The following is a 54,528-nucleotide window of genomic DNA, read 5'->3' on the forward strand; positions in this document are numbered from 1 at the left end:
CTACCAATAAATCCTCATCCTCAAAGACTATTTCTAGCGGGATATCCCTTGCTTCTATCTCAAGAGGCTTAATTTCAGGTTGCTGCCAGCTTATCAAATCATTCTTTTGAACAGTATAGTTAGCTTTAGCAGGCTTTCCATTCACTAAAATAAGGTTAGCCTCAAACCATGTTTTTAACTTAGATCTAGATATATCATTTAAATTAGTCACAAGTAATTTATCAATCCTTAAGCCTACCTCGGACTCCTGTACCGTTAGTTCGTTCTTTTTCATGATGTTATACCTCTTTTCTTCTTACTTTCATCAAGAATCGTTGTAGCAAAAATAAGAATCACACCTGTCACAAGTGCAGAGTCAGCTATATTAAAAATCGGATAGTCATATGTGCCAATATAAATATCAAAGAAATCAACGACTTCTTTTCTAAATAAACGATCAATAAAGTTTCCAATTGCTCCACCTAACACCAAACCTAATCCAACACCTAAAGTTTTGCTATCCTTTGCGTATTTCTGAATGTAATAGATTATAAAAGCTACCACGATTACCGTTATAATATAAAAGAACGTCATTTGCCCAGCAAATATGCCCCATGCTGCACCAGTATTTCGGTGAGACGTGATATAAAAAACATTCTCGATCATTTCTATGCTCTCACCTAAAGCCATTCTTGATACAATAAGTGCTTTACTAATTTGATCAAAAATGATGACGATGATTGCAAGTACATAAACCCACATTAAATTGACCTCCGTCTTTAAACTATTCCACTACTTAAATTTATCATTTTTTATAGTGGCATGCTAGCTTAATTACTATTTTTACACAAAGCTAGACTTCAGAAAAATCAACTACCCAAACTAGGTAGTTGATTCTCATCCGTTTTATTCTACATCTTTATAATGTTTTTCTACTACATCTGCGCAACGTACACAAAGGGAAGGATGTGCCGGATTATCTCCAACATCATGTGAGCTTACCCAACATCTTTCACAAGTATCACCCTGATGTTTTTCAATTGCTACAGAGACATGTTGGTAGGTTTTTGCATCGCTTAATTCTTCCACAACATTCACTTCTGAAACAATTAATAATTGATGTAAGTGTGGAATTTCTTTTAACAAACCAGCAATACTTTCATTATTTGCTTTTAACGTAACGTGTGCTTCTAATGATTTACCAATTACCTTCTCAGCTCTTGCTTCTTCTAATGCTTTTAGGATATCATCTCTTACCTCAATAAAAGCATCCCATTTTTGTTTGATTTTTTCTTGATTTTCGATATCTCTTGCTTTTGGAAAATCACTTAATTGTACACTTTCCTCTTTTACTTCAGGAATATAAGTCCAAACTTCCTCAGTAGTGTGACTGAGAATTGGTGATAATAATTTATTTAAAGATACGATAATTTGATAATAGACAGATTGGATACTTCTTCTTCTCACGTTGTCACTTGCTTCAATGTATAAAATATCCTTCGCAAAATCTAAATAGAAAGAACTTAAATCAATAGAACAGAAGTTATGGATAGTATGATAAACAGTTGAGAAATCATAAGCTTCATAAGCTTTTTCAACTTTTTTAATAACATCTTGTAATTTGATTAACATATATCGATCAACTTCTTGCAGTTCTTCATCTTTAACCATATCTTTTAGTTCAAAATCATGTAAGTTAGCCAATAAGAAACGGAAAGTGTTTCTTATTTTTCGATAACCTTCAGAAGTTTGTTTGATAATTTCATCCGATATTCTTACATCAGCTTGATAATCAACTGATGCTACCCATAATCTAAGGATGTCGGCTCCATATTGCTTCATAATTTTGGAAGGTACAACGACATTACCTACCGACTTACTCATTTTTCTTCCTTTTCCATCTAACACGAAACCATGACTTATAATAGCCTCATATGGTGATTTTCCTGTTACAGCCACAGAGGTGGATAAGGATGAGTTAAACCAGCCGCGGTATTGATCAGAACCTTCTAGATAGATGTCAGCAGGGCGTTTCAAATCTTCTCTTGATTCTAATACACCTTGGTGAGAAGAACCAGAATCAAACCATACATCCATGATATCTGTTTCTTTCGTAAAGGTGCCATCAGGACTATGTTCTGAGGAGAAATTCTCTGGTAATAAATCTTTTGTATCCCATTCAAACCAGATATTTGATCCATGTTTTTTAAATAAGTTTGCTACGTGGGTGATCGTCTCATCTGTAATGATAGGCGTACGATCTTCCCCGTAAAATACCGGGATAGGAACGCCCCATGTACGTTGACGTGAGATACACCAATCTTCTCTATCTCTTACCATATTATAAAGTCTAGTTTCTCCCCACTTCGGTAACCATTCAATGCGATTGACTTCTGCAAGAATATCTTCGCGGAAGTCTTTAATAGATGCGAACCATTGATTGGTTGCTCTAAAGATCGTAGGTTTTTTTGTACGCCAATCATGAGGGTAAGAGTGTGTAATAAACTCAAGCTTTAATAAAGCTTTATTTTCTTCTAACTTCTCTGTTACTTCTTTATTTGCTGCATCATAAAATAATCCTTCAAACCCAGGTGCCTCTTCAGTGAAATAACCTTTTTCATCAACTGGACACAAAACTTCTAAACCATTTTGTTTTCCAACAATAAAGTCATCTTCACCGTGCCCAGGAGCTGTATGAACTAATCCAGTACCACTTTCAATTGTTACATGATCTCCAGTAATAATAAGAGAATCACGATCATAAAATGGATGCTTAGCAATCGTATGATTTAAATCTTTTCCTTTAACCGTTTTTAAGACCTCTGCTTCAGACCATTCGAGCTCTTCTTTCACTTGATTTAACATATCTTTAGCAATAATAAACTTACTACTCGCTTCTTTCACTACGATATAATCAAGATCTGGATGAACAGATATTCCCAGATTTGCAGGCAGTGTCCAGGGGGTTGTGGTCCAAATGATGAATTTTTCATCACCTTCTAATACATTTTTTCCATCCCTCACGTCAAAAGAAACATAGATAGAAGCTGAACGCTTATCCTGATATTCAATTTCAGCTTCAGCTAATGCAGATTCTGATGATGGCGACCAATAGACAGGCTTTAATCCTTTATAAATATATCCTTTTTTAGCCATTTCACCAAACACTTCAATCTGAGCAGCTTCATATTCTTTATCTAGTGTTATATACGGATTTTCCCAATCACCACGAACACCAAGCTGTTTAAACTGTGTACGTTGATTATCTATTTGTTTAAGGGCGTACTCCGCACACTTTTGTCTGAATTCCGCTACCGACATCTTTTTACGATTTACTTTTTTCTTAGCAAGTGCTTGTTCTATCGGCAAACCATGTGTGTCCCAACCAGGTACATAAGGCGCATGAAATCCACTCATGGATTTATAACGTACAATGAAGTCCTTCAATACTTTATTTAATGCGTGACCCATATGAATGTCACCATTTGCATATGGAGGTCCGTCATGTAAGACAAATAAAGGTCTATCCTTTGTTCGCTCTTGTACCTTTTGATAAATTGATTCTTCATCCCATTTTTCTTGTAGCTTAGGTTCTTTGTTTGGTAAATTTCCACGCATAGGAAATTCTGTTTTCGGCATCAATAGTGTGTTCTTATAATCCATTTAGATCCTCCTCATTCTTTTTAGTATTTTGATCAATAATATACAATTTAAATCCTTCACATCTTTGGTCGTACCGTTTACACGCAAAAAAGTTCTTCTCATCCCAAAAAGGGACGAGAAGAACTCGCGGTACCACCCTAATAGACAATTTATCGCACTGTCCACTCTAGCATTCGTAACGAGAATGAATCGTTCAGTCTTACTAAAAGTTCAGACTGCTTACTCCTGGGTGATTTTCCAATTGAGATTCATACTAGGCTCTCACCAACCCTAGCTCGCTAAAAATCCTACAAAATTGTACTATCCCATTCACCGTATTTTATATAATATATCGATAATGACTATTGATGAAATTATATGTAAAAATTATAAAATCGTCAAGGTATTAATATCTAGAGTCTTCACTTATCTGTGCTTCTTCTTCTGGATTTAAGTCTACATCGAACATGTCATCCCAATCATTGTTCTCAACTAAATCCAACTGGGCTTCTACTAACATTTTCAGACGCGTTCTAAATACTTTCGCCTGTTTTTTTAATTCTTCTACTTCAAGAGCAATGGTTCTAGATTTATGAAGTGCTTCATTAATAATGCGATCAGCATTTTTTTCAGCTTCTTTTATGATTAACTTAGATTCCTTGGAAGCATTACCCTTCACTTCTTCTGCTGTTTCTTGAGCAACTAATATCGACTTATTTAATGTAGTTTCAATGTTCGAGAAGTGTCCAAGTCTTTCATTTAATTGTTCTACTTTTTCATGAAGATCTTTCTTTTCGCGTATTACAGCTTCATAATCTTTTATAACTTGATCAAGAAATTCATTCACTTCATCTTCATCATAACCTCGAAATGCTCTAGTAAATTCCTTATTATGAATATCCAACGGTGTTAAAGGCACTTAGGCCACCTCCTAAAGAAGTTTATTCTATTACTATATTTCCTAGTATAATACTTTTTCGACATAAAAAAATGATTTCCTGCAAATTTATTTTAATTTTTCGAAAGTTAATCTGATTTTACCCTTTTTTGTCGTACCTAATACTTCTTTTATTCTAACTCGACCGAAGCCTCTTACAGAAACCATATCTTCTTCCTCTAATAGGAAGGAAGTATTATTAATTGTTTGATAATTCACTTTAACCAAACCTTTGTTGATGTAATCAGCTGCTTTTTGCCTAGATAGAGCATGCATTTCTTTCAGGACCACATCTAATCTTTTGGATGAACATGTTTTATAAAAAGGCTCCCATTCTTGCTCAATTTCTATTTTATTCTGAATAGAAATCGCTTCAAAATTAACTGAAGCCTTTTTTATTCCTGTCACATTCATTTTTAAGTACGGTGTAATATCACTAGAAACTGCTATTTGAATGTGGTTTTCAGATATAACAATATCTCCAATTTTCTTCCTTTCAATACCAGAGCCTAAAAAAGCACCTAATACATCAGGGTGTTCCACATTTACAAATTTTGAAGGATAATTCGCTTGCAATAACTCAAGCTCAAATACTTCTTCTGTGATAGGTTCATAAGTTGGAGCTAATATCGCTTTTTTTCTTTCAGCATTCTCCCACCCACCATAAAACAAGAGCTTTAAATTCTCATCATTACCAATAATGGTTTGAAAAATTCTTTGTTCTCTTGGATTAATAAAATCTGTTACTTTGGGTGTAAACCGTTCACTGACAAGCTCTTTCCATGAAAGGACTTGCTCAATAAATGGGTATTCTTCTCTTCGAAAATGTTGATACAAATCCATATAATCACCTTTATTGATATTTCTTAAAAATATTTATATATCCATAGGTTAATAAGATATTATATTGAATAGAAAAACTTGGCATACGCCAAGTTACTCTATTTCTTATATAAGCATTGTGAAAAGGTAACCTAAACCTCTTATCGCAAATTGCAGTACAAAAATAGCTACAATCGGAGATATATCGATCATGCCGCCAATAGGAGGGATAATCTTTCTAAATGGCTCTAGATAAGGTTCTACTATTTTAGCTAAAAATTGGCCAATCGAGGATTCTCTTGCACCAGGAAACCACGACATTAAAATATAGATGATGATCGCATAAGAATAGATCGTCATCGCTGTACTTAATATTTCATAGAGCATGTACATTGCATCTGTTACCACCTTTGTTCTGGATCTATATCTTCCATTATTTCTGTAATACTACCTGACACTTCTATGTGTTCAGGTGTACATAAAAAAGTTTGTGAACCTAACTTTTTAATTTGACCTGACAAAGCAAATACTGTTCCACTCATAAAATCAATGATTTGACGTGCTTGCATGGTATCAACACGTTGCATATTTATAACCACGGATTTACGGTGAATAATGTGCTCTGCAATCTCTTCTACTTCATCATACGATCTTGGTTCACATAAAACCACTTTTGAGCTCGCTTGAATTGACTTTAAGCTTACAACATTATTTTTTTCATTACCGTCTTGATAACTATCTTCTGTTACATACTCTTCATTCTCTTCGACTAATTCGTATTCATCCTCAAAGTTAAAAAAATTGCGGAATTTATTCTTGAATCCCAACCAACTCACCTCTATTCCTTAGCACCTACTAAACTTGTCCCAATCCTTATATGTGTTGCACCTTCTTCAATAGCAATCGAATAATCATTACTCATTCCCATTGATAGAAATTCACAAGGAGCGTGACTTAAATTTTTTTCTTTTATCGAATCTCGCAGCTCACGTAATCGGCTAAAAATCGAACGTAAGGATTCTTCGTCCTCATCATGAGGAGCCATTGTCATGAGGCCAATAATCTTAACATTTGGATATGATTCCATTTTTTGAATGAAATCCTCTACTTCATCTACTTGCAAGCCGTGTTTAGAGCTTTCGCCACTTACATTCACTTGAACGAAAGAAGGAACCACTTTGTTTGTTCTTTTATTAATTTCTTTTGCTAATGAGGTTCGATCTAAAGAATGTAAGAAATCAATATCTTGAATCACTTCTTTAACTTTACGAGATTGCAGTGTTCCTATAAAATGCCAGTTCACGTCCAAGTCAATGGAATGTCTTTTCTCAAGGAAACCTTCCATTCGATTTTCCCCGATATTGCCTATACCAGCATTTATAACCTCTTTTGCTTTTTCTATTGTAACATATTTCGTCACACCAATGATGGTTATTTCATTTGGGTCTCTATTAACACGCTCACAGGCTTCTTCGATCTCTTGGGTTATATTGTGTAAATTTTGTTCTACTGTCACTGTAAGCTATTCTCCTTTCATATGATATTACGTCATTTATCGAATCCAAATCCGATATACGCTACCATTCTTCCGGTTCTTTTATCTCTTCGGTGAGAGAAAAATAAATCATGATGACTTGTACAATAATCCGTACTTATAATGTTTTCTTTTTTCACACCCGCACTTACTAATATATCAAAGTTTAACCTTTTTAAATCTAATTTATATTCGGAATTAGTTTTTTGATATGTATGATTAAATTGCTTAGGGACTTGTGAAATTACTTTTTCATCAACTTTATAGCAATCTCCGCAGATACAAGGTCCAATTGCCATCTGTACGGTTTTAGGGTCAACACCTGCTTTCGCCATGCTTTGTATCATTTCTTTAGATATACTTCCAACTGTTCCTCGCCAACCGGCATGAGCAATACCAACTACCGGAATGTCAGGCTGATAAAAATACACTGGAACACAATCAGCAAATTGCAAGGTGCATAATACTCTAGGCTCTTTAGTCCAAATACCATCAATGTCTTGTAATTCCTCAGAATGAAAAGGTTTTTGTAAATCTTTTTTGGTTATTTCCTTTATAAAATTACTATGAATTTGATTTATAAAAAACATAGAATTAATAGGTACGTTTAATTTATTGGACAGATGAGCTCTATTTCTTACTACATCCTCTTTTACATCACCAACATGAAAGCCTAGATTCATGGATGAATAATCACCCTTGCTAAACCCATCTTCTTTTGTTGTAAAACCCGCTAATAGTGAAACATTACTTTCTTTTATCCATTTACTTATCTTTAACAATTGGTCAGATTCAGAATATTTAAATGGTTCCATTTGAATCCCCCTTATATCCCTACATTTTATCATATTTCTTATTTAATTTCTTTTTATAAATCATAATATAAAAATGTCTAATGTTGGTTGTATCTAATCAATATCACATCTTTTCCAATTGTAACGATGGAAGACCATGGTATCATCACTTCATTTTCATCTTTAAAGGTTAAGCGCGTCTTTTTTTTAGGAATAAGAATTAAATCAGTGATAATACCATTACTTACATCAATCTCTAAGTCAATAAGTGAACCTAGTCTTGTTCCATTCTCAATTGAAATTAACTCTTTGGCCTGTAATTCTGATAAAGTTAACATTTAATAATCACCCCTTTAATATTATATGTATTAGGGTAATGTTTAGTTTAGTAAAGAAAATGAAATTACATTATTAGAAAAACTTGACCTATAGTCAAGTCTTTACGGCGAAAGCCTAAAATTTCCTTATATTATACTCCAGTAAATTATAGGCTTTGCTATTGTAAAATAAAAAAATGACCTCTAAGGGTCATTTTTTCAGTTAAGATTCAAACATGTCCTTATTCATTTCTTTTAGTGCAGCTTTTTCCAATCGAGAAACTTGTGCCTGGGATATCCCTATCTCTTCTGCTACTTCCATTTGAGTTTTCCCTTGGAAAAAGCGTTTATTTAAAATAACTTTTTCTCGTTTATTCAACCTGTGCATACCTTCTTTAATTGATAAATAATTTAACCAATTAGTGTCTTTTACACTTTCATCCTGTAATTGATCCATGACGAATATTGGATCTCCTCCATCATTATAAATCGGTTCAAATAAAGATACAGGGTCTTGAATAGCATCTAATGCAAAAATAACTTCTGCTACAGGCAAATCTAATTCTTTAGCTATTTCCATTGCAGTTGGTTCTTTTGATGCTTTGCTTATTAATCTCTCTCTTGCTTGTAGTGCCTTATAAGCCGTATCTCTTAAAGACCTTGATACTCTTATTGGATTATTATCCCTTAAATATCGACGGATTTCTCCTATAATCATAGGAACCGCGTAAGTTGAAAATTTTACATTTTGTCCTAAATCAAAGTTATCAATGGACTTCATCAAACCGATGCAACCCACTTGGAATAAGTCATCGCCATATTCACCACGATTATTAAAACGTTGAATGACACTAAGTACTAATCTTAAATTTCCATTAATTAATTCATCACGAGCTTCTGTGTCACCTTCTTGCATTTGTCGAAATAATACTCTCATCTTGTCATTTTTTAAAACGGGCAGTTTGGACGTATCAACCCCACAAATTTCTACTTTATGTCTTGTCATAAAATACCCTCCCAATTAGGAAACCTTCATAGGGAAAGTATCACCAATTGGGTTGGAAATTATGCAAAGCATTTTTGGAAGATATTTTGATTCACAATTACGTCTTATACCATTTTATTAAATTCTTTTTGTAATCTTTTTATGATTTTTTTCTCTAACCTAGATATATATGATTGTGAAATTCCCAGTAAATCAGCTACATCTTTCTGAGTTTTTTCCTCATTGTTGACAAGCCCGAATCGCAGCTCCATAATTTGCTTTTCACGACCTTTTAATTGTTCTAAAGCATCTTTTAATAGTGCTTTATCAACATTAATTTCTAAGTCTTTTATAGTAATATCTTCGTCGGTACCTAATACATCTGAGAGTAATAATTCATTTCCATCCCAGTCGATATTTAGTGGTTCATCAAATGAAATTTCTGTTTTTGTCTTATTATTTTTTCTCAAATACATTAAAATTTCATTTTCAATGCACCTAGAAGCATAGGTTGCAAGTTTAATTTTTTTCTCTGGATTAAATGTATTAATAGCTTTAATTAAACCAATTGTTCCTATACTAATAAGGTCTTCTATATTTATACCAGTATTTTCGAATTTGCGTGCAATATATACTACTAATCGTAAATTTCTTTCAATAAGCATCGCCCTCGCTGCCTTATCTCCATTTGGCAACTGATTAATTAACTGAAATTCTTCTTCTTTAGATAATGGCGGTGGTAAAGCTTCACTTCCACCTATGTAATAAATAGGATTCTTTTTAACTTTTAATTTTATCAACAATTTCATCCATAATAATCTTAATTTCATTTTTAAATTAGTCATGATATATCCTCCGATCTTGTTTGAGTGCTACTATTGGATTCAATTAATTTAGGGTGTAGCAAACAATGATAATTTTGATCATTATGGAATTGATCAAATTCCATACCTACTAAAGTTTTTTTAATAATAATGGGATTATCCTCCACAAATATACTAAGTCTATCTATCTTAAAAACAAACATAAATTTACTTGAACCTCCTACGACTTGGTATGGTACTATTCGAAGAAAAGGAAAGGCATATAGCGCGTCTATGGAATCACTACCATTTATGTCCAAACTTTTAATTTTGTCCATGTCATTTAACGAAAACCATTGATTTAAAATCATTGGATCACATATAATAACAGGTTGATTTGTAATTGGATCATGCATATGATTTCCACTGTCCACGTACCCAATGCTATCGATTACCTTTTCGTTCCATTCCATTTTGACTTTATACGTTTGATCATATTGAAATTTTTCATATTTATGCTCGTCCATGCGTTTTTTTGTAAAAATAAAAACGAAAGGAAAAGAAACCGCTACAAACATCCAATTAATCAATCCTCCATAGTTATTTGCAGGGTGTGTAGGTGAAGCGGATTGATTCATTAAAAAATGAGTCGCTAGTAATCCACCTCCCATTGTGAATGTTGTAAAATATAGAACTGCGATCAATTTCGTAAAAACTTTTAGATTCCTATAACCGAAGGCTAATAATATCATAAAGATTGAAATCAAAACCTTAACCCACAAATGGTCAAGCTCATTTGGATATATCAGATAAAGTGGAACAAAGCTTGATGACATAAAACTTGCAATAAGTAACTTAGACTGTTTGGTAAACTGTCTAGTTAAGGATTGTGTTAACGTTAGAATCATATAATCTATAATGAAATTTAAAAGCCATATTAATTCAAGATATATAATCACCTACACTTTTTCCCTCCATGCCTGTACCTTACCAAGTAGCTTGAGTATAATGCCTATCCATTAAAAAGTCTGTCATTATATGGTAAAAATTAACTCTTTTTTTCGCATAATTTTACTATATTTGTCTTCTATGAAAAATCATGATTAGTACTGTTGCAAACAAATCACAAACACTATGTTTGTTTATATTTTTTATGAGAATATTCGAAGAGGTGAGGTTAAGACTTTCACGACTGTATTTTAACTTTAGAGAAAAAAATTGCATTGAGCGAGGGAATCGATATTTAATTTTCGCGAGGTGTTATCTTTTCATTTTCCTTATTATTATTACTTAGCTTGTAAGGCATCTTTATAATTTCCTGTAAAAAACAAAAAACAAGCATGATTTCCATGCTTGTTTTTGAATATTATATACTTTGTTTATCTTCTTCGATTGCGATTTCTTAAAAAAGTAGGGATATCTAATGTATCCTCTTCTTGCGCCACTCTTGAGCTAGGATTTGTGTTTGGTTTCGGTTTAGCTTCACGAGTTTGTTCTTCAGGTCTTTCAGATTTAGGTTTTTGATTCATAATAGATTTTTGCTTATTTGGTGTCATTTTCATTTGAGTTTCGTCAAAACCGGTAGCAATAACTGTTACTACGATTTCATCCTTTAATTCTTCATTAATAACAGAACCAAAAATAACATTTACTTCTTGGTCAGCTGCAGATGTTACAATATCAGCGGCTTCTTGTACTTCATACAAACTTAAGTTTGTACCACCTGTGATATTCATTAAGACACCATGAGCACCATCAATAGAAGTTTCAAGAAGTGGTGATGAGATAGCTTTTTTAGCTGCTTCGGTTGCTCTACTTTCTCCTGTTGCAACCCCAATTCCCATTAATGCAGATCCTTTATCTGACATAATTGTTTTCACGTCAGCAAAGTCGACGTTAATTAAACCAGGTGTCGCAATTAAGTCTGATATACCTTGTACACCTTGTCTTAATACGTTATCTGCTTCTCTAAAAGCTTCAAGCATAGGTGTATTTTTGTCAATAATTTCTAACAATCGATCATTAGGAATTACAATTAACGTATCTACACTACTTTTTAATCCGTCAATTCCTGACACAGCTTGTGTTGCTCTTTTTCTTCCTTCAAAGGTAAATGGTCTAGTTACAACACCAACAGTAAGCGCCCCAATTTCTTTAGCGACCTGTGCAATAACTGGTGCGGCACCTGTTCCTGTTCCACCACCCATTCCGGCAGTTACAAAAACCATATCAGCACCTTTAAGCAATTCTTCAATCTGTTCTTTACTTTCCTCAGCTGCTTTTCGTCCAACTTCAGGATTAGCACCTGCTCCTAGCCCACGTGTTAACTTGGTTCCTATTTGCATTTTCACTTCTGCTTTAGATAAATTTAAGGCTTGAGCATCAGTATTAACCGCAATAAATTCTACACCTTGAACTCCGTGTTCAATCATTCGGTTTACGGCATTGCTACCTCCGCCACCAACGCCTATTACTTTAATTGTTGCTAGTTGATCCATATTTGTATCAAAATCTAACATGAGCTTTCCTCCTATTTTGCTAGTTTACAAGGTCGTGTTTGTTAATCTTGTCTCGATCAAAGCTTTTTAATCAAAAAAGTATTTGAAAAGATTAGCTAACTTCGGATCCTTCTTTTTCTTTTCTTTAGTTGCAGTTTCTTTAGGTGCTTGCTTTTGAGATTTTTTAGGCTTTGCTTTTACCTGTTCAATGTCATTTACTACTACAGCATCTTCAAATGGTTTCCCTTGTATTTTCGCATTCTTATAAGCGAATTTCAAGGTTCCAACGCTAGCTGTGTATTGAGGCTCTCTTACTCCTATGTAATCCGGAATAGCTACCCGTACATTATGTTGATATAAATCCTGTGCTAAATCTATCGCTCCTGGGGTACTCATACATCCACCAGTTAACACAAAACCACCAGGCAATTCATCATAGCCCATTTTTTGAATTTCTCGAGCACAATATGTGAAAATTTCTTCTAATCTTGCTTCAATAATATCAGCAAGCTCGAGCTGGTTAAATTTCTGCTTTTTATCTGTACCGATAATACTTGCTTCGAAAACTTCATTTTCATTGGCATCATCATAGAAACCATAGCCATGTTTTATTTTAATTTCTTCTGCATCCTCAGAGGAAGTACGAAGACCGATGGATAAATCCTTCGAGATATTATCCCCACCAAGAGGAAGAACTGAGGTTGCAACTAAATGATCATCCTCAAACAATGATACAGTAGTGCTTCCACCACCAATATCTATTAATGCCACTCCTAAATTACGTTCATCCCGCGATAGGGCAATAGAACCAGTAGCTAAAGGTTGTAAGCAAATATCCATTACTTCCAAGCCGGCACGCTCTACACACTTTAGAACATTATGTAACATTGTTTTAGAACAAGTAATAATTGTTCCTTCCATTTCAAGTCTTACCCCGATCATTCCTCGAGGATCTGTAATTTCATCTAAACCATCCACGATAAATTGATTTGGTATTACATCAACGATTTCTCTTTCGGGTGGTATTGAAATCACTTGAGCCGCTTCAATAACTCGGTGTATATCCTCATTACCAATTTCACGGTTTTCACTCGAAACTGCAACTACCCCGTGACAAGGTTGCAGTTGTACATGGCTTCCATTGACACTAACAATTACGCGTTCAATTTTTATATCCACCATTCGTTCCGCTTGTTCAACAGCAGCACTAATAGATTGAACAGTTTGGTCAATATCAACAATAGAACCTTTTTTCATTCCCTTTGACTTGGAAGTACCGACGCCAATAATATTTAATGTATCGTTTAATACTTCACCAATTATGATTTTTATTTTCGATGTACCTATATCAAGGCTGACTAGAATTTCACTGTTGTTCAAAGAGGCACCTCCTAAACTTTTCAATTGTTATTTCAGATTTTATTCATTTTTTACGTTATCTTCTATTATAATAAAACATAGAACTTTTTTCATGAATTTCAATCAAATATCCTAAAAAAATTATAATATATTCATTATTCTACAAAAATCGACTAAATACCTTTATTTTTCTTGTTTTATTTTTCTTTTTTCCCATTTTTCAATATAAATCCGTCGAATCATTGCGATATTATGAAAAAGTCTCACACCAAACGCAAAAATTGCTGCTAAATATAGATCTATACCTAATTGAACACCCAAAAATGCCAAAAATGCTGCTAGGGAAATATTAAAAAAGAAACCTGTTACAAATATCTTTTGATCAAATTTTCTTTCTGCCTGTGCTCTAATTCCTCCAAATAAGGTATCTAATGCGGCGAGTACAGCAATAGATAGATAATTAGCATAGGCATCAGGTACTGTAATATTAGTCATTAGACCTAATAATACACCAAAAATTAAAAACATGGCAGGTAGCCACACTATTCATCACCTACTTCATACTGTGCATTTACATTAATTCCTTGAAGATTTAAAATACCATCATAAGCAGGCAGTTCTATTTGACTACTTTCCTCTGTTGAAATTTTTAAATTTTCTATCGCAAAGTAATCATTTGAATTGCTTACTTCGATATAATCGATTAATCGCTCTGCATTATTTGCTAAAACGTAAATTTCAACAGGTAGACCTGGTAATGGGTGATTGTTTACATATATTCTATCATTAACTAGTCGAATAGGTGTAATATCAATCATCCTCTGACCTTCTATTGCCAAATCAGATGCCCCAAATTGGTTTAACTCATTTATTAAATGATGCAATAAATCTGGAGTTAAAACAGGAGAAGATTGTGGACCCTCTATATCCATAAATAATTGATCTATTTTTATGATCACACCTGGTCCTGATTTTTCTGTCATACCTGCTTTAATTTCTAACTCTTGTATTGATTGATTTAATGCTTTCATTTGTGCTGGTTCAGATTGAGCTTCATACTCGTCAAGTACATTCTTCACTTGTGAAATTTCTTGATAAAGCTGTTGTTGCTGTCTTTGTTCTTGTTGCAATTGAGTTCGAATCTCCCATAAATCTCTCGTGTCACGTTCTTGTGGTGTTTGATTTGATTGAAATTGAATTGCTAGCATAAAACCAGTGCATAAACATACCAAACCGATAAGTAATTTGTTTTTTCTTTGCAAACCTCTCACCTTTTTCAACTTGCTCTTGCATCCATTTCTATTTCAGGCATTTGTTCTACCGTGACTTCAATATTATCATATAAAAGATTATCCACCACACCATTTGTTAAATTTAGACTTACATCAAGAACATCAGGTGCTCCTATTGCACTTATCACAAAAGGTGCTGGATAAACATTACCATCAACAGATATTACAGGTCCAACACATTGAATATAACTATCTGCGTATATTCGTTGTCCGTTTATAGCAATGGCCTTAGCTCCTGCACTATACAATTCATTTATAACAAGATGAATATGACGGTCGTGTACAATATATTGATTAACATTATCTTCTGACGGGATATAATCTGCATCCTTTAAGCTTATTTCAATTCCTTCACCTTCAACAGGTAACTCCCCTGTTAAAATTTGCAGTCTTTTTTTTGTATCAACTAAATCACCAATTTGCTTTTTTTCCTCTCCAATATCTTGTTCAAAATCCTGTACTGTTTGTCGTAAAGTTGTCAACTCATCTTCTAATTGTTTATTTTTATCTTCTATGTCAATTAGTTGTTGCCTATAAAAGTAGTCTTTTTCCCACTCATTTTCAGAAAGTTGTGTAACCTTTGGTTTCGAATTGGTTTGTTGATAACTGAATGCTACCAAGAACCCAACTACAAACAATATAAGGGAAACAATTATATAATTACCCTTCTGTTTCATCTTCTATCACCTCATCTGTCATCTCTCTTTCATATGGCGTGAAGACGGCTCCTCCATCATTTATTTTAATCCTTCCTGGTTCTTCTTCGTCTAATTGACTAGCAATGGAAGGATAACTAGAAAGCGAATTAGCAAAATTCCTTATAGAAGCTTCCACTTCAAATCCATCATTCATATATAAAATTATTTTATATTTGTTGCTATCTGATGGTATCCAAGTCACTTGTGATATAAGTACTTTTACATGATTCGATAACTTTCCTAATTCCTCTGCAAATTGAATAAGAAGCTTTTCATCCGTAAAATTAGTTAATAATGGAGCATCTGCTTTTAGATTACTCATGGAAACGGAAGCCATCCTTTTTCCATTTTCTAGAATAGGTACGTACTGCTTATCTTTTTTAATATATCCAACATGTTTATGTTCACTTATTATAATTTTTAAACTAGTAGGAAATTTCCTGGAAATTTCAACTTCTTTAATTTGCTCATGATTTTGCACTTTTTTTTCAATTTCTGATAAATTAACTCCCCAGAAATTGTCGGAAGAATCTATGGTACTTTGTTTAATTATCTCTTCATCAGAAAGATGCTCATTCTCCTCAACTATAACCTCTTTTACCTGACTTAATGGCGATTGAAGATAAACAATAATTCCAATTAAAATAAAAAAAACAGTTAAATAAAATACTAATCTGCGATTTGCTTTTTTTCTTCTTTCATTTTTAAGCTGGGGAATTCTATCTTCAATGGAAACTACTTTTTTCTTTGCCATATTTCAAATCTTCCTTTGTTATGAATTAAAGAAAACAACCTCACTAACAATCATTAATTGTGTGGATATTGATCAAGTATTTTTGTGTGTCATTCTACTTCCTCGTAAACTTTTAATTTTCTTTTCAATTAAAAACCTATTATTAAATTATAGCATACTCAACCTCATATAATATGGGATCTATGTATAAATTATCAGATTATCGTTCGATACCTACTTATATTAAGTAATATACCAATAGACGTTAATAATAGCGTTAAGGAAGAGCCTCCATAACTAATAAAAGGTAAAGTAATCCCCGTTACTGGTATTAACCCAATGACAACACTAATGTTTATAGAAACTTGAATCATTAACATAGCAACTATTCCAGTAGCAACTAAAGCTGAAAAGGAATCTGGTGCATGTATTGCAATCACAATTCCTCTCCACATTAGGGATATAAATAATAATAGTAAACCTACCCCACCAATAAAGCCTAACTCTTCCGCTATAATAGCAAAAATAAAATCATTATGTGGTTCAGGTAAATAAAAGTATTTTTGAATACTATTTCCAAAGCCTAAACCAAATAAGCCACCAGGGCCAATTGCATATAATGACTGGATGATTTGGAAGCCATTTCCCAAAGGGTCCTCCCATGGGTTTAAAAAAGACGTAATCCGATTAATACGATAAGGGGCGGAAAGAATTAAATATAAAAATCCAACAATTCCAATTCCCCCCATCCATAAAAAATGAGTGATCTTTGCACCATTTACGAATACTAATAAAAAACCAGTTAGTAAAAGTACTACTCCAGTACCTAAGTCCGGCTGAAGTAATATTGTGCCAAAAACTATGGCAATTAACGTAACAGGTGGCAAAAAACCTTTCTTGAAGGATTGAATCCATTTTCTGTTTTTTGATAAATAGCTGCTTAAGAAAATTATTAACCCTAGCTTCATAAACTCGGCTGGCTGGATACTAAAAACCCCAACACCAATCCAGCTTCTAGCTCCACCTCTTACCATTCCAACGCCAGGAATCAGTACGAGTAAGAGCAAAAGAAAACAAATTACCAGTAAAAACCGCGCATACTTTTCCCAAATGAAATAGGGTGTGTTACTTACAATAATCATTGCTATAATACCTACAAAAGCAAATAATAGCTGCCTTTTAAAGAAAAAAAATGGATCATCAAACTTATAATTTGCCCAAATCGAAGAAGCGCTGTATACCATGAGTGTGCCTACTAAAATAATAACAATAATGGTAGAAAGTAAAATAAAATCAACTGGTTTTTTTTTAAAGTTTTGATCCAAAAAGAAAACCCCCATCTCCATGTTGGATTGTAGGGCCTTGATACCAAAATAGAAGCATTAATAGCCCTATTTTAGTTTATGCACTTCTTGGACAAACATGTCACCACGTTCTTCAAATGTGCGGTATTGGTCCCAGCTTGCACAAGCGGGGGACAATAATATAACGTCTCCTGTTGTGGAAGAAGCATTTGCAGCAGCAACTGCCTCTTCCATTGCTTCTACTATTTCTACTTTATCGATACCCGCTCTCTTTGCAATAGTAGCTAGTTTAGGAGCTGTTTCTCCGAAAAGAACCATTGCTTTTACATTTGTTAGATGAGGCACTAAAGCATCAAACTCATTTCCTCTATCTAATCCACCAGCTAGCAGGATAATGGGTTTATCAAATGCATCTAACGCTTTTGAAGTAGCTAAAATATTTGTAGCCTTTGAATCATTATAAAAGCTTTTTCCAGCAATGTTATCAATAAACTGTAACCGGTGCTCCACACCAGTGAAAGTTTTTAAGATAGATCTAATGGCATTATTTGAAATGTTGTAAAGTTTTGCTGCAGCTACGGCAGCCATAATATTTTCTAAATTATGTTCTCCAACTAATTTAATTTCCTTACGTTTAATAATTTCATCAGATTTAAAATACAGATATTCTTGATCTACCCATACCCCGTCGTCTAGTTTTTTTTCTTTAGAAAATGGAACTTTAATTGAACTAGCCTCTTCTACTGATTGATTTACCAGTGTATTGTCAGCATTATAAACTAAAAAATCATCAATAGTTTGATTTTTAAAGATATTCATTTTAGCTTTTCGGTAATGTTCGATTGTCTTATGGTAATCTAAATGAGCTTCAAATAAATTTAATAGTATTGCTATTTTCGGGCGAAAATCCTCAATACCGAGTAATTGAAAAGACGATAACTCAATTACCATTGCTTCATCCTTTTCCACTTTCTCAGCGACCTCTGAAGCCACCATACCAATGTTACCTGCTAACGATACTTTTTGATTATCTGCTTCAATCATTTTATAAATTAACGTAGTAGTTGTCGTTTTTCCATTAGATCCTGTAATTCCGATGATCGGATTTTTTGTTAAATAGTTTACCAATTCTATTTCTGTAAGCACTGGAATACTATGTTCGATTGCACTTTCTATTAACTGATTCTCATAAGGAATGCCTGGATTTTTTATGACTACATCAATATTATCTAACAATGAAAGTGGATGACTGCCTACTACTACTTCAATATTCTGCGCTTTTAAATCCAAAACAAAAGGATCATCAGCTTTTGCATTTAGGTCATTAACGATAACCTCACAATTGTTTCTATTTAACAATTTTGCAGTTGCCGTACCACTTTTTGCTAATCCTAATACTAGAATGCGCTTATAAGGAAAATTAATAAGTTTATTATTCATGATGACACCTCAATATAAATGGCAAGTAATGCAAATAAAAGCCCTACTATCCAAAAAGTTGTGACTACCTTCCACTCAGACCATCCCTTAAGCTCGTAATGGTGGTGAAGTGGACTCATTTTAAATACCCGTTTACCGGTAGTTTTAAACGATATAACTTGAATCATAACGGAAAGTGTTTCAATTACAAAAACCCCTCCAATTATCACGAGTAAGATCTCTAGCTTTGATAGGATTGCAATTGTAGCAATAGCGCCTCCAAGAGCTAGTGAACCTGTATCCCCCATAAAAACTTTAGCAGGATGCTTATTAAAAACCAAAAACCCTAATAATGCTCCAACAACGGAAATACTAAAGATAAATATACTAGTGTCTAGATCATTTATCCATGCTAGTGCTGCAAATGCAAGAAAAGCCACTGCAGCCGTTCCAGCTAATAAACCATCTAATCCATCGGTTAAATTTACTGCATTGGAAGCACCTACTAGCATGACAATGATTAAGACGGCATAAAACCAGCCCAACTCAATATCAAACGCTGTGCCCGGTATACCAATAGATGTATCAAAATTTTGCATTTTTAATACCACATAAAAAACGATAGCAATTAAAATTTGCCCGATTAATTTTTGCTTGGAAGTTAAACCAAGATTTCTTTTTTTGACTACTTTTATATAATCATCTAAAAATCCTAATAAGCCGTAACCTAATAAAACAAATAATAGCAAGCCAACTTCGTAACTCAAAATAGAAATTTCTGCTTTTATTACCATGATAATCGTTGTAATTACAATACTGAAAATGATCATGAGTCCACCCATAGTTGGCGTTCCAGTCTTTTTCATATGCGATTGTGGACCTTCTTCTCGAATGCTCTGACCAAATTTCAGTCTTTTCAAAAATGGTATGAACACTGGTGAAAGAAGCACTGTTAATAAAAATGCAATACCTAGTGTAAGAATTAATGTAGTCGTGTTCAAAATAATTTCCTCCTAAAAATACGCGATGCTCTTGTTCTATAATAATATTATTATCGGTTATTTATTGCTTCTTCCGCAATTTTTTTATCATCAAAATCTATTACCTCATTACCAATTATTTGATAAGTCTCATGGCCCTTTCCTGCAATAAGAATAATATCATTTTTTTTGGCTATTCTTACAGCTTCTTCAATAGCTTGCTTTCGATCTATAATTACTTGATAATTGTCTGTCGTTAAATTACTAGTCATGTCTCTTAGTATATCTTCAGGTCTTTCACTTCGTGGATTATCAGATGTTAAAAAAGCAATATCCGCGTATGAGACAGCAGTTTGAGCCATTAAAGGACGTTTTGTGCGGTCACGATCTCCACCACAACCAACGACTACATATATCTTTCCTTTTTTAAAGCTATTAACCGTCTCCAATACATTTTTCAATGAATCAGGTGTATGAGCATAATCTACAATCACTCCAAAATTTTGACCAGAAAGAACTGGTTGAAAGCGTCCTTTAATTCCTTCTGAGTGTTCAATAGCTTCGATTATTGTAGGTAAAGAGATGCCTGCATAATAAGCGCTTGTTATAGAAGCTAAGATGTTATAAATACTAAATTTACCCATCAATTTACTTTTTACAGGAAATTCTCCTTCAGGTGTTTTTAGTTTAAATGATACACCTTGTGCATTAATTTGTGTCTCTGTAGCAGAAAAGGTTGCTTTTTTTTCAATGCCATAAGTAACGACAGGTTGAGCTGTAACCATTTTTAATTTGTTATATGTAGGATCATCTCGATTTAATATAGCTATTTTCTTATTTTGTGAATCATATCGATTTCCTAATTGCGAGAATAATAAACTTTTTGCATGTAAATAATCTTCCATTGTCTCATGATAATCCAAATGGTCCTGTGAAAAATTAGAGAAAACAGCTATATCAAAATCACAACCATGTACCCGGCCTATTGCTAAGGCATGAGAGGAGACCTCCATGACCGCAACATCAATTTTTTCATCTACCATTTTTTTAAAGCTTTGTTGAAGAAATAAGGCATCTGGTGTAGTGTTTTTTACTGGATACGCTTGATTGTTTATGCGCATTCCAACCGTACCAATCACACCAGTTTTATACTTAGCATATTGGAAAATGTCGTCTAATAAATGAGAAATAGATGTTTTTCCATTTGTCCCAGTTACACCAATTAATTTCAGCTTTTGTGTTGGATTCATGTAAAAGGTATTACTTAAAAGGCTAAGTGCCCGAATGCTATCTTCTACATAAATGACGGGAATATCGGTAGCTACTTCTTTTTCAGCAACAATCGTAATTGCTCCATTTTGTGCTGCTTGGTCGACATAATCGTGTCCATCAACAGTAAAGCCGTCAATACAGACAAAAAGGTCCCCTTTACTGATTTCTCTTGAATCCATTTGAATACCAGTTACTTCCACAGTTGAAAGATCATCATCAGTTTTATAATTAGGAAGTACACTAATGAGTTCGTGTAATTTTTTCATACCTTGCACGTCCTTTATTTAAAATTAGCATTTATTAATGTGTCACGAATCATTTAAACATCGATATTAGTATAGCAAAAAAAAGGTAATTAATCACCGAACGATTTTTAGATATTATTTAACAAGAATTCGTATCTTACTATCCGGTGCAATTCTCTCCCCTGGTGAAGGTGCTTGCTCGATAACAGTATTTCCTTCCCCGACGACCTCTAAATCAAACGTATATAAATATTTTTGAAGTTTTTTTGTATTCATACCTATTAAATCAGGAGCCTCAACAAGCGCTTCCTCAGGCCATTGGTAGTCCTTTTCCAACCCTTTCTTAGACTTCTCAACTCCAAGAACTCTAAGGCTATCTTCTATAATATTACCAACAATCGGTGCTGCTACAACCCCACCGAATTGTACTGTGTTTTTGGGATTATCAACTGCAATATAAACAACTATCTCAGGATTATCAGCAGGAGCAAAACCAATGAAAGACACAATATGATTATTTTCCATATAACGACCATTTTTCCCGACCTTTTGAGCAGTACCTGTTTTACCTCCAACTCGATATCCTTCGACAAATGCACTTCGTCCTGTCCCTTTTGCAACTACATGCTCTAGAGCATTTCTTACTTTTAAGGAAGTTTCTTTACTAATTACCTGTTGTTTTAATATAGGTTTATTTTCTTCTTTTTGTACATTATCTTCATTTTTTTCTAGAGATTTCGCTATATATGGTTGATATAAATATCCTCCATTTACAGCAGCCGAAACTGCCATTACTTGCTGTATTGGAGTAACCGAAACACCTTGGCCAAATGAAGTTGTTGCTAGTTCTACCGGACCAACATTATCTAGTTGAAATAAAATACCATTCGATTCACCTTGTATATCTATGCCTGTCTTTTTTCCAAAACCAAAATTATCAATGTAGGAAAATAGTTTTTCTTTTCCAACTATACTACCTAATTGAACAAAACCGGGGTTACACGAATTTTGCACAACTTCTAAATAAGTTTGATGCCCATGCCCACCACGCTTCCAGCAGTGCAGGGTGGTGCCATTAACATTAATATCACCATCATCAATATATTCATCCTCATGTAAATCTACTAATCCCTCTTCAAGTGCAGCGGCAAGTGTTATTATTTTAAATGTAGAGCCAGGCTCATAGGTGCTCCATATCGGAAGATTTCGATTATATATTTGAGGCTCAACTTCCCTATAATTCTCCGGGTCAAAACTAGGACGTGAAGCCATACCAAGAATTTCACCTGTATTTGGGTTTACAGCAATACCTAACGCTCCATCTGGTGCATAGAGCGCTTCTGCCTCATCGAGTTCTCTTTCTATAATAGTCTGGACTCTCGCATCTATTGTTAGCTGTAGCGTTCCACCATCTATTGGGGCCTTATAATGATCAGGATTGTTCAAGATTTTTTTTCCTTTAGCATCTGCAACAAAAGACAGACTACCTTTCTTTCCGCTTAAAAAATCATCATAAAATACTTCTAACCCTGTCAAGCCTTGGTTGTCGATACCACTAAACCCAATCACATGGGATAAAAATTCACCATAAGGATAATGTCGCTTAAAGTCTCCCGCGATATACACGCCTTCATGATTTTGTAATTGTATTGCTGTTGCCTTTTGGTCAGAAATTTTTCTTCCTTGCGGGTGAAGTCTTACTATACTTTCATTTTTTGTAATTTGCTCTAATACTGCTTTCTCTTCCATTTCTAAAATACTTGCTAATGATTTTGCTACTTGATCCGAATCTTTAATTTGTCTAGGTACAACCATGACCGATGGAGCTGAAATATTCTCAGCAAGTATTTCTCCATTTCGATCAATAATTTTCCCTCTATTTGGTTCAAATACGATATCTCTACTCCACGAATCTAAAGCTTTAGAAGATAAAAAGTCTCCTAAAAAGAATTGAACATAGCCTAATCGGATCGTGATCACACATGCAATGATAAAAAAAACAAAAAACACAGTGATTATTCGTTTTTTAACAAACATAAAAGAAACACGCATGTCTCAGACATCTCCTTTTTCATTGGACATGCTTCAATATATGTATGCTAAAAACTGAATAGAACACTGTGCCTTTCATCTAATTAATCCTCTACTTGCTCTTCTGCATTTTCTTTTTCTTCTTCTGCTTCCGTTTCTTCTAAAAGTGCTTCTTCTTTTGTCTGCAATTCTACCATCAGATAATCACCAGCTTTGATTGCTCTACCTTTTTCAATACTTTGCGCATCTACAAATCCATTCCCGATCCATTCCAAATCTAAGTCAATTAATTCAGATAATGCTAAAACATCACGAAGTGCCCAACCACTAATATCAGGCATTGTTGGTTCATTTGTAATAATAAATATTCGTTGGTTTGGGGTGATTTCTTCCCCTGCTTCCACGCTTACCTTTTCAATCTTATCGCCGTTACCAATTACAGTAGGTGAGATTCCACTTTCTTTTAACCGTTCTACTAGTTGAGTAGTTGATTTATTTGACCATGATGGAAAATCAATAGCACTTACTGAAGGAATATCTTCCTTATCAGGTTCAATATTTAAATATCTCAGACTATTTTCCATTACATTTTTAAATATATAGGAAACAGGAGCAGATCCTGATTCTGTTGGCTCTAATTTTGGTTGCTTGACCGCAATATACATGATTAATTGAGGATCATCTACTGGTGCCATTCCTAAAAAGGAAAAAACATAATTATTACGTCCTGTCATATATCCAGGGTTTTCGGGGTCTGGTATTTCAGCGGTACCAGTTTTTCCTGCAACCGTATAATCCTGCAAATTATATATATTGTATCCTGTTCCTTTTTTGGAAGTGATAACAGTTTCTAATATATTACGCGTTTCCTCAGCAGTCTTGTCTGATATAGGTTGACCAACTATTTCAGGTGCTTGTAAAGAAATAGTTTCCCCTGTAGAAGAATCTTTTGTTTCTTTAACTACAAATGGTTGTACCATTTGTCCATGATTTGCAACTGCTGAAGCTGCTTTTACTAGTTGAATAGGAGTCACAGTGGATCCTTGTCCAAAAGAAGCTGTCACTTTTTCAATGCCATAATCATAAAGAATCGTTCCTGGCACTTCACCAGGTAGATCAATATTTGAAGGTTGATCAAAATTAAAATCTTGAAGATAATCAAAGAAACGATCAGGTCCAATTTTGTCATAGGCAAGTTTAGCCGCTGCAACATTGGATGAGCGCTGGATCCCCTCCATAAATGTAATAGAATCCCAACCTCTTTTATTATGGTCACGTATAGTATTACTTCCTATTTTATAACTCCCAGATTTATAATATTCATTTTCATTCCAGACTCCTTCTTCAATAGCAGCCGCAAGCGTGAAGATTTTCATAGTGGAACCTGGTTCAAATGGAGTAGAGATGGCATCATTATACCAGTTTTCAACATTTGATAAATCATTAGGATTGAAATTTGGCCTGTTACTCATCGCTAAAATTTCACCTGTTTTAGGATCCATCACAATTGCAGTCATCCTGCTTGGTTCATATTGTTCATCAACCTCTGACATAGAATCCTCTAATAATGTTTGGATTTTCTGATCAAGGGTTAGTACTACGTCGTCGCCATTTTCTGGTTCATTTATAATTTCTTTTGGATCTAAAAGTTTTACATTGAATTTATCCCTTTGATAAGAGATGGAACCATTTACACCATTTAAAAGGTCATTATACTGATTTTCTATTCCACTAATTCCTTCAATTTTTTCTTCATTTTTTTGTGTCAAACCAATAATACTTGATGCAAATCGGCCATTAGGGTAAAAGCGTATTGGCTCTTCAGTGAAATTAATACCAGGCAAATTTAAATTTTCGATTTCTTCTTTTTGTTTTTGTGTTAATTCTCTTGCACCTGCACCAAATTCAACCTGAAACCGTTCGTCACGAATCCCTTCTTCTATCCTTTTTTGTATCTCTGCTGCATCTATCTCTAAAATTGGAGAAAGTTTTTCAGCAGTCAATTGAGCGTTCTTTACATGCTTAGGATTTTCCTCGTGTGTTGTAAAAGTTTCATCTACAATCGCGTATAGCCTATAGACAACATGTTCTTCTGCTACAGGCATTAAATTACGATCAAAAATAGTTCCTCTTTCAGCACTAATTTGATACGAATTCGTTCTTTTTTCATCAGCAAAAGATTGCAAGGATATCCCTGCAACCTCTCCCGTAGCTTGTATATATAGAAATCTACCTGTAATCACAAGAAAAACAATGGAAAAAAATGCGATCCAAAAAATACTCATGCGATGGGTTGTTTTATTTTTCAATGTGTCCACACCCTTTAATTCATGCTAATCTCTGAAGCTTGCTTCACACGGGTATTTTTAATTTTTAAACCATGTTCCTTAGCAAAGGAAACAATTCTATCAGGCTGACTTAGTTCCTTTACTTTATAATTTAAATTTGCGACGTTCGTTTCTTGTGTTTCAACATTTGACTCCAACTTTTGAACCTGTCGATTTAATTGGTCCGTTTGTGAACTGAAGGTAATAATGTATAAACAAGCGATAATCGCTGTTACTGCAAATATACAATACATGAATTTTTCTCCCGTTGTAATCCATTTCTTATGTACCCGAACTTTCCTTTTTACAACTTTTCTATTCGGTTCATAAACTCGTTCGTGTTGATGTTGCCATTCTCTTGCATTGTTTGCACTCATTATTTTTCACGCCCTTCATCAAAATAAAATTCTTGCTTCCAATCTTTCACTTTTTCCACAATTCTTAGCTTAGCTGATCGTGAGCGACGATTTTCATCCAATTCCATTTCATTTGCTATAATTGGTTTTTTTGTAATCTGTTTAAAAGGTGGTTCAAATTCTTTTGGTATTACAGGAATATTCCTAGGTAATGGTGGCACTGTGCTCCATTTTTTGAATGCCTGCTTACATATTCTGTCCTCTAAGGAATGAAAAGTTATAACCGCAATTCGACCACCAACATCAACAATTTCTGCCGCTTGATTCAATGCTTGATGAAATGTTCTTAGTTCATCATTAACGGCAATTCTAATCGCTTGGAAAATTCTTTTGGCAGGATGTCCGCCTTTTCTCCGTGCTGGCGCTGGAATTGCTTCCTTAATAATATCTACTAGCTCAAAAGTGGTAAGTATCTCTTTTACCTTTCGACGAGATTCTATTTTTCTTGCAATTTGTTTGGAGAATTTCTCCTCCCCATATCGAAAAAATATTTTTACAAGATCTTCAAAAGACCATTCATTAACGACATGATATGCTGAAAGTACTTGTTCATTATTCATTCGCATATCTAAAGGAGCATCTTGCTGATAGCTAAACCCTCGTTCACTTTCATCTAATTGTGGGGATGAAACTCCAAGATCGAATAGTATTCCATTCACAGACTCGACATTGAGCTCATTTATCTTTTCTTTTAAATAAACAAAATTTGATGAAATAAAGGTGATTTTAGAAGCATGCTCAGCTAATCTTTCTTTAGACGCGTCGATCGCCTTTTGATCTTGGTCAAAAGCAATTAATTTTCCGTCTTGACCTAACGATTCAACGATTAATTGGGAATGTCCACCACCGCCGAGAGTACAATCAATGTATGTACCATTTTCTTTTATATCCAAACCTTCCACAGACTCTTTAGCTAATACTGTATAATGCTCAAACACACTATTTCACCTCCATCTTTTATCAAATCATTAAAAATCGATCTCCATCATATTCTCTGCAATTTCAGCAAATGATTCTTCAGAAACTTCCACATAATCATTCCATTTATCTTTAGACCATATTTCTATACGATTTGAAACGCCGATAACCACACATTCTTTCTCCATGGTTGCATATGTTCGAAGTGATGACGGTATATTTATTCTCCCCTGCTTGTCCACTTCGCATTCAACTGCTCCAGAAAAGAAAAAACGGGTGAAAGCGCGTGCATCTTTTTTTGTCATAGGTAATTTCTTTAATTTTTCTTCGAGTACGTGCCACTCATCCATTGGGTATGCAAATAAACATTGATCAAGTCCACGCGTAATAACAAAGGTGTCACCGAGGTCTTCTCGAAACTTAGCAGGTACAATAATGCGACCCTTTGTATCAATATTATGTTGATATTCACCCATGAACATGACATGCACCCCACTTTCTATGATCATAATACCACAATCCCCCACTTTCCACCACCAATATTTGAAAAATAAAAAAACATGGCTCTTTAGCCATGCTTTTCATTAGGTTATTGGGTTTTCATTTGGTATCCATCAAAATTTATAAAAAGGCGACATAATGCTCCGCTTCATAATCGTAATCCTGATTTACTAATTCCTCTAACCATGAATCACCATATTTATTTAGAAAATAAAATATATTAAAACATCTTTCTTGTAAACCATCATATGGATGCAGTCTCTCACCAACTAGATCAAATGCCTTGATTGGTATCTGATATTTATCGCGTAGAGCTGCTTCCATTTTTTTCTGCAAGAAATCTAGATTGTCATTCAAATGCTCTAGGTTTTTTTCAGCTAAAGTACCCATATCTGCTCTTAGATCTTTTGCTACTTCTCGAACTGGTTGATGAATGCGATCTAGCGACTGCTTAACTTGCTCCACCATTTCCCCTATTGGAGGATCTTGCTGGGTTTGTAACCAATTTAACTTAAAAGCAGACGTACCACTTCTTACCACATCAGTTACGTTAAATTGATAGGTAGTTAATATTTTATTTACCTGTTCGTCTATAAGCGAAATGGAAACCCTAGGTAACACTGGTGGCATTTTCAAGTCAAATGCTTGAAAAGCAGGCTTTAAAATAGACCAATATGCAACTTCACTTGGTCCACCTAAAAACACTAGTGTGGGAAACAAACATTCTTGCATAAGTGGTCTCGTGACCACATTATTACTTAATAGCTCAGGGTTATTTTTAGCAATATCCAAAAGTTCCTGGGTAGAAAAACTACATTCACCTTGTTTTCCTAACCAGTTTTCACCATCTCTTACTAATAATACTCTTTCTCCATTCAAATGATAAAATAAATGACCATCATCTTTATCAACCTCAACGGAAACATTATACCCACTATTTTGCATTCTCTGAAATGCATGAAAAACTCCATTTGATATTTTAGGTTGATGCTTAATTATTTTTGTGAAAAATGAACTTTCCATTTTTCTAATTGCAGGAGAACCAGAATCCACTAGCACAAGGCCATCTTTTTGAAATAGCCTGGTAATAATCCTCGCAAAAAAATCAGCATAGGTTTCAGAATCTTTCAAGGCATCTTCAGCTAGTTTATAAAAATCCTTCGTATATGCAGTTTCTTCAAAAGTATAAAAAACTTCTTTTAACCATCGTCTCGCATAGTCTTGATCTATAGGACAGCTAGAAACAGGCTTTTTTTCAAAAAATGGCTGGTTAATCTTATGCTTTTTTAAATGATTGCCTTTTTCAATATAAATATGATTAATTTCTTCAAAATCATGATCCTCTCCTGCTATCCAAAAAACAGGAATTACAGGTATATTCAACTCTTTCGTTTGCTTTTTAGCCAGTTGAATAATGGAAATAATTTTATGTATAGTATAAAGCGGTCCAGAAAGAAGTCCAGCTTGTTGACCACCTATTACGACCAGACTGTTTTCTTTTTCAAGAAGGTTAATATTACTTAGTGTTTCTGCACCTGCACCCCATGCTTCATTTAATGTTCTTAAAGTATTGACTAAAGATGCGCGGTCAAAATTTCTTTCTCTTATGTCCTTTACACGTTGCTTAAAACAATTTTCTTGATAGGGAAAATAATCAAAATTATTATATAAATGTTCATTTCCATTTAGGTAATCTTTTAGAAATTTAGATCTTGCTTCTATATTAATGGGTTCGACACGCATCGATGACCTGCTCCTTTATTTCTTAGTAGACTATTTAGTTCATATGTATTTTACATAATTAGAAGTGGAAACGCACACAATCTGTTTATAAATTTTGTATTAGGTATAGAATAATTCCATAAATAATTAAAATAAAATACAAAACGAAAAATAACAGGAAGCAGGTTTTCCAAAAAGGTTTCCAAACTCTTCTTAAAATAACTTCTGTCTTCGTTTTCCACTGTACAATTAAAAATAGTATAAACAGAAGAATTAAAATAATAATAATAATTCCAATATATGACTTCTCAAAAATAATATAGCATGCAATCGAAACAGAGAAAATATAAAGAATCGTGGTCCAATCTGTTGCAAAATGAATAGCCTTCCACTTTTTATTAAATTTTAATTTTCCAATATAATATAAGACAATTGTTATGATAAGTGGAAATGTTAAAATAAATGCTAATAGATATGCTAGTAAATTCATTGGTTTATTAAGTCACTCCTATAAAGTAGTTTTACTCAGATAAGTTTCTCGATTCTAATGTTTTGACTGCATGATATAAAAAGTAAAGAAATGGTGTTTTTATATTTTCATTTTTAGCTTTCTCGCGTATGTAACCAATAATAGCTTCTAGTTCTGTTTTTCTACCGTTAATTATATCCATTAACATCGAGGAACGATTTTCTCCTGTATTATGTATAACCTTTTCTACTTTTTCCCAACTATTACTGCTATTCATCTTTAATACTCCACATACTTCTTCGTTTATAGTTTTCGCCAAAAATAAAAGATGCTGATCTTCTAATAATTCTTTATTTTGTACATGAAAAAGGGCTGTAAGAGGATTTACTACTGCATTTATTAGCAATTTTTCATGGAGGATTGGAAAAAGATCATCACACAAAGTAATAGGGAAAATAGTAGTGTGTAATTTTTGGATAATACTTTTTAAACTGAAAATAGATCCGTGATAAAGAGAAACCTTTAATGAACCTTTTCCTGTATGTGCAACCTCATGTTTATTCTTTTTTTGCGCTCCATGCTCACATATTCCTATAAAGACTGTATTCTTATTTAAAAATTGATCCATTAACCTTACATGAGTCATACCATTTTGAATAAAAAGAATGGGACTGTTTATTTTTTGATTGGAATATTCAATAAGTGATTCCTGCAAATCGTATTGTTTGGTACAGTTTATAAAAAGGTCATGCTCACTTAGGTTTTTGGTTAATTCAACTTTAGGAAAAAATATAGCGGAATCAGAAAGCCTCCTTATCCCTTTACGGTTAATGGTGTTTTTTTGATCCGCCGATTTTACATACAAGAAAACCTCATGATTATCTTCTAGCAATAATGTAGAGAATAATAAGCCAATTGCTCCCCCTCCAATTATCCCAATTCTCATATTAAAACTTCCTCCTTAGACATGTAAAGATAAGTTACCTTTACCATTAGACTAAGTAAATTTTACCACGTTGCATTACTTTTGACACTGCAATTAATAATTTTTTTGAAAAGTGTCCAAGCAGGAAAAAGGTTTAATAAAAAATACCTTCCTACTATCTTTTAATTTAGTGAAAGATCCTTTGTTATGAGTTCGAGTTTTTTCGTTAGGGATTTATATTCATTTACTAGATGAAGTATTTTTTCGCATTTCTCTTTTATTGCTTGGTTTTCTTGCTCTAGCAATTGTATTCTTTCTATTGGTTCTGTGAGATACGTTTCTCTTTCCTCATAATAACTTTTCATGTTTTCAAGTAGATGTATTAATTGGGATAAATCAGTTGTGTTTACTTCGTTTGGTATAGAAGTATTATTTCTAGAGTTTTTTGCAAGCTCAACCGCTTCGAGATAATCCTTTCTAATGGTAGCATTCCACCTAAAGCCACATGCAGCTGGTGTACGATTCAACTCGATAGCCACCTCTTGAAATGCTTCTAATTGCGTTTTCCCTTCGCGGATATAGCGAAGTACTTTCTCAGCAAGGTATAAATCTTCATCTTTTGTCCATGCATCTTGTCTTTTATTTTTCAATCAAAATCCCTCCCCTATCATTCGTTATAAATGTATGCCTTGAATAATAGAGTTAGACATTCTTTTCTTATAATTCGATCATAAAAGTTCTAAATTCCAATGTAATTATTAGTTTCATGTTTTATCAGCACAAAAAAAGTGTGAAAGAGATAATCTCCTTCACACCAATTTTTATATTTTGTCTTAAATAGATTCTATAATTCTTATAAAACTATTTTTCACAAAAAACGTACTACGTTATTCTATTGCTCAACCACTTGTTTTCCATCATACTGTCCACAAGATTTGCAAACATGGTGTGGTTTTGTAAGTTCTCCACAATTTGAACATTCAACCATTCCTGGTACGTGTAACTTTTTGTGTGTACGACGTTGATTTTTTACTTTTTTAGAAGTTTTACGCTTTGGTACTGCCATGTCTTACACCTCCTTTAAGTTAAGAAAGATTAAACAGAATCAATCCTCTTGATTATCGTCTAATAATGCTTCTAATTTTTTTAGGCGAGGGTCGATTTTATCATTAGATTTCTCTTCTGATATAACTTCCCAGCCTTCTCCTTGTTTTAGCATGTGATCCTGTACTACTTTATCATCCGCAAATACGCGCATAGGCATTACTAAAATGACATGCTCCTTAATATACGGAGTTAAATCAATCACTTCTCCTAGCACTGGATGGATATCCGAGTCTTCATCTTCTTCCACATAGCTCTTCGTTGTAAATCTCTCCTCCACATCAATTGAAAATGGAAAAGGAACATCTACCAGTGTTCGTGCACATGGCAAAATCATGGAACCAACGATTTGAAATTGAAAAACAATTTCATCTCTCTCCATTCTCCCCTGTCCTTTAACATGAACAGGATCAATATGACGGATATCATTCGGTAAATCTTTAATATCAGAGATATCAATTTTTTCATCGAATATGAAAGGTTCAGAACCCGATTGTCTAATTTTTTGGAGATAAAACTTCATATTAATCACCTCTAGGCAACAAGAAATATTTTAAAAGGAAAAAGGGAATTTGTCAATATATTTTCTTTACAGTATATCATGTATTTCATGTTAATATAAATAGAGTTACAATATATTATGTGCCATGAATAAAAAGAAATACATGATTTAATGAATCAAAGCAATTGGAATCTATAGTCCTCACGCTTTTTGAAGATGAAAATTATCATCCAAATACTTTAAAAATAAACCTAAGGTTTCATTTTAACAAATGGAGGTAAATAATGAAAGCATGCGGTTTAATTGTTGAATATAATCCTTTTCATAATGGACATCAATATCATTTACAGGAAGCTAAAAGAATTTCAAGAGCTGATTGCATTATAGCAGTTATGAGCGGGAATTTCTTACAACGAGGAGAACCTGCTCTCATCGATAAGTTTCACCGTGCAAAAATCGCTTGCTTACAAGGAGCCGATCTTGTAATTGAACTTCCTTACCATTTTGCAGTTCAACACAGTGAACTTTTTGCTTACGGAGCGATAAAAATTTTGAACGAATTAAAGGTAGAGAGTATCTGTTTTGGTAGCGAAGCTGGAGACATTGAGTCATTTACGGAAGTGTACAATTACTTAAAAAAAGATCAATATAATTATGAATTAGAATTAAAAAATGCTTTAAATACTGGCTTATCTTACCCAAAAGCAAATGAAAAAGCACTAAAGACAATTTTTAATAAACCAATGAAAATAGACTTAACCCAGCCCAATAATATGCTTGGGTATCATTATGTTAAAGCCATAATAGATTCATCTTCATCTATAAAACCATTTACAATAACACGCGTCCAAAACCATTATCATGATACTGCAATTCAAAGTTCAATCGCCAGCGCTACAAGTATAAGAAAGGCTTTATTTGAGGGAGATACTAAGGTAATTTCTACAATGCCTTCCATTACAATGGATACAATAATCGATTATAAAAATAAGACAACAGCTTGGCATAATTGGGAACATTACTTTCCCTATTTAAAATTTAAAATTTCAACAATGACCTTAGAAGAGTTAAAGTCTATTCATGGCATGAAGGAAGGTATTGAGAATAAAATGAAAGTTGCGATGAGGTCTGCCACCACTTTTTCGGAATGGATGAATTTAATCAAATCCAAAAGATATACGTGGACAAGTTTGCAACGAATTGCTGCAAATATACTTACAACTACAAAAAAGACTGAAGTAGCACAGCTTATTGAAGAAGAGGTGCCATCTATCCGTTTATTAGCCATGAATAATAAAGGAAGAGAATATCTTCATGCTTACAAAAAAAAGATAGAACCCTCTATTATCTTTAATTTAAATAAAGATAATGCCATGAGTCCTATTATGGAAAGGCAATCTGATGCTTATTATTCTATTCTTCCTCCGAAAGTACAACCAATAATGCGCAAACAAGAATTCACAAAACCATTTATTAACTTACTTAAAAAAGAGTGATTATGATGGATCAAATCATTCTTAAAATCAACCCATTTAACTATTTGTACACAATTAAAACAATAAATAAAAGGCAGGAAACCAATTAAAATCTTGATTTCCTGCCTTTTAATTTATATATTCTAAATTGAATCGTGCTATTTTTCGTCTAACGATTCTAAGTAATTAATTGCATCTTCGAAGGTATCAACCGGAATGATTTTCATATCAGTTTTAATGGCCTTAGCAGTCTCCTCAGCAAGTTTAAAGTTAGAATCAGGGGCATCACCTTCATTAGGTGCGAAGAATATGTCACACCCTTCATTATCGGCTGCTATGACCTTCTTGTCTATTCCTCCAATTCTACCCACATTACCATCATAATCAACCTCACCCGTTCCAACAATACAATAGCCTTTTGTAATATCCTCTTCAACTAATTGATCGTAGATTTCTAATGAAAACATTAATCCAGCACTAGGACCGCCAATATTACCACTTGAAAATGCAATAGGAGGATCAACATCTACGTCTCTGTTCGTTACTAATTGCACTCCAATACCTACTCTATCCTCCATATCCGGAAAAGTACCTAAAGCAATGGTTTCTGTAATAGTTTCTTCATCCCTTACAATCGTCACTTCAATAGGTTCTCCTACCTCTTTTTCTTCTACATAGGAGATTAACTCTTCTGTTTCCTTTACTTCTAATTCATCTACCGAAACTATCTTATCTCCAGTTTTAAGTACTTCATGTGCTGGCATACCTTCAATCGTTCTTACCACATAAATACCTTCATAAGTTATATCGATATCTTTATTTGCAGCAGTATAAGCTACTACCGTTGATGCTTCCTGAGAGTTCTCCATCATACTCAATTGAATTTCCATATAGTCATCCTGTGACATACCATCTGGATAAACTTCATCAATTGGCAAAATATCGTTATAATCCTGGAAAAGTGCTAGTAAATATTGAATAGGTACTGCTTGGCCACCTTGAATCGTCACCAGATGCATCTCACCTTCACTATCTGTACTGTTTTCCACTTCTACCACTGGAGATAATGGCTCAGCGCTCCCAGGCTTGTATATATAGTATGGTAAGCGGTATGCGAACAAGAAAAATAACAAGACCGCTACTGTAATCCATAAAATTATTCTTTTTTTATCCAACGACTGGAACATAATTTCACCTTCACTTCCTCTAGCACAAAAGATATATGCATATTTGGTCATGCTGATTGCGTATATTTAATGATAATAAAACGAACACAATATTATTATTCTACTATTATTTTTTTTATTCGTACAGTTATGTTGATCAAGGAGTGAAAAGATGAAACCAATTCTGTTAACCGTTATATATGGCGTGCTTTCTATTCTAATTGCTTTTTCGCTTATATATTACCCAAGTGAAGTGCTAGAAGCTAGTCAGCGCGGACTTGAAATGTGGTGGACTATCGTTTTCCCCACGTTATTACCCTTTTTTATTACAGCTGAGATATTAATAGGGGTTGGAGTAGTTCATCTTATCGGTATTCTTTTTGAACCCTTTATGAGACCCTTATTTAACGTACCTGGAGTCGGAGGCTTTGCTTGGGCAATGGGGATGGCAAGCGGGTATCCCTCTGGAGCTAAAATTACAACGAGATTAAGACAAGACGGCCAACTAACGAAAAGAGAAGCAGAACGATTAATATCGTTTTCCAATGCTTCAAATCCATTATTTATATTTGGAGTAGTTTCGATTGGCTTTTTAGCAGACAAGCATCTTGGTATCCTTTTGGCTGCTGCTCATTATTTAGGTAATTTTTTAGTAGGGATATGCATGCGATTTTATCATTTCGATAAGGCTGCTATTCGAAGAGAAAAGCCTACTACATTAAAGCACATCCTAAAACGTGTCCATGAGGCTAGATTAAAAGATAATCGCCCGCTAGGACAATTGTTAGGAGATGCAGTCATTCATTCGGTTAATACATTAATGTTAATCGGGGGATTTATTATTTTATTCTCTGTTTTGACTACATTAATTATTAAAAGTAGTATCTCTACTTTAATCATAAGCTTCATTTCGCATACTTTAGAATTATTTAGTTTACCAGATGAGCTAGCTCCAGCACTTTGGAGTGGACTATTTGAAATTACAATAGGTATTCATCAACTAAGTGACTTTAAAAATCAAGATATGCTTGTAATTGCTATCCTTGTCTCCATACTATTAGCTTTTAACGGTTTATCCATTCAAGCTCAAGTCGCAAGTATAATCGCTACTTCTGATATTTCTTTTAAACCTTATTTTATCGGTCGTCTTTTGCACGCTTTATTTGCTAGTATTTTAACCTATGTATTATTTGATTCCTTATATCTTTCAAGAACTGAAGACTTAACCTCCGTAAATTCATGGATCAACGGGACGGAGAATCCAAGTGTAAATACAAGTCTTCAATTTTTATCAGAATTTGGACCACCGATGACACTACTAGCGATGATAATTACGATATATATATTATTTTTGCGCATTAAAAAAGCTTGACACATCGTCAAGCCTTTAAAACTTGAAATATTCAATTTGAAAAAATGCAGTTTATTTACATATAAAGTTTACGCTTTCTCACATGTTGCAACTTTCAAAAAATGCTTAAAGACTATTTTTTGCGTACTTAAGCTTTAAAGCTTCTTCTACCACAGGCGGAACTAAGCCCGACACACTTGCGTGATACTTTGCAACCTCTTTTACCGTACTCGAACTTAAAAATGAATATTGATTGTTGGTCATCATAAAAAATGTTTCTATATCCTCATTTAATTTTCTATTCATAGCAGTTATTTGCATTTCATATTCAAAGTCAGACACGGCTCTTAAACCACGCAAAACAGCTTTAGCATTTTTTTCTGCAGCATAGTCCATTAAAAGTCCACTACACGAGTCAACAAATACATTGTCAAATTTTTTTGTTGATTCAATTAGTAGTTCAACTCTTTCTTCTACGGTAAATAAAGGTGCTTTTGATTGATTGTTAAAGACAGCAACAATAACCTGGTCAAATACTTTTGCACCTCTTTGAATAATATCTAAATGACCATATGTAACAGGATCAAAACTACCAGGACAAATGGCTAAATTAGTCAACTTTTTTCTCTCCTTTTATATATATTGAGACACTTATCGAATCACCATAGGTATCTGTTTTAAGTTTAATAAAATCACCATATGTATTATCTAGATTTTTCTTAGCATCGTGTTCACACACTATCATACCGTCTTCTTCTAATAATTGATATTTTTCTATATGTGTTAACAATTTTTCATAGGATATCTTATGATAAGGCGGATCTAAAAAAATATAGTTGAATTTAAATTCTCTTTTTGATGCTGCTTTAATTGCGCGGAATGCATCCGTTCTAAATACCTCGGTCTGTTCTTGTACCCTTAACAGTTCAATATTAGCATAAACTGTTGATATCGCTTTTGGAGCTGCATCCACAAATATTACTTTATCAACCCCACGGCTTAATGCTTCAAATCCTAGTGCCCCACTCCCGGCAAAAAGATCTAAACATAGACCTCCGTTAAAAAATGGACCAATTCTTTGAAATAATGCTTCTCGAACTTTATCGGTTGTAGGACGGGTTTCCTTACTTGGAACTGCTTTAATAGGTCTTCCTTTAAATGTGCCTGCTATGATTCTCATATCGAAAGTCCTTTCTAGAAACGCAATGAAATTAACTTTTATTACTATAGCATAGAATAAAATTAATTCACAAACAGAAATTCCAAAAATTTATAGCTAAATTTCTATATCAGGAATAAATTTCTTTAAAAATAGACATACTGGAAAAGAAGCAGCTATTTGAAGCTAAGTTGCTTTTACGGAGAAGGCTTACATTTCCCCATAAGTTCTTCCTCCGGTTTCTCCTCTCCCTTTACCTTTTTATGTATATAAAAAGGGCCTGCAGCGCTTAATTTGCTGCAGGCATTTTCTTTTTAACAAACATTACTTACATTAAATCCCCATTTTATAATCATATTCTTTAGCTTTATCCATCTTGGCATTTTCGAATTCAGTTTTAATAAATGGTTTGTAAGAAAAATCAACACGAGTAACATAGGATAATTTTTCTAATTTCATTTTGCTTTCTTCTATTTCTTCTTGGTTTACATATATAATTGCATACTTTAATTTTTTTGAAGCATGAATCAAATGGCCATACTTTTTTAAATGCTTTACATTTTTCATTTGGTGGAACCAAACAACAAGTGCTTGACGATTTACCATCATTTTTCCCTCTCTTACTTTAAAATTTAATGATTTTTACGATGCTTTGCAACCACAACCACTACTACCTGATCCACAACCACAGCCACCATCTGTCAAAGCTTGACCATCTTTAGGAGCTTTAATTGTTCCGCTTACACTTTGAGCTACGATCCCACTAACTTCATCAAGAAGGCCCTGCATTTTTGTTTCAGCTATTTTAAATGTGGCTACAGCATCATGCATGTCCATTTCTCTTTTCGCTACTCTAATTTCTTTCATTATTTTACTATAGTCTGGATGATATCGTCCAAAGCGTTCCACTTCTTCGTAATCATCCTTAATTTTATTAAAACGAGCAATTAATGATTGCGCTTGTTCATCTTGATCTAACGCATTCTTTGCTTGTTGATATTCCTTCATTATGTCTGACTCAAGGATCATTTGTCCTAATGATTCGGACCGATCTAATATGTCAACAATTTCTATTGTAGCAAGCATATATACACCTCCATGTAACCATCATATCATATTTAATAAAATTGAAAAGTAACAATTGCTTCTTTAATTCTGGGCACAATTATTTGAGGTTCCCTTAAATTAGTTTGTACCACATGCAAAAAAATAATTCCACTCTACTAATAAAATGGAGGATGGCGGTGATTATTCACACTATCTTGTTTAAACTGACCGATCAATTTTTGTATATTTTTCACAGCCCCATTTAGTTGATGAACATTTTGATCTACTTTTCCCAGATCTACTTTTTGCAAATGATCAAGTAAAGGTAACAATGATTCTTTTAATGAATCAAATGATTTGTTATGCTTTGATTCTTTTTTTCTGGAGGTGTCCTTGTCAAAATCATCCTCCCAGTTTATATCACTATCTTTATTCTCCATATAGATTTCATAAAGCTCTTGCCAGCTTATCTCATGCTTTCTTACTTTTTCTATTAAAAACGGACGCTCATTTACAAAGTCTTTGAACTCCGAAACCGTTGGATCAAGCTTGTTATTCATATACATCACCTCTCATAACCTATCTCTATTTCCATCATATGTTTTTATGGTAGTTATGTGCGAGTTACTGTTTCAAAAAATTTTGTGTGAAATAAAATTCGTGTACACCTACACCTAATTCTGTATAATCCTTGTTCAATAGGACCTCTCGATGGCCAGGACTATTAAGCCAACCATGCACTGCAGAAATTGCATCAGGATACTGGGCAGCAATATTCTCACCAGCTAAAAGATAATTAGCGCCTACTTTATTTAAGCGATTTCCTAAATTGGAACCGTCTTCTGCGTAGTGAGAAAAGTACTTATTCTTATACATATCCTCACTATGACTTTTGGCAGCTACTTGAGCTTTTTCATTCCATTTTAATTTGCCTCGCTCCATGTTTTTCCGAAGGATATTACTGATATCAAAAATCTGTTTCTCTGTGTTGGTAAAAACATCTTTCATTTCGTCCTCTTTTAAAGTTTCTACCTGAGGTAAATCTCCTGAATAATATAATTCGTAGGGGCGTAATGCTAATAATGAAGCTTGGTTAACTATCCTTATGGAAATGAGTTTTTTTGTTTCCTTATCAAAATACATTATTGCAAACGTGTTTTCATCAATTTGCAATAAAGGTCTGGTCTGTAAATCCTCCCTTGTTAGTTGAAATTGATAATTATCAAAGGTAATCTGTTTCTTTAAATCATTATCCTTATTGATATTGCTATAACTATCCTCTAATTGAAAAGGAGATAAATCAACATCCTTACCCATTCCAAAAATGGAAACAACTTTGTTATCTTCAACGGCAATTTGAATGATGCTTTCATCCTTTAGATAGATCCACCAGTCATAACCGTAATAGCTGCTATCCTTTCTCGAAGGTTCTCCTAATTGTTCAATAACCTTTTCTTTGTTACCACCCATCAGCTTCCATAATGCCCCATTATATAACATTGGATGGCCCCTAAATGCCTCTGAGCTTTTTATTTCAATAGTAAAATCTCCCTTTCTATTATCTGTAGCATCAATATAGGTGCGTTCGTTTATCATCAAATATACGCTCAAACTTAATATGATTAGTATGCCCAAAATACTGATTATTTTTTTCATTTTTAAAGCTCCTTTCATTAACTTTTTATTATTATAATAGTAAAGTTAATCTATTATGAAAATTTCTCGTGTCTTTATCGGTGGATATGATTGCAACTTATCGCTATTCATACTATTATAGTTTTAGTGAGAAATTTTAGATGGGGTGAAATCATGAAGATTGAAGGTACAGGAATTGAAGAATCCGTGTTGGATTTAAAACCATTAGATCATGCGATGGAAAATGCTAATTTTGTTCGAGCTGGTCAATGGGATTATGAACGCGTTACATACGATTATAAAATTGGTTCACAAGAAAAAAATATTACGTATTACGTTCGTGTACAAGGCTATGCTCTTGAAGGCGATGTTGATCGAGGCGATGCGGTAATTAAATTACTAACTCCGATCATTGGAAAACATTATTATCCACATGGCATTGAATACGGAGAAGAAGAAAATTTCCCCGAAAGTGTTTTACAAAGAGCTGATCAATTACTTGAAAAGGCATCTAGCAATATAAAGCAATTTAATAAACAATAATGTATCATTTCTTGTATTAACTTTTATGAAAAAGCTAATAATGAATTGTTGAAATGCTGAAAACGACTGCGGCTGAATTCGTAGTCGTTTTTTAGTAAATAAAATATAACTATTAAACACCTTTTCTCAATTTTATTACTATTAAATTTTTTCAGAACATGCTATATTTTCTTTAGAGCTAAGTTTGAAAGGGGCTATAATTCTACCTTGATGAAATTTTTCAATAAGCAACCATGGAAAATTATTTTAATATTAACTACCATTATTATTTTAGGCTTTTTTATCCTTCCCGTTTCCATACCACTAATTTTAGCGTTTTTAACTGCTTTATTTTTAAATCCAATTGTTAGATGGTTTATTTACCGTTTTAAAATAAATCGAAAGTTAGCTGTCACCATCGTTTTTTTGTTATTCTTAATCATTATAAGTACAATCGGTACATACGCTGTAACGCGAGCTATTACACAAATTATAACCTTAGCAGAAAATGCTCCATCTTATATTAACCAATTTAATAACCAATTTATTAAATGGCAAGCAGATTTAGATCATTTAACTGCTGATTTACCTAAAGAATTAGTGGAAGAAGTAAAAAATGTTATAGAAAACAGTTTATCCACTGTCAGTGAAACGATCAGAGAAGTTTTAACAATAGATCGTATTACAAACCTAGTGAGTAAAGTTCCAAACTATTTGGTGAGTATTGTTGTATATCTAATTGCGTTATTTATGTTCCTGATTGATATTCCGCGATTAAAGGCGAATACCTATAAACATTTAACCGAAAAAACCGCTGAAAAAGTTAAGTTTATGAATGCAAGACTTGCTTACGTTGTTCTTGGGTTTTTAAAAGCACAATTTCTAGTAAGTATTGTTATATTTATCGTTACATTTATAGGTTTATTGTATATTGTTCCTGAGTATGCCTTAATCATGTCATTTATTATTTGGATCATCGATTTCATTCCAATCATTGGTTCAATTGTAATTTTATCACCTTGGGCTTTATATATGTTTGTGACAGGTGATGTTGTTACTGGTACAGAACTTGTTATTCTCGCAATAATTTTACTCGTTATTCGCAGAACAGTTGAACCTAAAGTTATGGGGAAACAAATTGGTCTTTCCCCTCTAGCAACCTTAATTGCAATGTATATAGGGCTTAAATTGCTTGGTATTCTTGGCTTTATCGTAGGCCCACTTATCGTGATTGCTTTTAACTCAGCAAAAGAAGCTGGCATTATCAAGTGGAATTTCAAAATCTAATAAATCTAAAAAACATTCTTTAAAATTGAGAAAGAGAAATTATATTAGAACAGCAAAAAACCGTATCCTTTTAAAAAGGATACGGTTTTTAATTCACAAGTTAAGTACCTAAAATTGCTTTTAATAAACTAGTTGTTTCTCCACCATCATAGAATACATATAATAACAAATAAACCATGACACCAGTTATCGCAGTGAAAAACCAAATAACACTTGTTACAGGTCCGATTTTACGGTGTTTTTTAATCTTTCGTTTAAAAGCAAGGGTTATCGTTACGACACCAAATATAGCTCCTGTTGTGGCAAGTATAATATGGAAAATTAAAAATACTGTATAATATATTTTTAAATCCTCAGGTCCTCCAAAACTTGTATTTCCTATAAATATAGTACGTGAAAGATAAATCACAAAGAATATCAATGCACTTACCGCTGCGCTAAGCATTGCTTTTTTATGAGCAGCAAATTTATTCTTTGTAATGAATACCCATCCGATCGCTACAAATATTGCGCTAACTATAATAAAAAATGTACTAATTGTTGGTAATAATTCCATCTAATTCTACCTCTTTCTTATACTAGGATGTAGTATGTGGATCGGACGATGCCGGAAGCGGATCTATTTTTCCACTCTCTTTCCTAAACCACGGAAAGAATATTCTTGCTAATATGGTTCCATATATAATTTCCTGAGAAACCTTCATTAATATACCGCCTAATTGTTGATCCTCAAGGATTGACATAGGTGAAAACATTTCTGGGCCATTTAAACTCAACCCCTCTAAAACAGAGCCAGGAACACATAAGGCTAGGGCCTGAACCCAACCTCCTGTTTGTCCATAGGTGGTATATAGACTATGATCTGCGAAAATAATTAAAGCACATGCTGGAGTAATTAATACACCATTAGCAAAAATATAACCAATTTTAAGTAAAGGAGAAAGTGTATCAAATGCTTTAATTGGAGTAAAAATTGGCCACCAAACAAAGAATGCTGTTATTAAGATAACCGTAGTAATACTTGCATGAGCTATCTCATTACCTTTGGCAAAATCAAAAATTGAAGGGACATGATACATCGAAAATAAAGCATTAAAAAGAATCAAGGCAATTAATGGTTTTGTAAATAGTTTTAAGATCCCAGACAAAACTGGAACCTGAAAAACCTTTTGCCAAAAAATTTTCGGAATACCTTTAATTATTAATATCGGAAAAAGTAAATAATAAAGCGCCATCTGCACCATATGTGCAGTAAACATTATATGTGATAATAAATCTATTGGAGAACCTTTGATAATATACAACAGAGCGATCCCCGTATAAAAATAGTTGATATTTATATTTGTTAAAGCGTATTTTTCTTTATTTCTAATAAAAAGAAAAAAATACAAAATTCCGATTAGACTTACAAACAATAAGAAATAGGGACTCCAAAGTGCGCGAAATCCAAATATTTGAAGTTCTTGCCACATTACCCTCACTCCAATTTTCAATTTATCTTTCTCATTATAACGAAATGAGAGAAGAAACGATAGTTTTTATACTGAATTAAATTCCAACAATTTTATGAACATTTTTGTATATAAATCATAAAAAGTCTGGAATACAAAATTCCAGACTTTTTACTTACCACCAAATTAATACTAACATTGTGAGAACTGTCAAAAATGCAATAAACACTCCGCCATATAGCATTAAAGCAGGCATTTCATGGCCTTTATGGCTCATATGCATGAAATAGTAAAGTTGAAAGCCAACTTGTACAGCTGCTAATACTAAAATGATTGGAATAATGAAAAGCTTATCCAGGCCAGAAACTACCATACCAAACGCAATGATTGTAAAAACAATCATCAATGCGAAGGTAATGACCTGGCGCTTCATTTCTTCTTTTTTCTTATACTTATGGTAATCTAACTCTTCATGAACTTCTGTTCCTTTATCAGCCATGTTTTAAAGCACCCCCATTAGATAAACCACTGTGAAGATAAATACCCACACAACGTCAATAAAGTGCCAATATAAGCTTGCTACGTAAAACTTAGGTGCATTATATAGGTTTAGTCCTCGCTTCGCATTACGAAACATTAACGCCAATATCCACATCAAACCAAATACAACGTGACCACCATGAAATCCTACTAATGTATAAAAAGCAGAACCAAATGCAGATGAACGAAAAGTAAACTCATATTCATGAATATAGTGATAAAATTCATAAAGCTCACAAGCTAAGAACGCAAAACCTAATGCAACTGTAATTCCTAGCCATAATTGCATTTTCTTAAAATCATTATTCTTCATATGATACATCGCATACACACTTGTAAGCGAGCTTGTTAATAAAAACATTGTCATGATAAAAACTAATTCCAAACCAAACAATTCATTAGAAGCCATGCCACCATTGGTTGAATTTCTTAATGCTAAATATGTTCCAAAAAGACTAGCAAATAACACAGTTTCTCCACCAAGGAAAAACCAGAAACCTAAGAATTTATTTTTACCTTCTAAGGTGGCTCTTTCTGGATCATGAGGCATCACTTTTGGATTCAATACATCGTGTTCACTCATTATTTCCTAGCCTCCTTCTCCAAGTCTTCTTTATGAATATGATAGCCAAGATCATCTTTTAGGGATCGAATCAACATAGATCCTAATAAAATACCCATTCCAATAAATACTAGTGATAACCAAGCTAGATCATATTTTTGATAAATGAAACCAAAACCTGCAATAAATAATCCAAGCGACATAACAAATGGAAGGATTGATCCGTTCGGCATATGAATGTCTGATAATGGTTCAGCAGGAGTCATTCCTTTTCTTCCTTCAGACTTTTCGATCCATAATGGATCTAATCCACGAACAAGTGGCGTCTGAGTGAAGTTATAGTGTGGTGGTGGTGATGGTATTGACCACTCAAGTGTACGACCATCCCATGGATCTGCACCAGCTTTTTCACCTTTGATACTAGTAATAACAACATTATATAGAAATACGATCGCACCAATAGCCATAAAGAAAGCACCAATGGTACTAATCAAGTTACCAAAATCCAAGCCTTGATCCTCTAAATAAACCCAGTATCTTCTTGGCATACCCATTAGTCCTAAGAAATGTTGGATAAAGAATGTTAGGTGGAAACCGACAAAAAACGTCCAGAATGTAATCTTTCCTAAAGTTTCATCTAAAATTCTACCAAACATTTTTGGCCACCAGTAATGTAACCCTGAGAATATTCCAAATACAACTCCACCTACAATTACATAGTGAAAGTGTGCAACTACAAAATAACTATCATGGTATTGATAATCAGCTGAGGCTGCTGCTAGCATAACCCCGGTCATACCACCAAGTGTGAAAGATGGAATAAAACCTAATGCCCAAAGCATGGCAGAATTAATTTTAATGTTTCCACCCCACAGCGTAAATAGCCAGTTAAAGATTTTAATACCTGTAGGTACAGCAATAGCCATCGTTGCTACTGCGAATATTGAGTTTGCAGCTGGACCTAATCCTACTGTGAACATGTGGTGAGCCCACACCATAAATCCTAAAAATCCAATTAAGACAGTTGCAAAAACCATCGCTGTATAACCGAATAATCTCTTCTTAGAGAAAGTAGAGAATACATCACTAAACACCCCGAATGCAGGCAATATTAGGATATATACTTCTGGGTGTCCGAAAATCCAGAAAAGGTGCTCCCAAATTACGGAGTTTCCTCCCATACTTGCATCGAAAAATCCTGAACCAAACAAACGATCAAACATCATCAAGAATAGACCGACTGTAAGTGCTGGAAAAGCGAACAAAATTAATGTACTCGTTATAAATGCTGTCCATGTAAATAATGGCATACGCATATAAGTCATACCAGGTGCACGCATATTAACGATGGTTACTAAAAAGTTAATACCACCTATTAACGTACCAGCACCAGATATTTGTAAACCTAATACATAAAAGTCTACACCCTCACCTGGAGAAATTGTTGATAGCGGTGCATAAGCGGTCCAACCAGCATCTGGTGCTCCACCTAAGAACCAACTACAGTTTAAGAGAATACCCCCAAACAAAAACAACCAAAAACCCAATGAGTTTAAAAATGGAAATGCAACATCCCTTGCTCCAATTTGCAATGGAACTACTGCATTCATTAATGCAAAAATCAACGGCATTGCTGCAAGGAATATCATGGTTGTACCATGCATTGTTATCAGTTCATTATAAAATCCGGCACTAACAAAATCATTTTCAGGTTTTATTAATTGCCATCTTATTGCCATTGCTTCTAAACCGCCAAGTAAAAAGAAAAATCCACCAGCGACCAAATACATAATACCTATTTTTTTGTGGTCTACTGTTGTTAAATAATCCCACATAGCAGCGCCAAAGCTTCTGTTTTGCGCAATCGAATTACTCACGCTTATTAACCTCCCTTAACATCATCCATCCCAATTTATAAATATTATTCCGCACTCTTCGTAGTAATTTCTGAAGGTTTTAACTGCATGAGGTAGTCAGCAATTTTATCTGCTTCTTCCTCACCAATCGAACCATCATTTAAGTATGGAGCATTTGACATCTTATTACCCGGTTTTTTAGATTCAGGATCTAAGATCCATTCTACTAATTCTTCTTTTTCATAAGGTAACACACCAGCAATTTTAGATCTTTCTCCAAAATTAGTTAAGTTAGGGCCAACTGCTACTGGTGAAGAACCGATAGCATGACAGCTTAAACAACTATTAGCAAATAGTTCTTGCCCTTCTTGCGCAGTAGTTGATTCTGGTGTAGCTTCAGGATCTACATTTTGCATGTCAGTAACCCATTGGTCATATTCTTCCTGACTTACTGCTACAATTTTAAAATCCATTAATGAGTGTGATTCACCACATAATTCAGCACATTTTCCATAGTAAACGCCCTCTTCATATGCCTCAATATACATCACATTGTCATTCTCAGGATTCACATCCATTTTCCCAGATATTGATGGTACCCAAAAAGAGTGAATTACGTCTCCTGAACGCATTGTAAGATAAATTTTTTCACCAACAGGGATATACATATCCTGACTTGTTTGAATCTCTTCCCCTTGGTATTCAAAATGCCACCAGTATTGGTTCCCTGTTACATTAACATTGATTGCATCTTCTTTGCCTTCCGTTGATGCTAAATCATATGTTGTTGTGAGTGTTGGAACAGCAATAATAATTAATAATAAAATTGGTATTACAGTCCAAACAACCTCTAAAGCTTTATTTCCCTCTGTTTGTTTCGGAATCATATTCTCTTGCCCTTTTTTCTGACGATAACGAATTAAAACATATGTATATATCGTCATAACAACAATAAATACAAGTGTCATAACAGCTATGGAAATTAAAATCACTTTAAATGATTCCTCTGCTCCATAACCTTTTGGAACTAGGGCAGTTAAATTTTCTCTTCCACACCCTGAAAGAATAATTGCCATAAACCCAAATAATGACAGAGTACGGATTTTTCCCATCCAACCTTTCATGCAAATACCTCTCTTTCTACTTTTGCTTTTTTATAATTCAGCATAGAATTTTTATGCTAATTTAAAACAATAACTTCCGGAATAGTTACGATGATCATCGTAAGGAAGATTGTTGTTAAATAAATTAATGAATAGAAGAACATGTTAGAAGCCCATTTCATATCATCTTTAATGAAAAAACCTCTGATAGCGAGGATTAACCAACCGATATTTAATAATGTAGCGATCGTTAAAAAAATATATCCTAAATTAATCAAATATAGTGGTAGCGGCAATAAACATGTTACATAGATAGCCATTTGTCGTTTTGTCATGGCAAAACCATGGACGACAGGGAGCATTGGAATGCCTGCAGCTTTATACTCATCTCGTTTTTTCATTGCTAACGCTAGAAAGTGTGGTGTTTGCCAAATAAACATAATGAGAAACAATATAAAAGCAGCTGGATGTAAATTAGGGTCTACTGCTGACCACCCAATAATGGGAGGAATAGCTCCAGATAAGCTCCCAATTGCGGTATTTATCGTATATCGACGCTTAGACCACATCGTATATAACACCACATAAGCAAACCAACCAATTGCTCCATAAATCGCAGTTTGGATCGAAGCAAGTGAAAGGATTAATACTCCTATCACAGAAAAAGCAATACCTATAGTTAAAATATGTGACAACTGAATTGACCCAGTAACCGTAGGTCGCTGCTTGGTTCTGCTCATAACAGGATCAATATCTCGATCATAATAATTGTTTAATACGCAACCTCCTGCTATAACAAAGGCAGTACCTATTAAAGTTACAAGTAAGATGTGCCATAAATTTGAAAAAGAGGCATCAGTATAATATAAAGCTAACCAAAATCCAGCAAACGCAGTCATTGTGTTAGAATTGATAATTCCAATTTTGAATAATGATTTCAAATCAGATATTATGGCAGTGGCACCACTGACTTCAGCGCTGCTTATTACTTTTTGAGGTGGTGATTCTAACTTTTCCATACTTGCACCTTAACCCCCTTTCCCAAATTTCAATACCAAAAAGTTTGTAAAGTGTACATACTTTGATACAGTCAAAAATATTGTATCATGTATTTCCTTTTCAATCTATTTTCCGATACAATAGATTTTAATTTGTGACATTTTTGTGAATTTTTTTAAAAAATGCCAACAAAATTCTAAGATGCAGTATGATTAATCATATTACGATCAATTTTATATATCGTATTTTCTAAATCTCCTTCTCTATTTCTAGCAAACACGAACATCTATTGCAAGCTTTTTTAGAGAAGAAATGAAATTATGAAGAAAACGTGTTAGTATATGGAAGCAATCGTAAGATAAATAATGGCAAAGTTATTTGTCCTATGTGATATTTTCTAATCAGTATGAGGTGCAACTATTGTGAAATTACTTAAAATACTCTCTATCCTCTCTACTTTAATTATGGTATTTGTCTTAATTGGAGGGGCACTAGTTACAAAAACGGACTCAGGCATGGGTTGTGGTGCTAATTGGCCCCACTGCGAAGGTGAAATTTCTTTTGAGTTATTTGTAGAATTAAGCCATCGAGTTGTATCTGCACTTGCTGGATTTGTTGTTCTATTATTATCTATTCTAGCTTGGAGGAAAATAGGTCACATTCGAGAAACAAAGTTTTTAGCTTTTATTTCCATTTTCTTTTTGGTCGTTCAAGGACTAATTGGTGCAGCTGCAGTTTTGTGGTCACAATCTGACTTTGTAATGGCGCTACATTTTGGTATTTCTTTAATATCGTTCGCCGCAGTTCTATTACTAACACTATTAATCTTTGAAATTGATAAGAAGTTTGATGCAACATCATTGGTGATCGGTAAGAAAATGCGAATTCAATTTATTTCATTAACGATATATGTATTGTGTGTTGTATATTCCGGTGCTTTAGTCCGTCATATAAACTCCAGCCTAGCTTGTGATAGTTGGCCGTTTTGTGATAACAACTCCCCTCTTTCTTTCGAGTATAATTTTGGGCAGTGGGTTCAAATGGGACATAGAGCATTAGCTGGAATAGCATTTATTTGGACCATTTTATTATTATTCCAAATTAAAAAACACTACAGTCATAATAAAGTAATGTATCAAGGGTGGAAAATTACAACCTTTTTAATCTTATTACAGGTTATCTTTGGTGCTTTTATAATTTTCACATTGGGGAACCTTTTCGTAGCACTAATGCACGCATTAGTTATTGCGTTATATTTTGGTCTATTATGTTACTATCTGCTACTCTCCTATCGAAGCTATCGTTTTGAAAAAGATAATTAACCAAGAAAAAAAGAAGCACAGAGGAAACCAATTAGCCTCTCGTGCTTCTTTTTTGTCTATTAAAATTTCTGACTGGATGATTATTTACATTTCGTTCTTCCTCTTTTACATCCACTTCATAAGACTCGTCATAGATCATTTCGTGCTTCACATGTCTTGCAATATTATTTAAAATCCCAGTTCCAATAAGCATAACCATTAAGGAGGAACCTCCATAACTTATAAATGGTAAGGGAACACCCGTAATGGGCAGTAGTCCACTTATCGCACCTAAGTTAATCATCGCTTGGATACCAATCATAGAAGATATTCCAATTGCTAAGAGCGAACCAAAATTATTTTTACACTTTCTCGAAATATAGAGACCTCTTAATACAATAAGAGCAATTGCTCCAATCACGAGTAAAACTCCGATGAAACCAAGCTCTTCTGCAATAACTGCCATGATAAAATCACTTTCTGGTTGTGTGAGATAGCCAAGCTTTTGAATACCTTGACCTATACCTTCACCTGTTATCCCACCAGTACCCATCGCAATATAGGATTGAATTAATTGATAACCCCCATCATCTGGATCGCTAAAGGGCTCATAAGCACCGGTGAATCTAGAAATTCGCTCATCTGTGATCATTTGCATGCCACCAACAACTAAGACAATAACACCGATAATAATCAGTACGGATAAGTGCTTCCATTTGATACCTGAACTTAATATAACACTACTAGCAATTAAAAAGATAATAGCAGCAGTACCGATATCTGGTTGGCGAATAATCAGCGCTAATAATAAACCAGTGATAATTAATGGAGGCAATACACCTTTTAAAAAATCATCGATATACCCCTGTTTTTTAGAGTATATTGCAGCCAAATAAATAATTAAACCGAGCTTCACAAATTCGGATGGCTGGACTGAAAATGGTCCAATCAAAATCCAAGAAGTAGAATTATTTAATGTACTACCGAAAAATAAGACAGAAAATAATAAAATGATTAAAATTACTATAATAAATTTTATTATTTTTTGATAAAAATGGTAATTAAATAAACTAGTAAAAACAAATGCCACTAAACCTATTCCAAACCATAATAATTGCCTACTCATTAAATGATAAGCTGGGTTTCCGGCTATCACACTAGAAACCATACTCGCACTGTATATCATAGCAATGCCAAATAATGATAGAATTAATGGTGTAAAAAGTAATGTAAAATCAAACGTTTTCCATGTTTGCTTCATATTCGATACCTCGAGATAGTTATATTTAAAAAGATACTATTTTATATTAGCATGAAACTTTCAAAAAATGCGTATATGTAAAGAAAATCCAACTTTATTCTCATTTCTTTTCAAAAAATAAAAAACCTCGCCATGAGGCAAAGGCTTTTTTCGACTATAAAAAGTATTACTTAAACTTGTATCGAAGCTTCATGTAATACATTTAATTGTCTTTCTAGATTTTCTAGAATTTTTTTTCCGTCTTCTTCTTGTACTAAATTCAGACGAACTGCAAAATCTATTTCTCTTGAAAGACCAAACATTTGTGTATCTAAGACTTCCTCATATAATGGACATTGTGGCATGGTTAAATTTTCCATTTGAACTTTAATTAACTGCAAAATTTTATCAGCATCAGCCTTTAGAAGGGCGTAGGCTTTTTCCTCTTTACTAACAGCCACTTCAGGTATCAAAACAATCCCCTCCGTTTAAAACTAACTTCTTCACTTAATATTATCTCTAAAATTTTAAAATTGCAAGATATCTATTAAAATTCTTAATTAAATTATATGAATTCAGCCTCTTATTCTGCTATGATAAAGAAGGAAAAATTATGGAGGTGTGGATTATGATTATACAAATTAAAGGAAATGTGAATTTTCCCATTACATTAGATCCTAGTGTTTGGATATTTGATGATAGAAAAATTAAGTGGGATGATTTTTTTAATAAAGATATTACTTTAGAGAATGAAGAAACTGTTCCTACAGACGTATTTGATCAGGTAGATTATCAAGAGCGAGTAAAACCACCTGTAAAAAACAAAATAACTGCATCAAACCGTAAAGAATGGCTCTCTAATACATATGTTATGCCGTTAATTGATTTTTTAAACCATGCTGAAATAAAAAAAGAAGCAACAAATGCGGTTCTTCAAACTGATGACGATTCTCATACCGTCGATATAGAACAATTAAAAGACGGTTTACTACTATTTGCAATTGATGGTCGTCAAATTAAGGAACAAGGACCAGCATACTTTCTATTTGCTGATGGTTCAAACAAAGAAAACCCAATAAAAGGGATTAAGCAAATAAAGATTATATAATTTTAAAATCTTCTTTTTGAATATTATTTTACATTTGTAAAATGATATCAATAAAGGAGGTTTTTTTATGACTAAATGGTTCGTATTATTAGCTTCTGCCCTGCTAATTGTTGGGTGTAATCAGAATCAAGCCGAGCCCGAAGATATTTCTAAAAACACGCGACAAATTAATGTTGAAAATTCTGACCCTAATGAGGAAATTTCTTTTAGCAACCAAGAAAAAGCTAAATATTTAGCTAAGTTTGCAAGTCAGGTTCCAGGTGTTAATGACGCAACAGCAATTGTTGTCGGTAAAAGAGTATTAATAGGAATTGACGTGGATAAGGATTTAGATAGAGCACGTGTAGGCACAATAAAATATGCTGTTACAGAAGCGGTTGAACATGATCTCCACGGTAGTGAAGCAATGGTATTTGCAGACGGTGACATATTTACAAGATTACAAAATATAACTAAAAGCATTCAAACTGGTGAGCCAAGAGAAGGAATTAGAGAAGAGCTTGCAGAAATTGTTGGAAGATATATTCCTGAAACACCGATTAAAGAAAAAGAAAATAATGAAAATCAGAACAAAAATCAACTTAATAAAGATGAAAAAGAAAAGTTAGATGAAATTGAGGAAGAACAATCTAATGAAGTACTAGATTAAATAAAAAAACCTTCGATATGCTTAAAATGACTAAACATTTCGAAGGTTTCTTTTTAATCTACTGTCGTACTTTATTGTAATAATTCACTCCAAATTGAGAGCCCTCTGCAACCATGTCAGCATTGTCAAGATTATCCTTTTCTGGATGTCCTGCCTCTTCAATTGGTAGATCATTTTTTCCCATATTTTTAATTTGATTTACAGTTGATTTAACCTTTTGATTTACTTGCTCTTTCTTTTTATCATCCATTAAATAATACGTAACTGCTGCGATTCCGCTAGCTCCTATTGCACACATAACTCTTTTTTTCACGATAACCACTACTCCTTTATAAAGTCATCTATCTGGAAATAGTTTACCCTTGATTACTATTTTAAAACATTTAAAATCAATGTTAAAGTTTAAAATATGTTACACTATGAGATAATAAAGTTTTAATTGAGGTGATTGTATGCGCGTAAAATGTGTAATATGTGATGTAATAGATAATATTGATAGCAATAGTCCAGAAGCTAAAAAGCTTAGAAATAGAAGAATCCATACGTATTTATGTAAAGAATGTAATGATCGAATAACAGAAAAGACACAGGCAAGAATTGCAACAGGAAATTTTCATCTATACAGAAAACAAAACGATGAAGACTCGTATATTTAGAATAGACCCTACCACTTTGTAAAGTGGTAGGGTCTATTCTTCTCTACATAAAAAAATCTACTCTGTACGTTTTTTTCGTTCTTGATGTAACCTTAACCGGTACAAACCTAAAATGGCAGCAATTACCGCTAAACTTTCTGCAACTGGTAAATTCAGACCAAATATTAAAGTGATAAAAAACATGCCCACCATTAATATTATATAGACCACCGCAGACTTTAATGGTGGTAATTTTTTAGCAAATCCAAATTTATAAGCCAATATAGTTAAAATGACAATCGTTATGTACAAATATAGAAAACCTTCTATTAACATGGCCATTTCGTTTTCGTTAGTTATATTTACTTCATTCCCTAAACCTTGCATAAAAAAATCTGCAATTGGCCATAAATCATTTGGCACTTCCAATACATCTTGTCTTACCACTGTTTTCCCTCCAACTTCTCTGAATCCTTCCATAACATCTATCATACTAAATTCACACAAGATATACTACTATTCCTGCTCAAAAAGTTACTAGCTTTTTTCTTTACATATAACGGTATATACTAGATACTATAATCGAGGTGAACTTATGAAATCTATTCAAATATCAAAATTATTATTAGCCATTCTTGTTATTTTTACTTTTTCTCTCGTTGGTGTTTTAATCGCTTTCAGAGCCTTTATTCTTTCTATTATTACACTATTTGTAGGCTTTATCATTATGGGATTTGGGCTTGTTTTGAAAAGAAGATCGATGCAAAATTCATAACTAAAACTCCTAATGGATTGAAAGATATACACGTCCTTTAGGAGTGATATGCTCCCCTTAAGGTAGACAGATTAAAAAATAAAAATCTGACTACAAAGGGGAGTATTTTTTGTGTCCAAAAGATCTTTTTCTGCAGACT

General features: G+C 33.6%; 61 protein-coding genes and 1 other annotated feature (1 of these 62 running past the window's edge). Of the genes, 9 read left to right on the plus strand and 52 right to left on the minus strand.

The genetic code is table 11. From position 1 onward, the window contains the following. The 34 genes from DFR57_RS08780 to DFR57_RS08945 all read right to left on the minus strand — a co-directional run. On the minus strand, window positions 1-274 hold the start of the coding sequence (locus tag DFR57_RS08780; RefSeq protein WP_114352774.1) for an RluA family pseudouridine synthase. The gene continues 641 nt to the left of window position 1, outside the view; the window shows 274 of its 915 coding nt (coding positions 1-274); the start codon lies at window positions 272-274; the stop codon falls past the left edge of the window. After that, complete coding sequence (gene lspA / locus DFR57_RS08785) at window positions 271-741, minus strand: signal peptidase II (protein WP_114352775.1); 471 nt, start codon at window positions 739-741, stop codon at window positions 271-273. The genes DFR57_RS08780 and lspA overlap by 4 nt, the downstream gene beginning before the upstream one ends. A 144-nt stretch (window positions 742-885) precedes the next feature. Then, complete coding sequence (gene ileS / locus DFR57_RS08790) at window positions 886-3,642, minus strand: isoleucine--tRNA ligase (protein ID WP_114352776.1); 2,757 nt, start codon at window positions 3,640-3,642, stop codon at window positions 886-888. A gap of 106 nt (window positions 3,643-3,748) precedes the next feature. Further along, window positions 3,749-3,964: a binding site (T-box leader), on the minus strand. A gap of 63 nt (window positions 3,965-4,027) precedes the next feature. After that, window positions 4,028-4,540 (minus strand): DivIVA domain-containing protein, encoded by a 513-nt coding sequence (locus DFR57_RS08795; protein WP_114352777.1) that lies wholly within the window; start codon window positions 4,538-4,540, stop codon window positions 4,028-4,030. Window positions 4,541-4,627: 87 nt separating this feature from the next. Then, window positions 4,628-5,401: a YlmH family RNA-binding protein gene (locus tag DFR57_RS08800; RefSeq protein ID WP_114352778.1), complete on the minus strand. Its 774-nt coding sequence runs from the start codon at window positions 5,399-5,401 to the stop codon at window positions 4,628-4,630. Between the two features lie 105 nt (window positions 5,402-5,506). Continuing rightward, a complete protein-coding gene (locus DFR57_RS08805) occupies window positions 5,507-5,773 on the minus strand; it encodes a YggT family protein (RefSeq protein WP_114352779.1) in 267 nt (88 codons plus the stop codon). A gap of 8 nt (window positions 5,774-5,781) precedes the next feature. Then, window positions 5,782-6,216: a cell division protein SepF gene (locus tag DFR57_RS08810; RefSeq protein WP_342768836.1), complete on the minus strand. Its 435-nt coding sequence runs from the start codon at window positions 6,214-6,216 to the stop codon at window positions 5,782-5,784. Between the two features lie 2 nt (window positions 6,217-6,218). Beyond that, window positions 6,219-6,896, minus strand: a complete 678-nt coding sequence (locus DFR57_RS08815) for a YggS family pyridoxal phosphate-dependent enzyme (RefSeq protein WP_114352781.1) — start codon at window positions 6,894-6,896, stop codon at window positions 6,219-6,221. A 32-nt stretch (window positions 6,897-6,928) separates the two neighbouring features. After that, entirely contained in the window at window positions 6,929-7,729 is an 801-nt protein-coding gene (pgeF, locus tag DFR57_RS08820; protein WP_170132946.1) for a peptidoglycan editing factor PgeF, read from the minus strand. A gap of 77 nt (window positions 7,730-7,806) precedes the next feature. Continuing rightward, window positions 7,807-8,046 (minus strand): YlmC/YmxH family sporulation protein, encoded by a 240-nt coding sequence (locus DFR57_RS08825; protein ID WP_114352783.1) that lies wholly within the window; start codon window positions 8,044-8,046, stop codon window positions 7,807-7,809. 202 nt (window positions 8,047-8,248) lie between these two features. Beyond that, the gene (sigG, locus tag DFR57_RS08830; RefSeq protein WP_114352784.1) at window positions 8,249-9,031 is read right to left on the minus strand and encodes an RNA polymerase sporulation sigma factor SigG; all 783 of its coding nucleotides are present in this window, start codon (window positions 9,029-9,031) and stop codon (window positions 8,249-8,251) included. A 104-nt stretch (window positions 9,032-9,135) separates the two neighbouring features. Continuing rightward, window positions 9,136-9,855, minus strand: coding sequence for an RNA polymerase sporulation sigma factor SigE (sigE, locus tag DFR57_RS08835; protein WP_114352785.1), 720 nt, complete (start codon window positions 9,853-9,855; stop codon window positions 9,136-9,138). Then, complete coding sequence (spoIIGA, locus tag DFR57_RS08840; protein WP_114352786.1) at window positions 9,852-10,772, minus strand: sigma-E processing peptidase SpoIIGA; 921 nt, start codon at window positions 10,770-10,772, stop codon at window positions 9,852-9,854. Before spoIIGA ends, sigE begins: the two co-directional genes overlap by 4 nt. A gap of 420 nt (window positions 10,773-11,192) precedes the next feature. Further along, the gene (gene ftsZ, locus DFR57_RS08845; RefSeq protein WP_114352787.1) at window positions 11,193-12,332 is read right to left on the minus strand and encodes a cell division protein FtsZ; all 1,140 of its coding nucleotides are present in this window, start codon (window positions 12,330-12,332) and stop codon (window positions 11,193-11,195) included. A 66-nt stretch (window positions 12,333-12,398) separates the two neighbouring features. Then, the gene (ftsA, locus tag DFR57_RS08850) at window positions 12,399-13,691 is read right to left on the minus strand and encodes a cell division protein FtsA (RefSeq protein WP_114352788.1); all 1,293 of its coding nucleotides are present in this window, start codon (window positions 13,689-13,691) and stop codon (window positions 12,399-12,401) included. A gap of 162 nt (window positions 13,692-13,853) precedes the next feature. After that, window positions 13,854-14,213 carry a small basic family protein gene (locus DFR57_RS08855; protein ID WP_114352789.1) on the minus strand — a complete coding sequence of 120 codons (360 nt, stop codon included), beginning with the start codon at window positions 14,211-14,213 and terminating at the stop codon, window positions 13,854-13,856. Continuing rightward, on the minus strand, window positions 14,213-14,932 hold the full coding sequence (locus tag DFR57_RS08860) for a DUF881 domain-containing protein (protein ID WP_170132947.1): 720 nt from the start codon (window positions 14,930-14,932) through the stop codon (window positions 14,213-14,215). The genes DFR57_RS08855 and DFR57_RS08860 overlap by 1 nt, the downstream gene beginning before the upstream one ends. Before the next feature lie 14 nt (window positions 14,933-14,946). Continuing rightward, complete coding sequence (locus DFR57_RS08865; RefSeq protein WP_114352791.1) at window positions 14,947-15,639, minus strand: DUF881 domain-containing protein; 693 nt, start codon at window positions 15,637-15,639, stop codon at window positions 14,947-14,949. Continuing rightward, entirely contained in the window at window positions 15,623-16,414 is a 792-nt protein-coding gene (locus tag DFR57_RS08870) for a cell division protein FtsQ/DivIB (protein WP_114352792.1), read from the minus strand. The genes DFR57_RS08865 and DFR57_RS08870 overlap by 17 nt, the downstream gene beginning before the upstream one ends. A 194-nt stretch (window positions 16,415-16,608) precedes the next feature. Further along, window positions 16,609-17,718: a stage V sporulation protein E gene (gene spoVE, locus DFR57_RS08875; protein WP_245937425.1), complete on the minus strand. Its 1,110-nt coding sequence runs from the start codon at window positions 17,716-17,718 to the stop codon at window positions 16,609-16,611. Between the two features lie 66 nt (window positions 17,719-17,784). Continuing rightward, the gene (gene murD / locus DFR57_RS08880; protein ID WP_114352794.1) at window positions 17,785-19,137 is read right to left on the minus strand and encodes a UDP-N-acetylmuramoyl-L-alanine--D-glutamate ligase; all 1,353 of its coding nucleotides are present in this window, start codon (window positions 19,135-19,137) and stop codon (window positions 17,785-17,787) included. Further along, a complete protein-coding gene (gene mraY, locus DFR57_RS08885) occupies window positions 19,134-20,117 on the minus strand; it encodes a phospho-N-acetylmuramoyl-pentapeptide-transferase (RefSeq protein WP_114352795.1) in 984 nt (327 codons plus the stop codon). The genes murD and mraY overlap by 4 nt, the downstream gene beginning before the upstream one ends. Before the next feature lie 50 nt (window positions 20,118-20,167). Then, window positions 20,168-21,634, minus strand: coding sequence for a UDP-N-acetylmuramoyl-L-alanyl-D-glutamate--2,6-diaminopimelate ligase (locus tag DFR57_RS08890; protein ID WP_114352796.1), 1,467 nt, complete (start codon window positions 21,632-21,634; stop codon window positions 20,168-20,170). Between the two features lie 114 nt (window positions 21,635-21,748). After that, complete coding sequence (locus tag DFR57_RS08895) at window positions 21,749-23,665, minus strand: stage V sporulation protein D (protein ID WP_114352797.1); 1,917 nt, start codon at window positions 23,663-23,665, stop codon at window positions 21,749-21,751. An 83-nt stretch (window positions 23,666-23,748) separates the two neighbouring features. Further along, window positions 23,749-25,962 (minus strand): penicillin-binding protein, encoded by a 2,214-nt coding sequence (locus DFR57_RS08900; protein ID WP_425450952.1) that lies wholly within the window; start codon window positions 25,960-25,962, stop codon window positions 23,749-23,751. 5 nt (window positions 25,963-25,967) lie between these two features. Next, the gene (gene ftsL, locus DFR57_RS08905; protein WP_114352799.1) at window positions 25,968-26,348 is read right to left on the minus strand and encodes a cell division protein FtsL; all 381 of its coding nucleotides are present in this window, start codon (window positions 26,346-26,348) and stop codon (window positions 25,968-25,970) included. Then, window positions 26,348-27,325 (minus strand): 16S rRNA (cytosine(1402)-N(4))-methyltransferase RsmH, encoded by a 978-nt coding sequence (gene rsmH / locus DFR57_RS08910; RefSeq protein ID WP_114352800.1) that lies wholly within the window; start codon window positions 27,323-27,325, stop codon window positions 26,348-26,350. Before rsmH ends, ftsL begins: the two co-directional genes overlap by 1 nt. A gap of 30 nt (window positions 27,326-27,355) precedes the next feature. Further along, window positions 27,356-27,787, minus strand: coding sequence for a division/cell wall cluster transcriptional repressor MraZ (mraZ, locus tag DFR57_RS08915; protein ID WP_114352835.1), 432 nt, complete (start codon window positions 27,785-27,787; stop codon window positions 27,356-27,358). A 139-nt stretch (window positions 27,788-27,926) separates the two neighbouring features. Further along, window positions 27,927-29,549 (minus strand): bacillithiol biosynthesis cysteine-adding enzyme BshC, encoded by a 1,623-nt coding sequence (bshC, locus tag DFR57_RS08920; protein ID WP_114352801.1) that lies wholly within the window; start codon window positions 29,547-29,549, stop codon window positions 27,927-27,929. Window positions 29,550-29,634: 85 nt separating this feature from the next. Next, entirely contained in the window at window positions 29,635-30,018 is a 384-nt protein-coding gene (locus tag DFR57_RS08925; protein WP_114352802.1) for a DUF3397 domain-containing protein, read from the minus strand. A gap of 31 nt (window positions 30,019-30,049) precedes the next feature. Next, window positions 30,050-30,943: a 2-dehydropantoate 2-reductase gene (locus DFR57_RS08930; protein WP_114352803.1), complete on the minus strand. Its 894-nt coding sequence runs from the start codon at window positions 30,941-30,943 to the stop codon at window positions 30,050-30,052. Window positions 30,944-31,104: 161 nt separating this feature from the next. Beyond that, on the minus strand, window positions 31,105-31,572 hold the full coding sequence (locus tag DFR57_RS08935; RefSeq protein ID WP_114352804.1) for an RsfA family transcriptional regulator: 468 nt from the start codon (window positions 31,570-31,572) through the stop codon (window positions 31,105-31,107). Between the two features lie 242 nt (window positions 31,573-31,814). Next, window positions 31,815-31,988, minus strand: coding sequence for a 50S ribosomal protein L32 (gene rpmF / locus DFR57_RS08940; RefSeq protein ID WP_035721631.1), 174 nt, complete (start codon window positions 31,986-31,988; stop codon window positions 31,815-31,817). Between the two features lie 39 nt (window positions 31,989-32,027). Further along, on the minus strand, window positions 32,028-32,549 hold the full coding sequence (locus tag DFR57_RS08945) for a YceD family protein (protein WP_114352805.1): 522 nt from the start codon (window positions 32,547-32,549) through the stop codon (window positions 32,028-32,030). Window positions 32,550-32,812: 263 nt separating this feature from the next. Here DFR57_RS08945 and DFR57_RS08950 point away from each other — a divergent pair, with 263 nt between their 5' ends. Then, window positions 32,813-34,024, plus strand: coding sequence for a nucleotidyltransferase (locus tag DFR57_RS08950; RefSeq protein ID WP_114352806.1), 1,212 nt, complete (start codon window positions 32,813-32,815; stop codon window positions 34,022-34,024). A 137-nt stretch (window positions 34,025-34,161) separates the two neighbouring features. Here the strand turns inward: DFR57_RS08950 and DFR57_RS08955 are convergent, their stop codons facing one another. Then, complete coding sequence (locus tag DFR57_RS08955; protein WP_114352807.1) at window positions 34,162-35,190, minus strand: SepM family pheromone-processing serine protease; 1,029 nt, start codon at window positions 35,188-35,190, stop codon at window positions 34,162-34,164. Window positions 35,191-35,341: 151 nt separating this feature from the next. Between DFR57_RS08955 and ylbJ the strand changes: the two genes are divergently transcribed. After that, on the plus strand, window positions 35,342-36,541 hold the full coding sequence (gene ylbJ / locus DFR57_RS08960; protein ID WP_114352808.1) for a sporulation integral membrane protein YlbJ: 1,200 nt from the start codon (window positions 35,342-35,344) through the stop codon (window positions 36,539-36,541). Between the two features lie 105 nt (window positions 36,542-36,646). Here the strand turns inward: ylbJ and coaD are convergent, their stop codons facing one another. The 6 genes from coaD to DFR57_RS08990 form a co-directional block, all read right to left on the minus strand. Then, on the minus strand, window positions 36,647-37,138 hold the full coding sequence (gene coaD / locus DFR57_RS08965; protein ID WP_114352809.1) for a pantetheine-phosphate adenylyltransferase: 492 nt from the start codon (window positions 37,136-37,138) through the stop codon (window positions 36,647-36,649). Further along, on the minus strand, window positions 37,131-37,700 hold the full coding sequence (gene rsmD / locus DFR57_RS08970) for a 16S rRNA (guanine(966)-N(2))-methyltransferase RsmD (RefSeq protein WP_114352810.1): 570 nt from the start codon (window positions 37,698-37,700) through the stop codon (window positions 37,131-37,133). Before rsmD ends, coaD begins: the two co-directional genes overlap by 8 nt. Before the next feature lie 312 nt (window positions 37,701-38,012). Further along, window positions 38,013-38,288, minus strand: coding sequence for a YlbG family protein (locus DFR57_RS08975; protein WP_114352811.1), 276 nt, complete (start codon window positions 38,286-38,288; stop codon window positions 38,013-38,015). A gap of 33 nt (window positions 38,289-38,321) precedes the next feature. After that, a complete protein-coding gene (locus DFR57_RS08980; RefSeq protein ID WP_114352812.1) occupies window positions 38,322-38,765 on the minus strand; it encodes a YlbF/YmcA family competence regulator in 444 nt (147 codons plus the stop codon). Window positions 38,766-38,902: 137 nt separating this feature from the next. Next, window positions 38,903-39,286 carry a spore coat protein YlbD gene (gene ylbD, locus DFR57_RS08985; protein ID WP_170132948.1) on the minus strand — a complete coding sequence of 128 codons (384 nt, stop codon included), beginning with the start codon at window positions 39,284-39,286 and terminating at the stop codon, window positions 38,903-38,905. Between the two features lie 64 nt (window positions 39,287-39,350). Further along, window positions 39,351-40,382, minus strand: a complete 1,032-nt coding sequence (locus DFR57_RS08990; RefSeq protein WP_170132949.1) for a CAP domain-containing protein — start codon at window positions 40,380-40,382, stop codon at window positions 39,351-39,353. A gap of 153 nt (window positions 40,383-40,535) precedes the next feature. Between DFR57_RS08990 and DFR57_RS08995 the strand changes: the two genes are divergently transcribed. Next, window positions 40,536-40,904 (plus strand): YugN family protein, encoded by a 369-nt coding sequence (locus DFR57_RS08995; protein WP_114352815.1) that lies wholly within the window; start codon window positions 40,536-40,538, stop codon window positions 40,902-40,904. A gap of 207 nt (window positions 40,905-41,111) precedes the next feature. After that, window positions 41,112-42,170, plus strand: a complete 1,059-nt coding sequence (gene ytvI, locus DFR57_RS09000; RefSeq protein WP_425450955.1) for a sporulation integral membrane protein YtvI — start codon at window positions 41,112-41,114, stop codon at window positions 42,168-42,170. Window positions 42,171-42,270: 100 nt separating this feature from the next. Here ytvI and DFR57_RS09005 read toward each other — a convergent pair whose 3' ends face one another. The 7 genes from DFR57_RS09005 to cyoE all read right to left on the minus strand — a co-directional run bounded on the left by DFR57_RS09005 (window position 42,271) and on the right by cyoE (window position 48,701). Continuing rightward, the gene (locus tag DFR57_RS09005) at window positions 42,271-42,726 is read right to left on the minus strand and encodes a DUF420 domain-containing protein (protein ID WP_114352817.1); all 456 of its coding nucleotides are present in this window, start codon (window positions 42,724-42,726) and stop codon (window positions 42,271-42,273) included. Between the two features lie 22 nt (window positions 42,727-42,748). Then, window positions 42,749-43,642: a cytochrome c oxidase assembly factor CtaG gene (gene ctaG / locus DFR57_RS09010; protein WP_114352818.1), complete on the minus strand. Its 894-nt coding sequence runs from the start codon at window positions 43,640-43,642 to the stop codon at window positions 42,749-42,751. A 154-nt stretch (window positions 43,643-43,796) separates the two neighbouring features. Then, on the minus strand, window positions 43,797-44,120 hold the full coding sequence (gene ctaF, locus DFR57_RS09015; RefSeq protein WP_114352819.1) for a cytochrome c oxidase subunit IVB: 324 nt from the start codon (window positions 44,118-44,120) through the stop codon (window positions 43,797-43,799). A 3-nt stretch (window positions 44,121-44,123) separates the two neighbouring features. Beyond that, window positions 44,124-44,744: a cytochrome (ubi)quinol oxidase subunit III gene (locus tag DFR57_RS09020; RefSeq protein ID WP_114352820.1), complete on the minus strand. Its 621-nt coding sequence runs from the start codon at window positions 44,742-44,744 to the stop codon at window positions 44,124-44,126. After that, the gene (ctaD, locus tag DFR57_RS09025) at window positions 44,744-46,600 is read right to left on the minus strand and encodes a cytochrome c oxidase subunit I (RefSeq protein ID WP_114352821.1); all 1,857 of its coding nucleotides are present in this window, start codon (window positions 46,598-46,600) and stop codon (window positions 44,744-44,746) included. The genes DFR57_RS09020 and ctaD overlap by 1 nt, the downstream gene beginning before the upstream one ends. Window positions 46,601-46,644: 44 nt before the next feature. Further along, window positions 46,645-47,703 carry a cytochrome c oxidase subunit II gene (gene coxB, locus DFR57_RS09030; protein ID WP_114352822.1) on the minus strand — a complete coding sequence of 353 codons (1,059 nt, stop codon included), beginning with the start codon at window positions 47,701-47,703 and terminating at the stop codon, window positions 46,645-46,647. Between the two features lie 56 nt (window positions 47,704-47,759). After that, window positions 47,760-48,701, minus strand: coding sequence for a heme o synthase (gene cyoE / locus DFR57_RS09035; RefSeq protein WP_114352823.1), 942 nt, complete (start codon window positions 48,699-48,701; stop codon window positions 47,760-47,762). 399 nt (window positions 48,702-49,100) lie between these two features. On the opposite strand from cyoE, the gene DFR57_RS09040 reads away from it, so the two are divergent. Continuing rightward, a complete protein-coding gene (locus tag DFR57_RS09040) occupies window positions 49,101-50,003 on the plus strand; it encodes a COX15/CtaA family protein (RefSeq protein ID WP_114352824.1) in 903 nt (300 codons plus the stop codon). Between the two features lie 31 nt (window positions 50,004-50,034). On the opposite strand, the gene ftsW is transcribed toward DFR57_RS09040, so the two are convergent. Both ftsW and DFR57_RS09050 read right to left on the minus strand, forming a co-directional pair. Next, window positions 50,035-51,243: a putative lipid II flippase FtsW gene (gene ftsW / locus DFR57_RS09045; protein ID WP_114352825.1), complete on the minus strand. Its 1,209-nt coding sequence runs from the start codon at window positions 51,241-51,243 to the stop codon at window positions 50,035-50,037. 170 nt (window positions 51,244-51,413) lie between these two features. Then, on the minus strand, window positions 51,414-51,695 hold the full coding sequence (locus DFR57_RS09050) for an Fpa/YlaN family protein (protein WP_114352826.1): 282 nt from the start codon (window positions 51,693-51,695) through the stop codon (window positions 51,414-51,416). A 155-nt stretch (window positions 51,696-51,850) separates the two neighbouring features. Between DFR57_RS09050 and DFR57_RS09055 the strand changes: the two genes are divergently transcribed. Then, window positions 51,851-52,330 carry a hypothetical protein gene (locus tag DFR57_RS09055; RefSeq protein WP_114352836.1) on the plus strand — a complete coding sequence of 160 codons (480 nt, stop codon included), beginning with the start codon at window positions 51,851-51,853 and terminating at the stop codon, window positions 52,328-52,330. A gap of 67 nt (window positions 52,331-52,397) precedes the next feature. Next, window positions 52,398-52,979 (plus strand): YhcN/YlaJ family sporulation lipoprotein, encoded by a 582-nt coding sequence (locus DFR57_RS09060; protein ID WP_114352827.1) that lies wholly within the window; start codon window positions 52,398-52,400, stop codon window positions 52,977-52,979. A 58-nt stretch (window positions 52,980-53,037) separates the two neighbouring features. Here the strand turns inward: DFR57_RS09060 and DFR57_RS09065 are convergent, their stop codons facing one another. Continuing rightward, a complete protein-coding gene (locus DFR57_RS09065) occupies window positions 53,038-53,292 on the minus strand; it encodes a hypothetical protein (RefSeq protein WP_245937426.1) in 255 nt (84 codons plus the stop codon). A 139-nt stretch (window positions 53,293-53,431) separates the two neighbouring features. Between DFR57_RS09065 and DFR57_RS09070 the strand changes: the two genes are divergently transcribed. After that, window positions 53,432-53,635: a YlaI family protein gene (locus tag DFR57_RS09070; RefSeq protein ID WP_114352828.1), complete on the plus strand. Its 204-nt coding sequence runs from the start codon at window positions 53,432-53,434 to the stop codon at window positions 53,633-53,635. Between the two features lie 57 nt (window positions 53,636-53,692). Here the strand turns inward: DFR57_RS09070 and DFR57_RS09075 are convergent, their stop codons facing one another. Beyond that, a complete protein-coding gene (locus DFR57_RS09075) occupies window positions 53,693-54,061 on the minus strand; it encodes a YlaH-like family protein (RefSeq protein ID WP_114352838.1) in 369 nt (122 codons plus the stop codon). Window positions 54,062-54,209: 148 nt separating this feature from the next. Between DFR57_RS09075 and DFR57_RS09080 the strand changes: the two genes are divergently transcribed. Next, window positions 54,210-54,389: a DUF5325 family protein gene (locus DFR57_RS09080; protein ID WP_114352829.1), complete on the plus strand. Its 180-nt coding sequence runs from the start codon at window positions 54,210-54,212 to the stop codon at window positions 54,387-54,389. The last annotated feature ends 139 nt before the right edge of the window (window positions 54,390-54,528 follow it).

It is taken from the genome of Saliterribacillus persicus, from assembly GCF_003337485.1.
GTDB lineage: Bacteria > Bacillota > Bacilli > Bacillales > Amphibacillaceae > Saliterribacillus > Saliterribacillus persicus.

Excerpts from the sequence above, each read along its gene's own strand:
- DFR57_RS08990 (WP_170132949.1), bottom strand. The coding sequence starts at position 40,382 with ATGAAAAAAATAATCAGTATTTTGGGCATACTAATCATATTAAGTTTG.
- DFR57_RS09060 (WP_114352827.1), top strand. The coding sequence starts at position 52,398 with ATGACTAAATGGTTCGTATTATTAGCTTCTGCCCTGCTAATTGTTGGG.
- DFR57_RS08945 (WP_114352805.1), bottom strand. The coding sequence starts at position 32,549 with ATGAAGTTTTATCTCCAAAAAATTAGACAATCGGGTTCTGAACCTTTC.
- ileS (WP_114352776.1), bottom strand. The coding sequence starts at position 3,642 with ATGGATTATAAGAACACACTATTGATGCCGAAAACAGAATTTCCTATG.
- coxB (WP_114352822.1), bottom strand. The coding sequence starts at position 47,703 with ATGAAAGGTTGGATGGGAAAAATCCGTACTCTGTCATTATTTGGGTTT.
- rpmF (WP_035721631.1), bottom strand. The coding sequence starts at position 31,988 with ATGGCAGTACCAAAGCGTAAAACTTCTAAAAAAGTAAAAAATCAACGT.
- ftsW (WP_114352825.1), bottom strand. The coding sequence starts at position 51,243 with ATGAAGCAAACATGGAAAACGTTTGATTTTACATTACTTTTTACACCA.
- DFR57_RS09020 (WP_114352820.1), bottom strand. The coding sequence starts at position 44,744 with ATGAGTGAACACGATGTATTGAATCCAAAAGTGATGCCTCATGATCCA.
- DFR57_RS08925 (WP_114352802.1), bottom strand. The coding sequence starts at position 30,018 with ATGAATTTACTAGCATATCTATTAGCATTTATTTTAACATTTCCACTT.
- bshC (WP_114352801.1), bottom strand. The coding sequence starts at position 29,549 with ATGCGTGTCGAACCCATTAATATAGAAGCAAGATCTAAATTTCTAAAA.
- DFR57_RS09055 (WP_114352836.1), top strand. The coding sequence starts at position 51,851 with ATGATTATACAAATTAAAGGAAATGTGAATTTTCCCATTACATTAGAT.
- DFR57_RS08800 (WP_114352778.1), bottom strand. The coding sequence starts at position 5,401 with ATGGATTTGTATCAACATTTTCGAAGAGAAGAATACCCATTTATTGAG.
- DFR57_RS08930 (WP_114352803.1), bottom strand. The coding sequence starts at position 30,943 with ATGAGAATTGGGATAATTGGAGGGGGAGCAATTGGCTTATTATTCTCT.
- DFR57_RS08890 (WP_114352796.1), bottom strand. The coding sequence starts at position 21,634 with ATGAAAAAATTACACGAACTCATTAGTGTACTTCCTAATTATAAAACT.
- DFR57_RS08805 (WP_114352779.1), bottom strand. The coding sequence starts at position 5,773 with ATGTACATGCTCTATGAAATATTAAGTACAGCGATGACGATCTATTCT.
- ylbD (WP_170132948.1), bottom strand. The coding sequence starts at position 39,286 with ATGAATAACAAGCTTGATCCAACGGTTTCGGAGTTCAAAGACTTTGTA.
- ftsL (WP_114352799.1), bottom strand. The coding sequence starts at position 26,348 with ATGAGTGCAAACAATGCAAGAGAATGGCAACATCAACACGAACGAGTT.
- DFR57_RS09080 (WP_114352829.1), top strand. The coding sequence starts at position 54,210 with ATGAAATCTATTCAAATATCAAAATTATTATTAGCCATTCTTGTTATT.
- ctaF (WP_114352819.1), bottom strand. The coding sequence starts at position 44,120 with ATGGCTGATAAAGGAACAGAAGTTCATGAAGAGTTAGATTACCATAAG.
- DFR57_RS08825 (WP_114352783.1), bottom strand. The coding sequence starts at position 8,046 with ATGTTAACTTTATCAGAATTACAGGCCAAAGAGTTAATTTCAATTGAG.
- murD (WP_114352794.1), bottom strand. The coding sequence starts at position 19,137 with ATGAATAATAAACTTATTAATTTTCCTTATAAGCGCATTCTAGTATTA.
- DFR57_RS08870 (WP_114352792.1), bottom strand. The coding sequence starts at position 16,414 with ATGGCAAAGAAAAAAGTAGTTTCCATTGAAGATAGAATTCCCCAGCTT.
- DFR57_RS08980 (WP_114352812.1), bottom strand. The coding sequence starts at position 38,765 with ATGCTTGCTACAATAGAAATTGTTGACATATTAGATCGGTCCGAATCA.
- DFR57_RS08950 (WP_114352806.1), top strand. The coding sequence starts at position 32,813 with ATGAAAGCATGCGGTTTAATTGTTGAATATAATCCTTTTCATAATGGA.
- DFR57_RS09070 (WP_114352828.1), top strand. The coding sequence starts at position 53,432 with ATGCGCGTAAAATGTGTAATATGTGATGTAATAGATAATATTGATAGC.
- cyoE (WP_114352823.1), bottom strand. The coding sequence starts at position 48,701 with ATGGAAAAGTTAGAATCACCACCTCAAAAAGTAATAAGCAGCGCTGAA.
- lspA (WP_114352775.1), bottom strand. The coding sequence starts at position 741 with ATGTGGGTTTATGTACTTGCAATCATCGTCATCATTTTTGATCAAATT.
- mraZ (WP_114352835.1), bottom strand. The coding sequence starts at position 27,787 with ATGTTCATGGGTGAATATCAACATAATATTGATACAAAGGGTCGCATT.
- rsmD (WP_114352810.1), bottom strand. The coding sequence starts at position 37,700 with ATGAGAATCATAGCAGGCACATTTAAAGGAAGACCTATTAAAGCAGTT.
- pgeF (WP_170132946.1), bottom strand. The coding sequence starts at position 7,729 with ATGGAACCATTTAAATATTCTGAATCTGACCAATTGTTAAAGATAAGT.
- sigE (WP_114352785.1), bottom strand. The coding sequence starts at position 9,855 with ATGACTAATTTAAAAATGAAATTAAGATTATTATGGATGAAATTGTTG.
- DFR57_RS08865 (WP_114352791.1), bottom strand. The coding sequence starts at position 15,639 with ATGAAACAGAAGGGTAATTATATAATTGTTTCCCTTATATTGTTTGTA.
- DFR57_RS08995 (WP_114352815.1), top strand. The coding sequence starts at position 40,536 with ATGAAGATTGAAGGTACAGGAATTGAAGAATCCGTGTTGGATTTAAAA.
- DFR57_RS08955 (WP_114352807.1), bottom strand. The coding sequence starts at position 35,190 with ATGTTCCAGTCGTTGGATAAAAAAAGAATAATTTTATGGATTACAGTA.
- ctaG (WP_114352818.1), bottom strand. The coding sequence starts at position 43,642 with ATGTGGCAAGAACTTCAAATATTTGGATTTCGCGCACTTTGGAGTCCC.
- DFR57_RS08975 (WP_114352811.1), bottom strand. The coding sequence starts at position 38,288 with ATGATGGTAAATCGTCAAGCACTTGTTGTTTGGTTCCACCAAATGAAA.
- DFR57_RS08895 (WP_114352797.1), bottom strand. The coding sequence starts at position 23,665 with ATGCGTGTTTCTTTTATGTTTGTTAAAAAACGAATAATCACTGTGTTT.
- ylbJ (WP_114352808.1), top strand. The coding sequence starts at position 35,342 with ATGAAACCAATTCTGTTAACCGTTATATATGGCGTGCTTTCTATTCTA.
- DFR57_RS09005 (WP_114352817.1), bottom strand. The coding sequence starts at position 42,726 with ATGGAATTATTACCAACAATTAGTACATTTTTTATTATAGTTAGCGCA.
- ftsZ (WP_114352787.1), bottom strand. The coding sequence starts at position 12,332 with ATGTTAGATTTTGATACAAATATGGATCAACTAGCAACAATTAAAGTA.
- sigG (WP_114352784.1), bottom strand. The coding sequence starts at position 9,031 with ATGACAAGACATAAAGTAGAAATTTGTGGGGTTGATACGTCCAAACTG.